This is a genomic window from Allopontixanthobacter sp. (assembly GCF_034376665.1).
Classification (GTDB): domain Bacteria; phylum Pseudomonadota; class Alphaproteobacteria; order Sphingomonadales; family Sphingomonadaceae; genus Allopontixanthobacter.
The window spans coordinates 1-40,761 of the sequence record NZ_JAXMJI010000021.1; the positions used below are offsets into that span (position 1 = coordinate 1).

Sequence of the window (40,761 nt, forward strand, 5' to 3'; positions counted from 1 at the left end):
CGCGGCACATCACGACATCGTCATTGCGAGCGCAGCGAAGCAATCCATCGACCGAAGTTGCAATCATAGATCGGGTGCCGATGTCTTGCCGCGCACCTCAGGCGGTCAGGCCTCGCCTTCGATCGCCTGCTTTTCGCGTTCCAGCTTCAGGCAATCGAGGATCTTCGCGCCCGCCAGAAACACCGCGCCGGTGCAGGCGAGGAACAGCAGTTTGCCGCCGAAGCCCGGATACGCGACCAGATAGTTGCTGCCACGTTCGACAGCGCCCAGACCCAGCGCATAAATGATCAGGTAAGCTTCCCAGCTCGTCTTGATGACAAACAGCCGCTTAACCTTACCCAACATGGTCGTCCTTTCGTTAACCTGTTACTTCGCAAGCATCATGCCAGTGGCGGAAATCCGCTGCTCTTGAAAGTTAACAACCAGGCAAGTGTAACGCAGTTCGACAATCAGTCCAGCGCGTTAACCTAGTTCCTGCAGGCCTAATGCATCCAGCAATTCGAAGCGTGCCGTAATGATACGTTTTGCCAGTTCGGCATCGCCCACTTGCGCCGGTGCAATGCTTTCGGGCCAATGGGCGGCGATCACCGCTGCCATGCGGTCGGCCTTGGCATCGTCCAGCAGGAAGCGCGGATCGACGGTCTGCGGATCGGCCACCACGCGCAGGCGCAGACAGGCGGGCCCGCCGCCATTGGCCATGCTCTGGCGGACATCGACCGGGATCACCCGGCGGATCGGGCCATTGCCGGCCAGCATCCCTTCCAGCCATGTCCGGACCGGCGCGCTCTCCCAGCTTTCCAGCGGGACGACGAGCGCCATTTCGCCGCCCCCTCCTTCGCCGGGCAGCGACAGCAATTGTGCGTTGAACAGATAGGTCTTGATTGCCTCCGCCAGGCTTACCGAATCGGCGGGAACTTCGACCACTTCCAGTGCGGGAAACTTGGCGCGGATCGCGTCATAGGTGCCCTGCTGGTCGGCAAAGGCCTGTGCGTGGGTGAACAGTACCCGCTCGTTCGCCACCGAAACCACGTCGTTGTGAAACGCGCCGGCTTCGATCGCAGCGGGGTTCTGTTCGATGAACACCGTGCGTTCGGGATCAAGCTGGTGGAGCCGGGCAATCGCGCGGCTGGCCTGTTCATGCTGGCGGGCGGGAAATTTGCCGCCGGGCCGGCCATAGACAAACAGCTCGACACCGGGCGCGCCATGCGCATCGCATAGCCGCCCGTGATTGGCCGCGCCTTCGTCGCCGAAACTGGGCGGGACAGGATCGTGGATGGTGAAATGCTCCGGATCCGCAAAAGCGAGCTTCAACTGCGCCATCGTGTCGGGCCATTCCATGCCCCGGTGCGGCATCGTCACCAGATTGGCAGGAGTCAGATGGCAACGCCCGTCCGCCGCATCTGTAGCGGGGCTGACCGTGGCGGCATTGGCGGTCCACATCGAACTGGCGGACCAGGCTGCGGCAGTCAGGCGCGGATCGATGGTCGCATTCGCCCCCATCGCGGTGAGCCAATCGGTGTTGGGACGCGGCAGCGGAACGAAGAACCCCTGTGCCAGCCCGAGCGCCATGTTGGCGCGCATCTTTTCCAGCCCCTGCAGCGCCGCCGCGCGGGGATAGGAGGTTTCGCCCGCGTGCCTGGTAGCCGCGAGATTTCCCAGGCTGAGGCCCGCATAATTGTGTGACGGACCGACGATACCGTCGAAATTGATTTCCCGGATCACCGCGCCACACTCCAGACCGTGTCGCCCGGGGTCACGTCCAGCACATCCGCCGCGCGGGAATCGATCGCCACGGTGCCGTCTTCGGCAAACTGGCGCGCGCCGTAGCAGGCGCGGAAATTCGCCAGGGTGCCGGTCGCCACCAGCGCCCGCTCGCCCTTGTCCAACCCGGTTGCGGACACTTGCGCCGGCTTCGCTTCGCGGATGCTCTTCACCGTGTCGGTGCGCGCGATCATCGTCGGGCCGCCGTCGAAAATATCGACATAGCCGTCCGCGGAAAAGCCTTCGTTTTCGAGCATCCGCATGGCCGCGCGGCCGGTCGGATGGGGCATTCCGATCACCCTGCGCGCGCTTTCCTGCAGCATGGCGATATAGACCGGATGCTTGGGCATCAGATCGGCGATGAACTGGTTGCCGTTGATCGCGTTGAAGTAATCCGCTTCCTGGAAACTCATCCCGAAGAACCGCCCCGCGACTCCATCCCAGAAGGGCGATCCGCCGCGGTCGTCGATGATCCCGCGCAACTCAGCAATTACCCGGTCGGCAAACCGCGCACGGTGCATGGCGATGAACAGATAGCGGCTGCGCGCCAAAAGCAGGCCTAGCCCGCCCGCGCGCTCGCCCGGGTGAAGGAACAGGCCGCCGACTTCGGACGATCCCTCCAGATCGGTGGTCAGGCTGAGCATTTCGGCGCGGACGGTCCGGTCCAGCTCCTGCGAATGCTGGGTAAGTGTGGTCATCCGGTAGGAATAGAACGGCCATTGCCGGCCCACCTGACTGAAAATCTGGCAGGTGCCGCGGACATCGCCGGTGGCGGAATTTTCCAGCACCAGCACGAATTGCTCATCCACCAACCCGTTGTCTTCCCGCGCAAAGGCGGCAGCGGCACGTTCCAGCTTGGTGCCCAGCGCAGCGCGGTCGGGCGGCAGATTGGTGAAGCCGCCGCCGGTCAACTTGGCCATTTCATACAGCGCCTCGAGATCGTCAGGGCGCGCAGCGCGCAGGCGGAAGGTCACAGTTCGTCTCCCGAAGCGAGGCGGTGTAGCACCAGCGCCGACAAGGCCGCGCGTTCTTTCAGCGACGGCACGATCATGAATTCCTGCGGACTGTGGATCGCGCCGCCGCGCACCCCCATGGTGTCCACCACCGGCACGCCGCAGGCAGCGATGTTGTTGCCGTCGCATACGCCGCCGGTGGATTGCCAGCCGATTTCCTGCCCGAGCACCGAGCCGCAATCCCGCACCAGATCGAACAGCTTCTGCGCGCGGCCGTCCACCGGCTTGGGCGGGCGGGTGACGCCGCCGTGCAAGTGGATGGAGACCTCGTGCGATTGACGGATTTCGCGCATCAGCGCCTGCAATCCGGCCTCGAACCTCTCGCCCGCAGCGGGTTCTTTCGGGCGGATGTTGAAGCGCAGCACGGCATTGTCCGGCACCACATTATTGGCCGCACCGCCTTCGATTTTCGCCGGGTTGACCGGGCAGTCGGGCGTTTCCAGCCTCTTCAGGCCAAGCACCAATGCCGCCGCCGCAACGATGGCGTTGCGCCCGTCCTGCGGGTTGCGCCCGGCGTGGGCGGATTGGCCCTTCACGATCAGCGAATAATTGCCCGTGCCGCCGCGCGCATGGGCCAGCGTCCCATCGGGCAGGGCGCTGGGTTCATAGGTCAGGGCGGCATATTTGCCCCGCGCCAGCTCCTCGATCAGCGCAGCGGAGGACAGCGATCCGGTTTCCTCGTCCGCATTGATCAGCACATCATAGCCGATCCCGGCAGCCGCATCGGTGCTTTCCAGCGCCAGCAAGGCGTGGAGCATGACGGCGATGCCGCCTTTCATGTCAGCGAGGCCAGGGCCATTCAGAGTGGTATCGTCCAGCCAGGTCTGCGCCTGGAACGGGTCATCCGCCGGAAATACGGTGTCCATATGGCCGGTCAGCAGCAGACGCCGCACCGCATCGGGCCTCACCCGCAGCACCAGATGCTGGCCGTGGGGCTTCTCGAATTCCGCGCCGCCCGCATCGATCCCGGTCACGGGAGCGGGATCGGTGAGGCTGACTTCCCCGGGCAGGGCGGAAAACGCATCGGCTAGCAGTCCGGCCTGCACTGCCAGCCCGGCAAGATTGGCGGTGCCGGTGTTGACCGCGCTCCACGTCTGCGCCTGCGCCAGCATCGCAGGCTGATCGATTTGCTCGATCATGTCGGTTCCGGTCGGGTCCAATCGTGTCATCTGCTACCATCCCTAGCCGCGCCCAGGCCTGCGGCCAAGCCCGCGCGCGGAATATTGCCCGACGACATCCGCCTAAGCCGTTGCAATCGGGCGGTGCGCAGGCCATAGTACAGGCTCCTCCCCGGGAACCATTCTGATTTCACACACCATGCGGCCCTCCGGCTGCTTGAACGCTACGGGTAGGATTCATGACCAATTTCGAAACGCGTGCCGGCCTGACGGTTGACGGCGCTCTGGCCGGTTTTGTCGAGCAGGAGGTGCTCGGCCCGCTGGGCCACGAGCCCGCCCCTTTCTGGCAAGGTTTCGCCGATCTGCTGGCAGGATTCGCGCCGCGTAATCGGCAGCTGCTGGCGAAGCGCGACGAATTGCAGGCAAGGATCGACGCCTGGCACATCGAGCGCCGCGGCCAGCCGCATGATGCCGAGGCCTACCGCGCGTTCCTGCATGAAATCGGCTATCTCGTGCCTGCTCCGGCGGATTTCACCATCGCGACCGAGAATGTCGATCCCGAGATTGCCACCATGGCCGGGCCGCAGCTGGTGGTGCCGGTGCTCAACGCGCGGTTCCTGCTCAACGCCGCCAATGCGCGCTGGGGCAGTCTGTATGATGCGTTTTACGGCACAGATGCGCTGGAGAATGCGCCCCCAGCCAGGATCGCCAGTTACGATCCTGATCGCGGCGCGGCAGTGATCGCGGCAGGCCGGGCATTCCTGAATATGGCGCTGCCGCTGGTGGACCAAAGCTGGAGCGATATTGCCGGCGAGCATGACGGCACGCTGCAGGATGAAAGCCAGTTTGTCGGCAAGACGGATCGCGGCCTGTTGTTCCGCAACAACGGTCTGCACATCGAAGTTATCTTCGATGCCACCAGCGCCATCGGCAAGACCGACCCGGCGGGGATTTCCGACATTATCCTCGAATCCGCGCTTACGACGATCTGCGACCTTGAAGATTCGGTCGCTGCGGTGGACGCGGATGACAAATTGCTCGCCTATCGCAATTGGCTCGGCGTCAATCGCGGCGATCTGGAAGAGAGTTTCGACAAGGGCGGGAAGGTGCTGACCCGCAAGCTGGCGGACGACAAGCGCTTCACCGATTCCGACGGCAACGAACACACTCTGCCCGGACGCAGCCTGCTGTTCGTGCGGAACGTGGGCCATCTGATGACCAATCCCGCGATCCGCCTGCCCGATGGCAGTGAGGTGCCCGAGGGCATCATGGACGCGGTGATCACCAGCGCCATCGGTGCGCAGGATGTGAAGGGTCTCGGGCGCTATTCCAATTCGCGCACGGGCAGCATCTACATCGTGAAGCCGAAAATGCATGGGCCGGAAGAATGCGCCTTTACCAACGATCTGTTCGACGCGGTTGAGGATTTGCTTCACCTGCCGCGCCATACGGTCAAGGTCGGGGTAATGGACGAGGAACGCCGTACCAGCGCCAATCTGGGCGCGTGCATCCATGCCGTGCGGGACCGGATCGTGTTCATCAACACCGGCTTTCTCGACCGGACGGGGGACGAGATACATACCTCGATGCAGGCGGGTCCGATGATCCGCAAGGGCGCGATGAAGACCAGCACCTGGCTGACTGCATACGAAGCGCGCAATGTCGGGATCGGCCTGCGCCACGGCCTGTCGGGCCGCGCGCAGATCGGCAAGGGGATGTGGGCCGCACCCGACCGGATGGGCGCGATGATGAAGGAAAAGATCGCCCATCTCGACGCCGGGGCAAACACCGCCTGGGTCCCGTCACCCACCGCGGCAACGTTGCATGCGCTGCATTACCACCAGAAGGATGTGTTCGAAGTGCAGAAGGGGCTGGGAGACGTTCCGGGTCTCGAACTGTTGCTCACCATCCCGCTGGCGGAAGGGACCAACTGGAGCGAGGCGGAAGTGCACGAGGAGCTGGACAATAATGCGCAAGGCTTACTCGGCTATGTCGTGCGCTGGATCGACGCTGGCGTCGGCTGTTCAAAGGTGCCGGACATCCACGATGTCGGCCTGATGGAAGACCGCGCGACCCTGCGCATATCCTCGCAGCACATGGCCAACTGGCTGCTCCACGGCGTTTGTACCAAGGAACAGGTGATGGATTCGCTGAAGCGCATGGCCGCCAAGGTCGACGCGCAGAATGCGGGCGATCCGGCCTATGAACCGATGGAGGGCAATTGGGACGGTATCGCCTTCAAGGCCGCATGCGACCTCGTGTTCAAGGGCGCGGACCAGCCCAGCGGCTATACCGAGCCGCTGCTGCACCAGTGGCGCCAGGCGAAAAAGGCGGGCTGAGCGCCCCTATCCGGGTCAGCGAGCGCCTTTGCTCGCGCGGCGGGTGTCGCCTTCGCTGCCTCGGGCCGTGTCGGTCCCCTTGGGGAAATTGCCGCTCCGCTGGACCGAACCTTCATCGACCTCGGTCTGATGCGCGGGGTTCTTGTCGGTCTTGTTCTCGGGTTGGTTGCCGTCCTTGGTCATGATCGTTCTCCTTCCGGGTAGAACGAACGGACCCCGAATTCTTTCCGGAAATCCGCACCGGATTCAGCTCAGTAGCCGCGCAACTGCGATGAATTCCGCCACACTCAATGTCTCCGCCCGGCGGGTCGATTCGATGCCAAGCGCGTCCAGAGCCTCCAGCGCGCCCGGCACACCCTTCAGGCTCTGGCGCAACATCTTGCGGCGCTGACCAAACGCGGCGGCGGTTATGTTCTCCAGCACTCGCGCCGAAACCCCGTCCGGCATGGCGGCAGGGTTGATATGGACAATGGCGCTCATTACCTTGGGGGGCGGGGTGAAGGCGCTGCGGTGGACTTTCATCGCCAGTCTCGCGGCGGATCGCCACTGCGCCAGGACTGCGAGCCGCCCGAAGGCCGATCCGCCGGGCGCCGCGACGATGCGCTGGGCAACTTCCTGCTGGAACATCAGCGTCAGCGATGTCCATTGCGGCGGCCAACCTTCCCCGCCCAGCCACCGCACGAACAGCGCGGTACCGATGTTGTAAGGCAGATTGCTGAGCACCGCGAAGGGCTCGCCGTCCATCAACTCGCCATGGTCCATCTTCAGCGCGTCGCCCTGGATCACGCGCAATTGGCCGGGGAAGGCGTTCTCCAACTCGGCCAGCGCGGGCAGGCAGCGGCTGTCCATCTCGATGGCGGTCACCCGCGCACCGGCGCGCAGCAGCGCACGGGTAAGGCCGCCAGGGCCGGGGCCGACTTCCAGCACTGCCTTGCCCTGCAAATCACCGGGAATCGCGGCGATGCGGGCGAGCAAGTGTTCGTCGAACAGGAAATTCTGGCCCAGCGCCTTCGACGCGCTGAGGCCGTGCCGGGCAATGACTTCGCGCAAGGGGGGGAGGCAAGGGCTATCCACCCGCCGCCCATACGGGGATTACGCAGTTGTTGCCAGTCGCCGCGCCGCCATCTCCCCCGCCATGCGGATCGCGGCGATCATGGCGCCGGGATCGGCCACGCCCTTGCCCGCAATATCGAAGGCAGTGCCATGATCGGGGCTGGTGCGGATGATCGGCAGCCCGAGAGTGACATTCACCCCGGCGTCGAAATCGAGCGTCTTGAGCGGGATCAGCGCCTGGTCGTGATACATGCACAGCGCTGCGTCATAGGTCGGGCGGGCGCGGGCGGCAAACAGCGCGTCGGCGGGGTGGGGTCCGGTGACGTCCAGCCCCTCGGCGCGCAGGGCCGCGATGGCGGGCGCCATGATGCGCGTTTCCTCGTCGCCGAACTTGCCGCCCTCGCCCGCATGAGGATTGAGGGCGGCCACGGCGAGGCGCGGGTTGGCGATCCAGAAATCGCGCTGCAGAGCCGCCGCCGTGATCCGGGCGCGGCGGCAGATCAGCTCTGCCGTCAGCAGTCCGGGCACATCGGCCAGCGCGCAGTGCACGGTCAGCGGTACGGTGCGCAGCTGCGGCCCGGCCAGCATCATCACCGCATCGTCTGCGGGCAGGTCGCAGGCGGAGCCAAGAAATTCGGTCTGACCGGGAAAGGCGAAGCCTACTTCTGCCAGCAGCGACTTGGCGACGGGTCCGGTGACCAGGCCCGATGCCGCGCCGGACAGCGCCATACGGGTCGCCAGCGTGAGCGAGGCAAGCGCCAGCGCAGCGCCTTCGGGGTTCGGGCTTCCGGGGGTGTAGGCGAGGTTCAAGGCATCCGGCAGGTCGAGCACCGGCAGCGCGCCGGCAAAGCTTGCCTCCGCACCGTCGGTACCGGAAATCCGCACGATTGGCAGGTCATGTCCGCCCACGGCGGCGGCGGCGGCGAGGATTTCCGCCCCGCCGACCACGAAAAACGGCGGCAGCTCCTCCGCTTCCCGCAGCCGCCACGCAGCGGCAATCAGCTCCGGACCGACGCCCGCCGGATCACCCAGCGAAACTGCCAGGACAGACTGGGTCGGGGCAGCCGGCAGGTTCGCGGCCTCAATTATATTCGATATAGGCGTCGTTGCGCAGGTCGCGCAGATAACGCTGGGCCCGCTTGGCAATGCGCTCGCCTTCCATCTGGCCCAACATTTCGTCGAAGTCGGGGGCGTTGTCAGACTTTGCATCATCGCGGCCGCACAGCATCAACACGCTCACGCCATCTTCAACCGAGCCGAAGGGCGGGGTCGATTGGCCGACCTGCAATTCCAGCAGGCTCGGCTGCAAGGGGTCCGGCAAGTCGCGAACCTTGACGGCGTCGTTCGCGACAACCGTCGCGTTGAGCGTGGCCGCGGCGCGTTCGACATCGCCGCAGCCGCGCATGGACTGCACGACCTTGCCGAATTCGTCGATCCGGCCCGCTGCGACAGCATCGCTGACACCGGGTTCGAAAGTGATCGAAATCTGCTTCAGGCTGAGCACCGAATCGCGCGGATCGGCCATCAGGATCTGGCGCTTGTCGATCAGATACATGATTTCGAAACCACCCGGAATTTCGAAGGGACCAACCAACTGGCCGACCTGCATTCCGCGCGCGACGGTCTGCATTTCGGCAGGCAGGGTTTCCAGTCGGACAAAGCCGAGATCGCCGCCTACCACCGCCGTCGAGGCGTCGGAAAACTGGCGCGCATAGGCCACGAAGCTGCCGCCCTGCTGCAATTGCTGGACGATCCGGCGGGCGTTTTCGAGCACCGCGTCACGGGTTTCGGGCGTGGCTTCGAGGTAGATTTCCCCGATCCGGTATTCGTCGGTCCCGCGCGATGCCTCCATCCGGTCGAGTAATTCCCGGACTTCTTCCTCCGATACGTTGATGAACGGCGCGATTTCCCGGCGTTGCAGCCGTTCCCAGGCCATTTCACCTTCGATCTGCCGTTTCAACGACGCGGCAGAGGAGCCGATGCTCGCCAGATAGGCGTCCATCTTGGCGGTGTCGGAGCCGAAATTCTGCGCCGCAACCTGGGCGTAGCGGCGGTTGATCTCTTCGCGTTCCACGACGATTTCCTGCGCCGCAGCTTCCTGGATTTTCAGCGTTTCGTCGATCAGGTTGCGCAGTACCTGTTCGCGCACCCGCTGCAGTTCCGCATCGGGTATCTCGCCCTCGGAGGCTGCGACCAGCAAAGCCGTGCGGTGGTCGATGTCGGTGCCGGTGATAACCGCGCCGTTGACGATCGCGGTAGCGCGCCGGATATTGGGATCGCTCTTGCCCAGCAGCGTCGCATTTTCGGGTATATTGAGTGTGTTGGGCGTGGGCGCACTTGCCTGCGCCTGCGCAGCAACCGGGGACACGACCAGACCGAAGCTGGCGATTCCGGCAAGAAATTTGGACATCGTATTCTGGCTCACACTGTAATTCCGATATGTGGCGCGGGTGTTCCCGCACAATGAAGTGGCCCGGGTTTTGCCGTCATGCGGCTTAACCGTAGCTGAGTGGCGGCCTGAATAGCGGGTTTGCGGTCCGCTGCCAATTGCCCCCTTGTGGCTAAGTCTGCGACACAATCCAAGCCGCTGGCTGCCTAGCGAAAGCCGAGATGGCGGAGGCTGAAAAAGAGCTGGAAGGTATCCCCGCGCTCGGCATCTCCTGAGGTCACATAGTCGCGCCGCCAGGTTACGCCAAGTTCCAGGCAATCGTCTTCATAGGCAACGCCGAGCCGGGTGCGGACCGGTTCGAAACCGTCGGCGTTTAAGGTCGGGTCTTCCCTCCGGTCGGTCAGGTTGAACACGCCAGAGCCGAACACCGACCAGTAATCGGCGAAGCGTACCCGCGCGGCGGCGCGCAATTCTTCGCGGTCCTGCAAATCCTCGACCAGCTCGTCGATATTGCGGTTGAGCTTGAGATAGCCCACTTCGACATAGGTTTGCCGCGAACCGACCGTCGCGTCGAATTCGTTGCGGCGCAGGCTCAAATTGTCCTTGTCCAACCGGTAACGGTGAGTCAGCTTGACGAAATCGCGGAAACGGACCTCGGTCCGGCCGACGAAATCGGATACCCGCTCGCTCAGCCCGGTTCCGTCCACAAGGATATCGGAGGCTTCCTTGAACCGGTAGGATTGCCCCAGCGTCGTCTTGAGTCGCCAGCCGGGGCGCTGCAATTCCCAGTCGAAGCCGTAGGTCACGCGGACGCCGTCCTCGACCCGGTCATACCCTGGAAAGCGGTTGAGCGCGAAGAGGTTGGAATCTTCCAGGTCGATCGCGCGGCTGTCCTCGTTGGGCACTGCCAGATTGCGGATCGGCGGGGTGGCCACCAGCTGCACGCGCGGGGTGAATACCTGCGTTCCCCCCAGGAATTCGCCCACGAACGGCCATTTGACATCGACCGCGCCCAAACCGATGGCGCGGCCCTGCCATCCGGGCAGTCCGCGATAGGTCACGGTCTCGGTCAATGCGTTGTCGCTGCTGTGATAGACATCGCCGCGCCCCAGTGCGGTCAGCGAAACGATCTGTCCCAGTCCGGTCACGCCGCGCAATTGCCACTGCGCGCTGGCGAATGCGCGCTGGGTATCCTGTCCGTCCTTGCGAAACAGGTTGAGCGAATTCAGCTGCAGTTCGATGTTGCCGCCGAGCACCGGATCGTCCAGCCGGCGGCGGTAATCGACCACCGGAAGGACCAGCGGAACCTGGCCCTGATCCTGCCCTAGCCGCATGGTTTGGGTGGCCCAGCCGGCGAAGGAGAAATAGCTCCGCTCGTCGATCCGTTCGATGTTGACCGTGGAACGCAGCCGGTCGTCATTGCTGATGTCGTAGCGCCGCAGGAATGTCCTGTCGGTGGCGAGACGGATGGACCCGCTGACGCTCCATTCCGGGGTGAACTGGAATTTCCCGTTGGCTGCCAGATAGCCGCGCAGGCCGCGCTCGGAGGTGGGATCGCCGGTGAAGCTGGAAATCCGGCGGCTCTCGGTCAGATAGCCGGTTATCTGGTAGGCACCCTTGTCTACCAGGTGGCGGAAGGTGCCCGACAGCATCGGCGGCGCTTCGCTGAATACCGTGCCAACCAGTGTCAGATCGCGGTTTTCCGCCATGCTCCAGTAGTAGCTGCCGGTGACCTCTACCCCGTTGGACTGGCTGATTCGTAAATCGGGCACCATGAAGCCCGATGCCGCCCCGCTGTCGGTGCGCAGCGCGAGGCCCGGCAGCGGCAGCAGCCGTGCGCCGAACAATTCGAGATAGGCACCGCGGAACCTGATCCGCCGACTTTGCGGATCGTAGGTGACCCGGTCGGCGGTGACCCGCCAGCTGGGGTCTTTCGGGCAGCCGCGCGAATTCTCGACCGCGCAGGCGCTGTAAGCCGCCTGATTGAGGATGATGGTGCCGTCTTCGCCCCGGCTGCCGCTGTTCGCGGCCAGGCGTCCGCCTTCGCGCAGGGCCAGCAGCAAATCCTCCATCGCGCCGGTTTCGAACTTGTCGGTAAGCTCCAGCCGCTCGGTGTAGAGCTGGTTGCCTTCCTGATCGACGAATCGCACCTGGCCCGATGCGGTAATCAGGCCGGTGCCGCGATTCCATCGGACTTCCTGTGCGCGGACCGACTGGTCTTCGCTGCGCAGCAGCACATCGCCGCTGGCGGTGACGACATCGCTTTGCGAATCGTACTCGAGATTGTTCGCCTCGAATTCGATTTCGCGGAGTTCGGCAGGGCTCTCGGCGGGCGCTTCGGAAGCGGCCTGCGCGGTTGCGCTGTCCTGCGCCCAGACGGCCCCGTGGGCGAACGGCGCGGCGAACCCCACCAAAGCAATCGCCAGCAAACCGGAGGTGCGGGATAATTGGACTTGGTTCATGGCGCGCGGCGCGATTCTGTCTCTGTGTGCCGGTTGGCTGTAGCCGGTCGGGCTGGGGTCGGCGGGGGGCATGGCTTGCCTATCGCACTGCCCGCGCCTAATCGCAATCGCCAAGCGAAGCGGCGGTCCTGTGCTGCCGCGTTCCGCGAACCTACGCTGTCTTTTGCCTTTCGGAGCCTTCATGAACATCCTCTTCAGTCAAACAATTCCCGCCGGCACCAAGCTGATTGCCCTGGTCACGAACAAGGGCGCGATGCCCGATGGGCTCGAACCAGCGCTGGTGGAAGGCGCGAAGACCGCCCGCTTCAAGGGCAGCGCGGGCCAGGTTTTCGACGGATTTGTCGAGCGTTCGGGGGACATCCTGCGCGTCGCGATTGCCGGGGCGGGAGACCCTTCGGGCGGCGAAAACGGCGATGACCGGCGGACCAATCTGGAAAAAGCCGGTGCCGCGCTGACAGCGAAATTCCTGACCTCGGGCGAAACATCGCTGGCGCTTGACCTGACGAACAGCGGCCTGAGCGCCAGGGAAGCCGCATCCGTGCTGCTCGGTCTCAGGCTGCGCGGCTGGCGGCATGACGAATACCGCACCAGACTGAAGGAAGAACAGAAAATCACCCTGAAGACGGTGACCGTGGTCGGCGCGCCGGAAAGTGCCGAAGCCGCCTGGAAAGATGCCTCTGCCGTCGCGGCAGGGGTCGAATTCACCCGTCATCTGGTCGCGGAACCGGCCAACAAGGTATTCCCGATCAGTTTCGTCGAACGGTGCCAGAAAGTTTTTGAAGGCACCGGCGCGGAGCTGATTGTGCTGGATGAAGCCAAGATGGCGGAACTGGGCATGGGATCGATTCTTGCGGTAGGGCAGGGCTCCGAACAGCCGAGCCGGATCCTCGCGATCCGCTGGAACGGCGGCGATGCAGGCGCGAAACCGATGTGCTTTGTCGGCAAGGGCGTCACCTTCGATACCGGCGGCATTTCGCTGAAGCCCGGTCCCGGCATGGAAGAAATGAAATGGGACATGGGCGGCGCAGGGGCGGTGGCTGGCGCAATGCTGGCGCTGGCAACCCGCAAGGCGAAGGCGAATGTCGTCGGCGTGATGGGCCTGGTCGAGAATATGCCCGACGGCAAGGCGCAGCGTCCGGGCGACGTGGTCACATCCATGTCCGGCCAGACAATCGAGGTGCTCAACACCGACGCCGAAGGCCGGATGGTCCTGTGCGACGCGCTGCATTGGGCGCAGCAGGAATTTTCCCCGCTCGCGATAGTCGATTTCGCCACGCTGACGGGCGCGATGGTTATCGCGCTTGGCCACGAATACGCCGGGATGTTCGCCAATGACGAAGATCTGGCGGCGAAGCTGGATGCGGCGGGCAAGGCGACCGGCGACAAGGTATGGCGGATGCCGCTGTCGCCTGCGTATGACAAGCTGATCGACAGCCCGATTGCCGACATTAAGAATGTCGGCCCGCGCCCCGGTGGGTCGATCACCGCGGCGCAGTTCCTCCAGCGTTTCATCGCCAAGGGCACGCCGTGGGCGCATTGCGATATCGCGGGCATGGCGTGGGCGGACAAGGCGGGCACTACCTGGGACAAGGGCGCAACCGGGTTCGGGGTGCGGTTGATCGACCAGTATATCCGCGACAATGTAGAAGCCTGAGGAAAGCCGATGGCCCGCACGTCCCACAAGGCCGAATTGCCGAGCAAGATCTGCCTGACCTGCGGGCTGCCGTTCAACTGGCGCAAGAAATGGGCGCGCGAATGGGACAATGTCCGCTATTGTTCGGAACGGTGCCGCCGCTCGAAAAGCAGCACCGCGGTCAAGAAAACCTCCGCGAAAAACCCGATTATCTTTACCCCGGATGTCGATGCGAGTTGATTTCTACCTGCTCGACCGCGATCCGGCGGAAGCGGTCGCGGTGCTGCTGGCGCGCGCCGCGAAACAGGCGGGGGAACGCGTGCTGGTGGTGTCGGGCGATGCCGAACAGAGGATGCGGATCGATCAGGCGCTGTGGACCGCGGCCCCCGAAGCCTTTCTGGCGCACGGGACCGCGGGCGAAGGGCATGAGGAACGCCAGCCGGTGCTTATCGCCGACGATCTAACGGCAGCGAATGCGGCAAAGTTCGTCATTCTGGCGGACGGCAAATGGCGGGAGGAAAGCGCGCGTTTCGACCGCGCGTTCCTGCTGTTCGGCGAAGATCGCCGGCAGGACGCCCGCGAATGCTGGACCGCGCTGGGCAAGGAAGCGGCGATGGAACGCCATTTCTGGAAGCAGGAAGGCGGAAAATGGCGCGAGATGGGATGACCAGCTTGGCCTTGCGCTAAATGCCCGGCGGGGCTAGGGGCGCGCGCAACGCATTTCCCCACCATCACCCAGCAATTCAGGAATTTCCCATGGCGGTTACCCGCACCTTTTCGATCATCAAGCCCGATGCCACCCGCCGCAACATTACCGGCGCGGTGACCAAGATGCTGGAAGAAGCCGGCCTGCGCGTCGTCGCTTCCAAGCGGATCCACATGAGCCGCGAACAGGCCGAAGGCTTCTACGCCGTCCACCGCGAACGTCCGTTCTTCGGCGAATTGGTCGATTTCATGATCAGCGGCCCGGTCGTGGTCCAGGTCCTTGAAGGCGAAGACGCAATGCAGCGCAACCGCGACATCATGGGCGCGACCAACCCCAAGGATGCCGCCCCCGGCACGATCCGCGGCGAACTGGCCGAAAGCATTGAAGCCAACACCGTGCACGGTTCCGATTCGGACGAAAATGCCGCCGTCGAGATCGCCTATTTCTTCACCCCGGAAGAAATCGTCGGCTGATCGGAAAATCCGGTTGAGAACACGAAAGGCCGCCGGAGCGATCCGGCGGCCTTCTTGTTAGTGAAAGGGTATTCAGGCTTCCACGCGTTCCACAGTCACGACTTCACCTTCGGGATCGGTCGAAGTCCAGACTCCGTCCTCGCCGACCGTTTCGGTGTGGCATTTCTGAACTGCACCTTCTGCGTCTTCGGTCGTGCAGTAGGTTTCCGGCGATTTCTGTTCCCAGGTGCCGGTCTTCGGTGCTTCCCCTTCGGTCGTCGAAGTGTAGGTTCCGTCGGCGCGGACTTCCTCCATCGTGACCTTGCCGTCAGCCGAGGTTATCTTGTAGGTGCCCGCGCTGGGTCCCCCGTCCGCTGCGGTTACTGCCACGGGTGCTTCAACCACTTCGGCTGGCGCTTCGGCTTCGTCGGTTGTTTCGGCAGGTGAGCACGCTGCCAAAACGGCAATCGCGGATAGCATCAGGATCTTTCTCATATGTTTCCCCATTCGTTCAACGCGACCTGGCTGTAGCCATCGCCGCAGAGCACGACCCCGGCCACGTGCTACGCCTATTTCGGGCAAATGCAAATCCGGGATCCGGCGGCACAGAGGCAGCCGCTTGCCTAGGGCAAATTCCTGCTGGCGGCCCTACGCCGGACATATTCGCCAAGCACACGCGGGTAGAGTTGGTGTTCCGCCAGCCGGACCCGTGCCGCCAGCGTTTCGGGGGTGTCTTCCGGCAGGACGGCGACCTCGGCCTGACCCAGAACTTCGCCCGCATCAAGCTCGCGGCTGACCAGATGCACGCTGGCTCCGGCGACCCTGTCACCCGCCTCCAGCGCGCGGGCATAGGTGTCGAGGCCGCGATATTTTGGCAGCAGCGAAGGGTGGATATTGAGCATCCGTCCCGCCCAGCGGTCCACGAACTCGTCCGACAGGATGCGCATATATCCCGCCAGCACGATCATCTTCGCGCCCGCCTCCACCGCCGCCGCTTCCATCGCGGTGTCATGGGCCACACGCGCCATGCTTTTGTGAGGCAGGGCAAAAGTTGCGATCCCTTCCGCCGCGGCCAGCCGGAGCCCCTCCGCCGCGGGATCGTTGCTGGCGACCAGCACGATCCGGTACGGTGCGCCCGTGATCCGGCTGGCATAGAGCAGAGCGGCCATGTTGGTGCCGCTGCCGGAAATGAACACCGCGACGGGCGTGTTCTCAGCCAAGGTGGCGGGCTTCCCAGTCCGCCTTTGCCGACCATGTTCCGGCCGATCCGCGCACGGTGCAGCCCTTGTCGCCCGCCACGATCTCGCCGACGCGGACCACGGTTTCGCCCGCAGCGGTAAGTTCGGCGGTCAGCGCGTCCACATCGCCGACTTCGACCGCCAGCACCATGCCGACGCCGCAATTGAAGGTGCGGGCCATTTCTTCCGGCTCGATATTCCCTTGGCCTTGCAGGAACGCCATCAGGCGCGGCTGCGGCCAGCCGTCCGCATTCACGACAGCGTGCGCGCCGTCGGGCAGCACGCGGGGAATATTTTCCAGCAGTCCGCCGCCGGTAATATGCGCGCAGGCGGCAATCCTGCCGCTGCGGATCGCTGGCAGCAAGCTCTTGACGTAAATTCGGGTCGGTTCGATCAGATGGTCGATCAGCAAACGCTCAGGGTCGAACAGGGCGGGGCGGTTCAGTTTCCAGCCCTTGTCTTCCGCCAGCCGCCGGACAAGCGAATAGCCGTTGGAATGGACTCCCGAACTGGCAAGGCCGAGCAGCACCTGCCCCGGGGCAACCCGGTCGCCAGTCAGTTGCTCGCCGCGCTCGACTGCGCCGACGCAGAAACCCGCCAGATCGTAATCGCCCGGCGCGTACATACCGGGCATTTCGGCCGTCTCGCCGCCGATCAGCGCGCATCCGGCAGTCAGGCAGCCTTCCGCGATGCCCGCGATCACGCGCTCCGCAATGCCGGTTTCCAGCTTGCCAGTGGCGAAATAGTCGAGGAAAAACAGTGGTTCCGCGCCCTGGACGATCAGATCGTTGACGCACATTGCGACCAGGTCGATCCCGACGCTATCGTGCCGGTCGTGATCGATCGCCAGCTTCAGCTTGGTGCCCACGCCGTCGTTCGCCGCCACCAGCAGGGGATCGCCATAGCCCGCCGCCTTCGGATCGAAAAAGCCGCCGAACCCGCCCAGTTCGGACGTGGCGCCGGGCCGCGCAGTCGCCTTCACCAGCGGCCCGATCGCCTTGACCAGCGCATTCCCCGCGTCGATCGAGACACCGGCTTTGGCGTAGGTGTAGCGTTCCGGAGGAGCGTTATTCACGGGCTTATCGTCAGGCATGACCCCGCTTTACGCATTCGCGCTTGGATTTCCACGTGTCATTGGGCAAAAGGCACCAAGTTTTCCCCGATGAGTCATTCTCCCTCCCTTCCAGCCGCCGTGCGCGACGGCATCTTTCGCCCGACCCTGCGGAACGGGTTGATGGCGCTTGCAGTGCTGGTGCTGGCGATCCTCGCTGGCCGGGCGCTGCTCGCACAGGTGGAGGGCGAGCGCGGCATTTCCGCCATCGCCAGCAGCAGCGACATCGAAGTCGGCGGGATCCAGGTGGATGTGCGAGGCGACAACGCCCAAGACGCGCAGAGGAAGGGCTGGTCTGAGGCGCAGCGGCTTGCCTGGAAGAAGCTCGGCGGACCGCAAGTGTCTGATGCGGAGCTCGATTCGATGGTAACCGCGGTGGTAATCCAGCAGGAACGCATCGGTCCCCGCCGCTACATCGCCACGCTCGGGGTAATTTTCGACCGCGGACGGGCAGGGCAGATGCTCGGTTCTGGCGCGCAACGCGAGCGTTCAGCGCCGATGCTGCTGGTGCCGGTAACCTTCGAAGGCGGCACCGCGCGGGTCTACGAAATGGTCAATCCATGGCAGCGGGCTTGGGCGGAATACCAGGCGGGCGGCAGCCGGATCGATTATGTCCGTCCCTCTGGTGCGAACGGCGATTCGCTGCTGATCACCTATGGTCAGACCAGCCGCCGCAGCCGCATCTGGTGGCGCAATGTGCTCGACCAGTTTGGCGCGTCGGATGTGTTGATTCCGATCGTCCATCTGGAACGCCAATGGCCCGGCGGACCGGTCGAAGGCCGATTCACGGCGCGCTACGGTCCGGACAATACCTATCTCGGCAGCTTTACCCTCAGGGCCCAAAACGATGCGGATATACCCCGTATGCTGGGGCAGGCGGTGGAGCGGATGGACAATGTGTTCGAGCGAGCGCTGGCCGAGGGAAAATTGCGGCCTGACCCGACGCTCAATCTGGGCTCGCCAACGCTCGATCCGGCATTGCAGCGGCTGCTCGAAATCGGCCGCGCGGCGGAGGCCAGCGAACGCGCCCGAAGTGACGCCGCCTCAGGTGACGCGGCGGGCGAAGCGGTCCCTGCTCCCGAAGGGCCTGGCACCCCGGCTGCGGTGGTTTCGAGCTATGTGGTGCAGTTTGCCAGCCCCGATGGCAGTTCGGTCGATGCCACGCTGGCGGCGGTAAGGGCGGCACCGGGCGTGCGCGGCGCGGCGACCAGCAGCATCGCGATTGGCGGCACCAGCGTGATGCGGGTCAGCTACGGCGGCACGATCGAACAATTGGCGGCGGCGCTGCGCGGGCGCGGATTTACCGCGACGCAGGGCAACAACGCGCTCGCCATCAGCCGATAAGGCGCGGGTGATGGCGCGGGATATGTCGCAGATCGCCCTGCCGCTGGCGCACCGGCGGGCCGAAGATCCGCAGCGGATCGTTATCGGGAATGCCAACCGGACCGTGATCGAGGCTCTTCGTAGCCCCTCCGAGTGGCCGTTTCGCACCGCAATCCTCACCGGACCGCCCCGTTCGGGCAAGAGCCTGCTGGGCCGCTGGTTCTCCGCGCAGGGTTCGGCGAGCCGCGGCCGGGGCGAAGTCGTCGACGGGGCAAATCTGCTCGACGAAACGGACCTGTTCCACCGCTGGAACCGGGCGCAGGAAGATGGCCGGCCGCTGCTGCTGATCAGCGACGCGCAGCCGTGGGACATCGCCCTGCCGGACCTGCGATCGCGGCTCGGCGCAGCGCTCCACCTGGAAATTGCCGCGCCCGACGATGCGATGGTGGCCGGATTGATGGAAAGCCTGGCGGCGCAGCGGGCGCTTGTTTTGGGCGAAGGGGCGCTTACCTATCTAGCGCCGCGCGCGGTTCGCAGCTTCGCGGATATCGAGCGGCTGATAGCGACGATCGACCGTCTCAGCCTGGAACGCAAGGCACCCGCCACGCTGTCCATCTGGCGCGACGCACTGGAAGCCGTGCAGGGGGCCGAGCAACCAAGGTTGCTGTAACCTTGCATTGCCGCCGCTTTGGTGAAAGAATCGCTCCTGACAAAGCGGGGGCTTGAAACGATGCTGCGTGAAAGGACATTGTTCCAGTGTTTGACCGTTTGACCTCCTATCTCGATTCCATCCGGGCGCGCGATCCCGCGCCGCGTTCGCGCTGGGAAGTGCTGCTGTACCCGGGCGTCTGGGCGCTGGGGCTGCACCGAGTGGCGCATTGGCTGTTCGGGGCGCAGCTCTATTTTTTGGCCCGGCTGGTCAACCATTTCAGCCGCATGATCACCGCGATCGATATCCACCCCGGCGCGACAATCGGGCGCAATTTCTTCATCGACCACGGCTTTACGGTCATCGGCGAGACCGCCGAGATCGGCGACAATGTAACGATCTACCAATGCGTGACGCTGGGCGGGACCAATCCGACCAACGGCCGCGGCGGCAAGCGGCATCCCACTCTGGCAGACAATGTGATTATCGGCTCGGGCGCCCAGATCATCGGCCCGATCACCGTTGGCAAGCGCGCCCGCGTGGGCGCCAACGCGGTGGTGCTGGACGATGTGCCCGAAGGGGCGACAATGGTCGGCCTGAAAGCGCGCAGCACACTGGTTTCGGCAGAGGAATGGGTCCGGGAATTCATCCCCTACGGCACGCCTTGCGATGAACCTTGCGAGGAAATGGTCGGCACGGGCATTCGCCGGATTGAGGAATTGCAGCGCCAGATGGCCGAAATGCGCGCCGAACTGGAAGCGCTCAAATCGGGTGAGCACGCCCCGGCGCAGCGTAGCGGCACCGATAGCTGATGGCCGGAGGCTCGCCGGGCTCCGTCGTCCCGTTTCCCGGCGGTTCAATCCAAGGACGCGCGCCGCTGCAGGTGTGTTTCGAGCGCGCGGAACTCGGCCGGATCATGGACCTATATGGCCGGATGGTGGCAGCCGGCGAATGGCGCGACTACGCGATGGATTTCAACCGCGATGTGGCCGTATTTGACGCCTTCCGCCGGGCCGCCGAACGCCCGCAGATGCGGGTCGAGAAACGCCCGGCGCTGCGCGGCAAGCAGGGCATGTGGACGCTCTACGGCGAACACGGCCAGGTCCTGAAACGCGGGCACGACATCGGCGGCGTCCTCGCCCCAGTGGAACGGCGGCTGGTGAAGGCTGTCTAGGCCGTCAGCGGTACTCCCGCGGCGGGCAATCGGCTGCGCATCGTGGCAGGCAGCTGCTCGACCACGACACGCCGGATGGGGGTCCAGAACGCCGACAGGGTGAGCAGGGCGGAGCCGATCACCAGCGCAGTGAGCGCCACGTTTAATTCCACCGCGCCGAACCGGTCGAACAGCGATGCCAGCGTGACCAGCACATAGGCGAGGGCAGACACCAGCAGCGCGCGCCGATCGATCGCCAGCGCAACCAGACCCATCGCGACATACACCGCGAGCGCGCCTGCCGCTGCACCCACCCCGATGTCCTGCCCGTCGGTTACGCCGAGCCAGTGGAACAGCGGGTGAGCAATCATCGGCGCGGCCAGCAGGTGAAGCCAGAAGGCGACGTCGCTGCGGCGGGTCTGCCGCTCGCGGTCGCTCATGTCCCACCGCATGGCGAGCATGAAAATTGCCATACCGGACAGGAACACCAGCGGGAGGATCAGTGTGTCTCCGTTCAGGCTGGTGGCCGATGCCAATACAGAGACGACCAGCATGATTGCAAATATCGCCAGCGCGCCCGCACCGGCGGCAATCGTGATCGGAACGCCGAACCGCCGCCAATGCAGCCACGCGCCGCCTGCGGCGATCAGGCCGGAACCGGACGCGAAAGCGGCGATGAGATACCCGCTGCCGGAGCCGATGTTGTCAGGCCCGGCAATCGTCGCGGCGAGACCCAGGGAGGTGAACAACAGACCAGCTACGAAGGCGAGCAGCAGGATGATGCTGGGCAGTGCCATTCGGCGTTTGCGGGTGAAGAATTCCGCCAGCAGCCAGGCCGTCGCCGCAGCCAGGGCCGCTCCGAACATGATTTCCGCTGATTCCTGGCGCACGAATCGGGAATTTCCGCCGAAATCGTTCGGATCGACCGCGAAGGCGGCTGTGCCGATTGCCTGCCCGATCGCAGCGACCGCGAACAGCAGGATCACCACGCCGATCGACACGAAAATATCGTTGAAGCTGCTGACGAAGCGGAAGTGTTCCTCGTCGGTCACCGGCCGTTCGCGAATGCTGACGACATGGGCGCGGAGTTTGTCCGCGGCCTCGGGAGCCAGAACCCCCGCGCTTACTGCCGAATTGATCTCGTCCTGACTGTACATGCGGCGTATCTCCCCTTTATTTGTCGGGAGATACGCCAAGTGTGTTAGTTGGTCAATACAGTCTTTGACCGTACGCGCTTATCCCCGTGCGGAGGATGGCGCACCGTCGGCGCCAAGCACTTTCTGCATCGCTTTCAGGATCTCGGCGCTCTGTTCGCTGCCGGACTGCGGCGCTTTCAGATTGGTCATGCTGTTGATGTCGTCCCACCGCGCGGCGAAGCCTTCGACCGTGCGGTCTTCTTCCTTCAGCCAGACGGCGTCGTTCATCGTCACCCATGCGGAGTGGAAACCGCCCGCACCCACGCCGACGATGGCGTTGGTCGGCGAATCCTCGCTCACCAGATACAGCGCGGCGGGAACCACATTGGTCGGGCTGAACAATTCGAACGCCTGTTCGGGGAAGATGTCTTCCGTCATCCGGGTTCCGGCGACAGGGCTGAGCGAATTGCAGCGGATGTTGTATTTTGCGCCTTCAAGGTGAAGCGTCTTGGTCAGGCCCGCGAGGCCGAGCTTGGCCGCGCCGTAATTGGCCTGGCCGAAATTGCCGAACAGGCCGGTCGAGCTGGCGGTCATCAGGATGCGGCCGTAGGCCTGCTCGCGAAACAGGTCCCAGCACGCCTTGGTGGCATAGGCGGAGCCGAGCAGGTGGACGCGGACGACGAATTCGAAATCCTCCGGGCTCATCTTGGCGAAGCTCTTGTCGCGCAGGACGCCGGCGTTGTTGATCAGGATATGGACGCCGCCCCATTTCTGTTTCGCGTCGGCAACCATCTTTTCCATCTGGTCGTATTCGGTGACGGACGCGCCGTTGGCCATCGCCTCGCCGCCCATTGCCTCGATTTCTGCGACGACCTGCGCGGCCGCGTCGGAAGTGCCGGTGCCGTCACGCGATCCGCCGAGGTCGTTGACTACAACTTTCGCGCCGCGGCGGGCCAGTTCCAGTGCATATTCCTTGCCGAGGCCGCCGCCGGCACCGGTTACGATTGCGACGCGATCCTTGAAAGAAATCGACATGGTGTTCTCCATCTTTAATTACGGGCCGGTTTCCATAGTGGGAGGCCTCGGACCCGGGCGGAATGGCACGGCTTTCAGCCACTTTCAACCGTTCTGCACCGATATCACAATGCCGTAACGGCAATGCGGCAGGCAATTGTCACGGAACTGTCTTTTGACAGACATAAACGCGTCAACGAATCGTAACCCAACCGAAACGAGATCCGATCCGATGGCAATCCACCGCACCCTTTCGACCCTGGCATTGGCGACCGCGCTGGGCTGGACCATACCAGCCCATGCGCAAAGCGAACAGAGCCAAACTGGCGATCTGCAGGCCGAGATTGCCGCGATGCGCGAACAGATGGCCGCGATGGCGCAGCAGATCGAAGCGCTGGAAGCCCGCCTCGAGGCTTCACAGTCGATAGCCGCCGCCGCCGCTCCTCGGAATGCCGCACCAGTGGCCCAAGCGCCCGCGGCCGCCGGGACGCAGGTCGCCCGGCTCGAGACACAAGGCGGCTGGAGCTTTCAGCCATTCGGCCGGCTGATGTTCGACGCAGGATCGGTCAACGCACCCGCCTCCATCGCCGATCCGGGGCTTGGTTTCGGCAACGAGGTGCGGCGCGCCCGGTTCGGCGTGCAGGGCGATATTCCCGGCGGCTTCAATTACAAGATGGAGCTGGAGTTTACCGGCGGCGAAGTCGAAATCACTGACGCGATTTTGGGTTATGACGCGGGCGACACCACGCTGACGGTCGGCCAGCACAACAATTTCCAGGGGCTAGAGGAACTGACCAGCAGCCGCTTCACCAGCTTCATGGAACGCGCGGCCTTTACCGACGCATTCGATTTCCAGCGCCGGGTCGGCTTGTCGGCGTCCTACGGAAAGGGCAATCTGCTGTTCCAGGGCGGGGTGTTCACCGACAATATCGACAATCTGGATGCCAGTAACAACAGTTGGGGGGCCGACGCGCGCGCAGTGGTGGCACCGAAACTGGGTGATCTCCAGCTCCACGCCGGTGCCTCGGTGCACTACCGCGATCTCAACGATGCACAAGCCGACGTCCGCTACCGCCAGCGGCCGCAAGTCCATTTCACCGACACCCGCTTCGTCAACACCGGCAATATCGGGGCTGACAGCGAACTCGGTTACGGGCTGGAACTGGCGGCGATCAAGGGCCCGCTTCACGTGACGGGCGAGACTTTCTGGCAGCAGGTGGACCGCCCCGGTGCCTTGGCCGATCCGACCTTCTTCGGCGGCTATGCGGAGGTGGGCTATTTCCTGACCCCTGGTGACAGCCGCGGATACAAGGGCAACAAATTCGACCGGGTGAAACCGAAGAATCCGGTGGGCAAGGGCGGGTTCGGTGCGGTGCAGGTCAACGCGCGCTACGATCATCTCGACCTCAGCGACGCGGCGATCATCGGCGGGACGCAGGATTCCTACGGGCTTTCGGTGATCTGGACCCCGACCGACTACACCCGCTTCATGCTGAATTACTGGCGCAACCAGTACCGCGATGCCGCGATCGCGGCCGGGACATCGACGGATTACAGCGTGGACAGCTTCGGTGTCCGTGCGCAGGTCGATTTCTGAGCGGCTGTTATAGCGTCTGAAGGGCGGGGATCAGTTCGCTGAAATCGGCGATGACGGCGTCCGCGCCCAATTCGTGCGGCGGCACGTCGCAATAGCCATAGCCGGCTGCAATGACCGGCACATTGGCGGCGCGGGCGGAGGCCATGTCGTAACTGCTGTCGCCCACGAAGGCGCAGCGCCCGCCGCCGCAGCGCGCGATCGCTTCCAGTATCGGATCGGGCTGCGGCTTTGCGCGTCCCTTGCCTAGCGTGTCCCCGCCGATGATGGTGACGAAGCGGTCGGCGAGGCCCAATTGGGTCAGGATCGCAGCGGCAAAGCTTTCGAACTTGTTGGTCACCACGGCCAGCTTGATGTCCTGCGAGGCGAGTGCATCAAGCGCCTCCTCCGCGCCCGGATAAGGGCGGGTGTGGACCGTGTTGTTATCTGCGTAATGGCCGAGCAGTGCCTTGTAGAGCGGCCGGAAATCCTCGTCCGTGATGCCGCCCTGATCGTCGATCGCCCGGCGCAGCATCAGCTTGGCCCCGCCGCCGATCAGGCCTTCGACCTCCGCCACCGGCACCGCCGCAAATCCGCCCATTTGCAGCGCATGGTTCACCGCCGCGCCGAGATCGCGGTGGGTGTCGAGCAGCGTACCGTCGAGATCAAAGCCGACAATGTCGAACGGTATGATGGGGGTAATGTCATTCATGCCCCGCCGAGTGACGGATGCATCTTCAAACTGCAAGCGTTTGGTGGCAAGGCCTTGGGCCATGACCAAACTCACCACGATCATACTGGCCGCGGGCAAGGGCACCCGCATGAAATCGGACCTTCACAAGGTGCTGCACCCGATTGCCGGGCGTCCGATGCTCGACCATCTCATGGCTTCCGCGGAGCAGTTGAACCCGGCGCAAACCGTAGTGGTAGTCGGTGCAGGGCGGGACCAGATCGAACGCGCGCTGGGCGGGAGGGCGGAAACCTGCCTGCAGGAACCACAGCTGGGCACCGGCCACGCGGTGCAGCAGGCGCAGAGCGCGCTGCCCGATCTCGAGGGCGATGTGCTCGTCCTTTTCGCCGATGTTCCCCTGGTGCGCCCCGCCACCTTGCGCAAGATGCTCGACCGGTTGCACGCGGACGATGCGCCCGCGGTGGTTGTGCTGGGTTTCGAACCGGACGATACGCTGCAATACGGCCGGGTGATCGCCGACGACGCCGGCCGGATCGTCAAGATGGTCGAACACAAGGATGCGAGCGAGGAAGAACGCGCCTGTCGCCTGTGCAATTCCGGGCTGATGGCGGCGCGCGCGGCGGATCTGTTCGACCTGCTGGCCCGCGTGGGCAACGACAACGCGCAAGGCGAATATTATCTCGTCGATGCCGCCAATGTCGCAATTGCGGACGGCCGGCTTAGCGCGGTGGTAAGGACCGAGGATCCGGGCGAAATCACCGGGATCAACAGCCGCGCCGATCTGGCGGAGGCCGAACGCTACTGGCAGCAAGTGCGCCGCGCGGAAGCGATGGCCGACGGGGCTTCACTGACAGCGCCGGAGACCGTTTTCTTCAGCTGGGACACACGGCTTGGCCGCGACGTGGCGGTGGAACCGAATGTCGTCTTCGGGCCGGGTGTGACGGTGGCGGACCATGCCACCATCCGCGCCTTCAGCCATCTGGAGGGTGCCAGCGTGGGCGAACGGGCCGTGGTCGGCCCCTATGCCCGCCTGCGGCCCGGCACGGTGCTGGAAGAAGGCGCGAAGGTGGGCAATTTCGTCGAAATCAAGAACGCGACTTTGGGCAAGGGTGCCAAGGCGAGCCACCTGACCTATATCGGGGATGCGACGATCGGGGCAGAGGCGAACATCGGCGCGGGAACGATCACCTGCAATTACGATGGCTATTTCAAGCACCGGACGGTGATCGGTGCGCGCGCCTTCATCGGTTCCAACAGCGCGCTGATCGCGCCGGTAAAGATCGGCGCGGATGCGATTGTCGCGGCGGGCAGCGCCGTCAGCCGCGACGTTGCCGACGGCGAATTGCGGATGGTGCGCGCGGAACAATTGATCAAGCCGGGCTGGGCCGACCGTTTCCACGACACGATGAAAAAGAAGAAGGCCGGAGACAATTCTACTAAGAACGGGCCGGACGAGAGCGGGAATTAAGGATCAGGCGGAGAACTAGTCCCCGTCGACATGCTCCGCCAGCACGGTCAACCCGCTGTCGCCAACCTCCGCAAAGCCGCCGCGCACTTCGATCAGTTCGGGCGTGCTGCCTTCGGTTTTGTAAACCTGCACCGCACCGTCGCGGATGGTGGACATGAAGGGCGCATGGCCCTCCAGCACGCCAAACTCGCCTTCCGTGCCGGGGACGACCACCATGTGGACATCTTCCGAGCGGACCAGCCGGGCAGGGGTGACGAGTTCGAAGTGTAGCGGCATTGTTCTTTCCTCAAAACCCCCTCCTCTTCAGAGGAGGGGCAGCGAGACTTGGCAGCTTGCTGGCTAGTCGCAGCCGGGTGGTGCATTGACGCTCGCTACGCTTGCCACCACCCCCAACCCCCTCCTCTGAAGAGGAAGGGGCTAGATCAGATTCAAGCGTCCTCGGCCATTTTCTTGGCCTTGGCGACCGCTTCGTCGATCCCGCCGACCATGTAGAAGGCGCTTTCGGGAAGGTGATCGTATTCGCCTTCGACCACGGCCTTGAACGATGCCACGGTGTCTTCCAGCGCCACGAACTTGCCGGGGATGTTGGTGAAGACTTCGGCCACGTGGAACGGCTGGCTGAGGAACTTCTGGATCTTGCGCGCGCGCTGAACGGTCAGCTTGTCCTCTTCCGAAAGTTCGTCCATCCCGAGAATGGCGATGATGTCCTGCAGGCTCTTGTACTTCTGCAGCGTTTCCTGGACGCGGCGCGCCGTCTGGTAATGCTCGTCACCCACGACGCGCGGTTCGAGAACGCGGCTGGTGGAATCGAGCGGGTCCACCGCAGGATAGATGCCGAGTTCGGAAATCGCGCGGTTCAGCGTGGTCGTCGCGTCCAAATGGGCGAAGGATGCAGCCGGGGCTGGGTCGGTAAGGTCATCTGCGGGAACGTAGATGGCCTGCACCGAGGTGATCGACCCCTTGTTGGTGGAGGTAATGCGTTCCTGGAGGTTGCCCATGTCGGTCGACAGAGTCGGCTGATAGCCCACGGCCGAAGGAATACGGCCGAGCAGGGCGGACACTTCGGAACCGGCCTGGGTGAAGCGGAAGATGTTGTCGACGAAGAACAGCACGTCCTGGCCTTCTTCATCGCGGAAATATTCTGCCATGGTCAGGCCGGACAGGGCGACGCGGGCACGTGCGCCCGGCGGCTCGTTCATCTGGCCGAACACCAGCGCCACCTTGGAACCTTCGGAGGTCGCGTTGCCGTCCGCATCTTTGGCGATAACGCCGGCGTCGAGGAATTCGTGGTAAAGGTCGTTACCTTCGCGGGTGCGTTCACCCACGCCGGCGAACACGGACACGCCGCCGTGACCCTTGGCGATGTTGTTGATCAGTTCCTGGATCAGCACGGTCTTGCCCACGCCCGCGCCGCCGAACAGGCCGATCTTGCCGCCCTTGGCATAGGGTGCGAGCAAGTCGATGACCTTGATCCCGGTGACCAGAATGGCCGCTTCGGTCGACTGGTCGACGAACAGCGGAGCTTCGGCATGGATCGGGTTGCGCTTTTCCGCGCCGACAGGGCCGCGTTCGTCGATCGGTTCGCCGATCACGTTCATGATCCGGCCGAGTGTCTTGGGGCCGACGGGCACGGAAATCTGCTGTCCGGTGCTGGTGACGCTCTGGCCGCGGGTGAGGCCTTCGGTGGCGTCCATCGCGATGCAGCGGACGGTGTTTTCACCCAGATGCTGCGCCACTTCCAGCACCAGCCGGTTGCCGTTGTTGTCGGTTTCCAGCGCGGTCAGGATCGACGGCAGTTCGCCGGGGAACGCCACGTCGACGACGGCGCCGATGATCTGGCTGATGGTGCCAGCGGTTACCTGGTTGAGTACGGGGGCGGTGGCCATGATATTCGTCCTTGCCTTCTTCTCTATCTCGTCATCCCGGCGGAAGCCGGGATCGCTCTGTTCCGGGTCGTCCCTGGCTGGACCAGATCCCAGCTTGCGCTGGGATGACGACAGTAATCAAGGCGCCTGCGCGCCAGCTTTGCTGTTGCTACAGCGCTTCCGCTCCAGCGATAATTTCAATAAGTTCGGTGGTGATCGCGGCCTGGCGGCTGCGGTTGTACTGGATGGTCAGCTTGTCGATCAGCTCGCCCGCGTTGCGCGTGGCGTTGTCCATTGCGGTCATCGAGGCGCCCTGTTCGGACGCGTTGTTTTCGAGCAGTGCGCCGAATATCTGGGTCTTCAGGTAACGCGGAAGCAGCGCCTCGAGGATTTCTTCCTCGCCCGGTTCGTATTCCACTACTGCGCCGGTTTCCACTGGAGCAATTTCGGGCGCGGGTACGGGGATGATCTGCTGCTCGGTCGGTTCCTGCGTGAGCGCGGATTTGAAATGGCTGAAGAACAGATGCGCGACATCGAATTTGCCGGCTTCGTACATTTCGACCAGTTCTTCCGCGACGCGTTCTGCTTCGCCGTAACCCGGCTCGCGGACATGGGTGGTGTCGAACTGGGTGCCCACATTGTTCGGGAACGCGCGCTTGATCGGGGCGCGGCCCTTCTTGCCGATCAGATAGAATTCGACCGTCTTGCCCTCGGCTTCCAAGGCGCGCGCCTTGACCAGAGCGGCGCGGACGATGTTCGCGTTGAACGCACCGGCCAGGCCCTTGTCGGAATTGGCAACCACCAGCAGGTGGCGCTTGTCCATGCCCGTACCGCTGAGCAGTTTCGGAGCATCATCGCCGCCGACCTTGGACGCAAGCGCCGCCATGACACTGGCGAGCCGGCTGGCATAGGGACGCGCGGCTTCGGCAGCGGCTTGCGCCTTGCGCAGCTTGGCCGCGGCGACCATTTGCTTGGCCTTGGTGATCTTCTGGGTCGATTTTACCGACCCGATCCGATCCTTGAGTTCTTTGAGCGAGGCCATTTCGGCTCCCTAGTTCTCTGCAGGCTTAAGCGAAAATCTTGGCGAATGCGTCGAGCGCGGAAACGGTGCGCTTCTTCACATCGTCATCGAAATTCTTGGACGTGCGGATCGTCTCGAGGATGTCGGAATGTTCGCTGCGCATGTGGCTGAGCATCGCGGCTTCGTATTCCACCACGCGGGCTGCCGGGATGGCATCGAGATAGCCATTGGTGCCTGCGAAGATCGACACCGTCTGTTCTTCGAACGGCAGCGGCGAGAACTGGGGCTGCTTGAGCAGTTCCACCAGCCGCGCACCGCGGTTGAGCAGCTTCTGGGTCGAAGCGTCGAGATCCGAACCGAACTGGGCGAAGGCCGCCATTTCGCGGTACTGCGCCAGTTCCAGCTTGATCGAGCCGGACACTTTCTTCATAGCCTTGGTCTGGGCGGCACCGCCCACACGGCTCACGGACAGACCGACGTTGATCGCCGGGCGGATGCCCTGGTAGAACAATTCGGTTTCGAGGAAGATCTGGCCGTCGGTGATCGAAATCACGTTGGTCGGAATATAGGCGGACACGTCTCCGGCCTGCGTTTCGATGATCGGCAGCGCGGTCAGCGAGCCGCCGCCATGTTCGTCGTTCATCTTCGCCGCGCGTTCGAGCAGGCGCGAGTGGAGATAGAACACGTCGCCCGGGAAAGCCTCGCGCCCCGGCGGACGGCGCAGCAGCAGGGACATCTGGCGGTAGGCGACGGCCTGCTTGGAGAGATCGTCGTAGGCCACCACGGCATGCATGCCGTTGTCGCGGAAATATTCGCCCATCGCGCAGCCGGTGTAGGGTGCGAGATATTGTAGCGGAGCAGGCTCGGAAGCGGTCGCGGCGACGACGATGGAATATTCCATCGCGCCGTTTTCTTCCAGGCTCTTCACGATCTGGGCAACGGTTGAACGCTTCTGGCCGATGGCGACATAGATGCAGTAGAGTTTCTGCTTCTCGTCGTCGCCCTGGTGCGCGTTCTTCTGGTTGATGAAAGTGTCGATTGCTACGGCGGACTTGCCGGTCTGGCGGTCACCGATGATCAATTCGCGCTGGCCGCGGCCGACGGGAACTAGTGCGTCGATCGCCTTGAGGCCGGTCTGGACGGGTTCGTAAACCGACTGGCGCGGGATGATGCCCGGTGCCTTTACTTCGACGCGGCTGCGCTGCGTGGTTTTCAGCGGGCCCTTGCCGTCGATGGGGTTGCCGAGCGCATCGACCACGCGGCCGAGCAATTCCTTGCCCACGGGGACGTCCACGATGGTGCCGGTCCGCTTGACGACATCGCCTTCCTTGATTTCCGAATCCGAGCCGAAAATCACGACGCCGACATTGTCCGCTTCGAGGTTGAGGGCCATGCCCTGCACGCCATTGGAAAATTCGACCATTTCGCCGGCCTGGACATTGTCGAGGCCGTGGATACGGGCGATCCCGTCACCCACCGAAAGGACCGAACCGACTTCGGTTACTTCGGCTTCGGTTCCAAAATTGGCGATCTGGTCCTTGATGACCTTCGAAATTTCTGCGGCACGGATTTCCATGGGTTAGCCTTTCTGATCGGCGATTACGCCGTCAGCCTTCATCATCTTGGTAGCGAGGGAGTTGAGCCGGGTTTTGATCGATCCGTCGATCCGCTGGGACCCGATGGTGACCACCAGGCCGCCAAGCAGGTCGGGATCGACGCTCGTCTGCAATTTCACAGTGCGGCCTTCGCGGGCCGTCAATTTATCCTTCAGCGAAGCGAGCTGCGTGTCGCTGAGTGCGTGGGCGCTGGTTACGTCCGCGGTCACTTCACCGCGCTGGGCAGCGGCGATGGTGTTGAAGGCGCGAATCATCGCGGGCAGCTGCGACAGGCGGCGGTTCTGCGCCAGCACGCCGAGAAAATTGCCGGTGAGCGGCGACAGGCCGAGCAAGCGGGCTACGCCGCCGATAGCGCCCTGCGCCGCGTCGCGCGATACTTCGGGGTTGGTGGTCAGCGCCCGCAGGTCTGCCGATTCGGCGAGCGCGGCGCGCAGTTTTTCGAGGTCGGTTTCCACCGCAGTGACCGTCCCGGCTTCGGAAGCCAATTCGAACAGGGCCGAAGCGTAACGCCCTGCGAGGCTAGCTTGAATACCGGCGGAAATTTCCACGCGTTGGGGTCCTCTTGGGTCGGCAAGATACGGTGTTGTCGTGTAGCCTAGGATGGGACGCGCAAAACACTGCCCCGGTTCGGCTGGCGCGCCCCTATCATCGGGGATGCTGCGATGCAACCCGTCGCGGAGCGAAGCGTTTCCGATTTCCCCGCGATCGCCTACGCTAACCGGATATGGCGACTTAGGGCTGGGCTTTTTCCGCGCAGCTATAGACCAGCCGTTCGTTCGGTTGGGCGGGCAGGGCGGAGGTTACTGCGCCTTGCAGATCGCCCAGCCGCGACGCTGCACCGTCGCTGCCGCATTGGGGCGCGGAATAGGCGCTGCGGGCGGCGCGCGCTTCGTCCATCGCGGCCCGGCCGAGTAGGTAGCGGTCGGTGCGGAAAGTCTTGCTGGCCGGATCGTAGCGGTTGACCGACACGGCGGCCTCATCGTTGGGCACGAACACACGGGACCAGACGCCGCCGGCAAAGCCGTACTGGGTCCGTTCGTTGACGCAGCCATTGTCTGCCCAGGCGAATTCGACCTCTTCCTCCGGTGCGCCGACGATGCGGCTGCGGTCTTCCTGCAGCACACAGGTAAGTGCGCCCGCGCCGCGCGCCTGTGCCGACATGTCGATTGCGCCGGGATCATCGTCTTCGGAGGCGCTTCCATCCTCGCCGCTGCCTGTTCCGGCCTGCATCGCCCCGGCAACCCGCCGGTCGATCTCGTCGAGGCCGGGGCGGGTGAACCACACCGCCAGCGCGCCGACGAATGCCACCGCGGCGATCCCGCCGGCAATGGCAAATTTGCGTTCCTGCCCCGCGGTGCCGCGCGCCTGATAGGCGATCACGCCGCCGCCAACCGCGATCAGCAGCAGGACAGCGGCGATTGCCATCTGGTTTTCACGCGCTTCGGCAACCGACAGTTCGGCCTCCAGCCGGGCGCGATCCCTCTTGGCGCGGTCCGCCTCCGCGCGCTGCGCCAGATCCTGCCGGGCGATCAATTGTTCGCGTTCGATCCGTTCGCGCTCGCCCTCGTCGATTTCCGACAGGCTGCGGCAGGGCAGGGCGTTGGTCTGTGCGGTTACCCCGTTGGCGCGCAGGAAGGGCAGCAATTCGCGGGTGGAGACGGCGAAGTAGAATTCCGCATCGCCGCCCTGCGAATCCGCGCCGAAACTGTTGACGCCCAGCACCCGGCCGCAACTGTCGAGCAGCGGCCCACCGGAATTGCCGCGGGCAATCGGCGCGGTGTGCAGGATCGTGTCGAACTGCCGCGATGGCCGTACGCCCGACAGGAAGCCCCGGCTTTTCACCGGCGGCTGCGATTCGAAAATATCGCTCATGTCCAGGCCCTGCGCCTGGTCGACATTCATCGGATAGCCGACCGCGGAAACCTCTGCTCCGTCCTGATCATCGGCACCGGTGACAGTGAGCGGCGGCAGGCGCAGATTGCTGCCGACGATCTCGATCAGCGCCAGATCGTTGCGCGGACTGACAGCGATGACTTTTGCATAGGCGCCTTCGTCCCCGTCGGGCGGGACGATCCCGATGCGCAAGGTGTTGTCCTCTATCGCCTCCATCACGACGTGCGAATTGGTGACGATGCGCGTCGGGGTGACGGCAAAGCCGCTGCCGTGGCTCACCGGAAAAATCCGCTGGCCGTCGGTGCCCATGATCACCACCCGCACCACGCCCCGCGCGGCGGCGGACACATCCGCCGGATCGGCCGCCGCGCCCGTGGGCAGCAGCAATGCGAAAATTGCCAGCAGGGCAAGAATTTGGCGCTTCATGGCCGCGTCTTAGACCGCGCAGGGTTTTGACCGCAAGCTTCGGGAAGCGGCGGCGGGAAATTGGCTTTAGGTGACAGGGGCAGTCAGCAGGTGGCATAGAGGTTTTGCAATGGACGATCAGGCAATCAGAGACGATCAAGCATGGGAAGCGGTAATGCGCCGCGACCGGGCGTATGACGGGCGGTTCGTCACCGGAGTGCTCAGCACCGGCATCTATTGCCGCCCTTCCTGCGCCGCCCGGCACCCCGGCCGGGGCAATGTGCGTTTCTTCGCCTCCGGAGCCGAGGCGCGGGCGGCGGGCCTGCGCGCGTGCAAGCGGTGCCTGCCGGACGATGTCGGGCGCGACGAAGCGGCGGTGCTGGCGGCGATCGACGAGATCAAATCTTCGGGCGGCCAGCCGTTGCTGGGCGAGTTGGCGCAGCAGGTCGGCTATTCTCCTTCCCATTTCCAGCGGGTGTTCAAACGCGCCACCGGCCTGTCGCCCGCAGCCTATGCCCGGGCCTTACGCGAGGAGCGCGCCCGCGATGCGCTGAGCGACGGGGACAGCGTGACCGGCGCAATCTACGACGCGGGGTTCGAAACCGCCTCACGCTTCTACGATTCGATGCAGGGGAGGTTGGGGATGAGCGCATCGGCATGGCGCGGCGGCGGGGCGGGGGTGACGATCCGCTGGGCGGTAGTGCAGACCACGCTCGGACCGATGCTGGTGGCCGCGACCGACAAGGGCGTGTGCCGCCTGTCCTTCGCCGAGGGCGAAGCGGAACTGACCGCGCGGTTCCCCCATGCGGAACTGGTCGAAGGCGGCGCAGATTTCGCGGACCTGCTGCAACGGGTAATCGGCGCGGTCGAACAGCCCGGCACCGGGGGCGACATTCCGCTCGATGTCAAAGGCACCGCGTTCCAGGAAGCGGTGTGGGCAGAGCTGCGCAAGATCCCTCCGGGCGAAACCCGCTCCTACGCGGAAATCGCGGCGGCGGCGGGCAACCCCAAAGCCGTCCGCGCAGCGGGCAGCGCCAACGGCGCAAACTGCGTTGCGGTGTTGATCCCTTGCCACCGGGTGGTTCGGTCCGACGGCTCGCTGGGGGGCTATGCCTATGGGACCGAGATCAAGCGGCAGCTGCTGGAGCGGGAGAACAAGAGGAGTGGTGGGTAACCACCCCTAAACGGTCATTCGGCTTCGACCTCGAAGCGGCTCAAATGGCGCGTGTCAGCGGCAACGCTTCCACACCGGCGACCGCGGCAGATTGGTGGGCGATCGTAACGAAAGTTCCTGGGTTTAGGTTGGTCACTGAACTTCTGGCCTGGAGCTGTCGCGAAAGCGCTTCGACAATGCTGGTTCCAAGCCCGGCCTTCGGCGCGGCCTTTCCGGTAGGCATGCCCACGCCATCGTCCTGAACCTTAAGCGTCCAGCCGTCGGCATTCTGATTGAATGTAACGATTATTGAACCGCAAAAATCTTCCGGAAACGCATGCTTAAGGGAGTTGATTACAAGTTCGGTTACGATCAAGCCAAAGCTGATGGATTTGTCTGAAGAGACAACCGTATCGTCACAGTCAACGGAGATCGAGAGTTCTTCGGGGAACGCGATCATTGAGGCGCCGAGGCTATGGCAAAGCTGGCTTAAATAAGGCCGTAGCTCAACCTTGTCTGCGCCCGTAGATGAAAGGTGCTTTTGGATTGTCGCTACAGAGAGCACGCGATTTTGAGCTGTTTGCAGGTAATCTCGGGTTTCTTCATTTGCGACCCGTCGTGCGGATTGCATAAGGACTGATGCAATTATCTGAAGGCTATTAGCTACACGATGCTGAAGTTCCTGCATCAGCAACACGTTTTTGGCGATCAGACCATCTTTGAGCTTCTCAGCAAGGCGAATATCTGTGGTATCGACAACAGACAATAGCACTCGCACGTTGTCTCTATCCTCATAGCTGAGGACATGTGCAGATAATTCCAGGCACCGTGATCCGCTTTTATCCGCAGGCACGAGATCCATTTCGTATTGTAAAATCTCAGCGCCGCCCAAAACTGTGGCTGTGAGCAACGATCTCAGTCTTGGCAAATCCCATTCGCCTCGACCCATGGAAAAAATTGAAGTACCGGTAACCAGTTGCTGCTCCAGCTTGAATGCACGGCAAAACGAAGCGCTGGCCGCCAATACGACCAAGTCAATGTCGAGAAGCAACAGCGGCGTATCGGACGACATAACCATTGACTGAGCTAGGCTCACGACTGGGTCGATTGGAGGGGGTTTAGCAGCCACCATAGCCAATACTTTCGCAGAAAGACCGGCAAATCGGAAAATACGACTCGCTTGCGGTAAATTCGATCAAAAGTGAATTAAATCAGACTATCTGCGTAGATCAGGTGCACACGGGCGATTGTTCGTTGTCATTTAATACCACACCCATAGCAAAATATGGTACTTATTCGCTAAGCGCAACGCGCACCTTTATCAGGTGAAGTCCTATGTCCGCTCGCCACCACTTATCAGTCACACCGAAATACCGCCCACAATCCTCCTTCGCCTCAACCAGCGCCCCCGCGCTAGGCAGATAGTCTGCGCGCTTGGTTTGCTCCATCCCGTCCTGGTTGGAATAGACCCGCGAGACGCGATTGATCTGTTCCAGCAGCGGGCGGTTGCGGATCATGAAGTGCCAGTAGAGCGGGCCGAACGGACAGGTGCCATCGTCGCGGTGCCGGGCATCCGGCAAAATCAGTCGAGCTTCGGCGGCATTCCGGGTTCGGCCTTGGCCATCGCCGCCTGATAGGCCGGACGCGCGCCGATGCGTTTCAGATAGGCTTGCAGATTCGGCATACCCTCGATCGACATATTGTTGAACATGCGGCTGGTGGTCAGCTGGAAGCCCATCATGATGTCCGCGGTGGTAAGGCCAGACCCCCCGAAATAATCCGCCTCGCCCAGCCGCGCTTCGACCATTTCCCATGCCTTGCGGGTGCGCTCGGCCACGAAGGGCGGCATCTCCTGCGCGCCTGCCTGCTGCGCGGCAATCGCCATCATGCCGTTGGTCATGAAGGTCGCGTTGGCAAAGTGGAACCAGAATAGATGATCGGGATAATCCGGGCTATCGGGAGCGGGAACTAGCCGCCCGTTCGCGTATTTCGCCGTGAAATATTCCACGATCGCGCCGCTTTCCCCCAGCACCAGATCCCCGTCCTGGATCACCGGCGCGATGCCCATCGGGTGCAGCGCCTTGTCTTCATCGGGCTCAAGGCGGTTGTCCTCGCGCCGGTTATACAGCTTCAGATCGTAGTCGAGCCCCAGCTCCTCGCACAGCCAGACGATCCGTTCGGACTGGGAAATGCGAAGATGGTGGACGGTCAGCATGGGTAGGTTCCTCAAACGAATGAATAGGGGTCGATGTCGATCGCTACACGCACGCCTTGCGGGAAGTCGAGCGTTCCCAGCCAGTCGCGGATGATATTCTGCACCTGCGCAGAACGGCGGGCGTTGATCAGCAGGCGGTAGCGGTATCGCCCGCGCAGCAGCGACATCGGCGCGGGTGCGGGGCCGAGGATCATCACATCGGGCAGGCTGGGGCGGGTGCCGCCGATGGCGCGGGCGGCTTCCTTCGCCTCCGCCTCGTCCTCGCTCGATACGATAATCGCTGCCCAGCGGCCGAACGGCGGCGCGCCCGCATCCCGCCGCGCATCGGTCTCCGCCGCATAGAATGCATCGCGGTCCCCGGCGGCGAGCGCGGCGATCACCGGCGCTTCGGGATGGCGGGTCTGGATCAGCACTTCGCCCGGTTTCGTCCCGCGTCCCGCCCGGCCTGCGACCTGCGCCATTTGCTGATAGGTCCGCTCCGCCGCGCGCAGATCGCCGCCCTCCAGCCCGAGATCGGCATCGACCACGCCGACAAGCGTCAGCTCGGGGAAATGGAACCCCTTGGTGACGAGCTGGGTGCCTACGATCACATCAATCATGCGATCCTCCGCCTGCCTGACGAAGGCCGCCGCTTTTTCTGGCGAATTGAGCGTGTCGGACGTAACCAGCGCGACCCGCGCTTCCGGCATGATCTCCGCCACTTCGTCCGCGATCCGCTCAACGCCCGGGCCGCAGGCGACCAGGCAATCGGGTTCCCCGCATTCGGGACAATTGGGCGGCGGCGTGGTTTCGTGGCCGCAATGGTGGCAGGACAGCCGATTGGACAGCCGGTGTTCGACCAGCCACGCGCTGCAATTGGGGCATTGGAAACGGAACCCGCAATGGCGGCACAGCGTCAGCGGGGCATAGCCGCGGCGATTGAGGAACAGCAGCGACTGTTCGCCGCGTTCCAGCCGCTGTTTCAGCTGTTCGACGAGCCGCGGTGCCAGCCAGCGGCCGCGTTCCGGCTTCTCTTCCGTCAGGTTGATGATGCCGACATCGGGCATGGTCGCACCGCCGAACCGGCTGGGCAGTTCGAGCCGTTCGTAGATCCCGCTTTCCGCCATCTGCAGGCTTTCCAGCGCCGGAGTCGCGCTGGCCAGGATCACCGGCACCCCCTCGAAATGGCCGCGCATCACCGCTACGTCGCGCGCGTTGTAGCGGACGCCGTCATCCTGCTTGAAGCTGACCTCATGCGCCTCGTCCACCACCAGCAGGCCAAGCCGGGCGAAGGGCAGGAACAGCGCCGAGCGCGCGCCCACCACCACCTTCGCCTCGCCGCTGGAAATCGCCCGCCATGCGCGGCGGCGTTCGGTGGATTTGAGGCTGGAATGCCACACCACCGGCGGCGTGCCAAAACGGTCCTCGAACCGGCGCAGGAACGCCTCGGTCAGCGCGATTTCGGGCAGCAGTACGAGCACTTGCCGGCCCATTCGCAGTGCGGCGGCAAGCGGTTCGAAATAGGTTTCGGTCTTGCCCGAACCGGTCACCCCGTCGAGCAGGAAGGGGGCGAATTTTTCTGCCTGGACTGCCTCGATGAAGCGGTCCGCCACCCGCTGCTGGTCCGCGCTCAAATCCGGTTGTGCGAAATCGGGATCGGGTTTTATGTAGGGCCGGTCGATGTCGACTTCGACCGGTTCCAGCACGCCCTGGTTCACCAGCCCGCGCAGCACCCCCTCGCTGACGCTGGCGAGTTCGGCCAGCTCGCGGATCGTCGCCTGTTCGCCCTGCAGCGCGTCCAGCGCGACGGCGCGCTGCGGGGTCATCCGCTCCGGCTCGTTCCCGCTCAGCCGGTATTCCACCATGGTAGAGGGCCCGCGCAGCGCGCCGCCGGACGCCAGCACCATCCGCGCGACCGAAGCAATTCGGGCGCAGTAATAGTCGGCAGTCCATTCGATCAGCCGCCGCAGTTCGGCCCGCAGCGGGGGGACTGGCAACACTTCGATCAGGGCGCGCAATTTGTGGTCGGGAACGGAATCGGACGGCAACCGCTCTTCTTCCCACACGATCCCGATAATCTGGCGCGGCCCCAGGGGCGCAACCACGATCGAGCCGGGTTCGACTCTCATGCCGGCGGGCACCTTGTAATCCAGGGGCCCGAGCGCGGCGTTGAAATGGAGGAGTCGGGCGCGGTTCATAATGCTGGGGTCATATGGGCGCAGCATTGGTCGGGCGGCAAGGTGAGGATGTCTGAAATGAACGAATTAATCGGAACACGGCCCGCGCGGCGCGGATTTCTGGTCGGCCTGTCTGCCACCGCCGCGCTGCTGGCGCTGCCGGGCTGCGCGACGACCGGTGGTTACAGCTTTACCGAGGCGATCCGGCGCTTGTTGATGCTGTCGAGCGAGCGGGCCTTTGCCCGGCTGACCGCCGATGGCGGTTTCTGGGACCAGCAGGTCGCGCAGATCGGCTTTGCCAATTTGCTGGGGACGCGGGGCGACGTACTGTCCTCGATTCTGTCCTCGCCGCTGTTCAAATCGCGTCTCAATGATGCCTTTGCCGGCGTGGCGATCGAAGGCTCCTACCGCGCCGCGCCGGTGGTGGCGGATGCGGTACGGGTAATCGGAATCGAGAACGCCGTGGCGCTGGTGCGCGGCGGGCCGACCGCAGCGACATCCTTCCTGCAGGGCGAGATGGGCGGGCGGCTGGTCGAAGTGCTGGTGCCCGAAATCGGCGGTGCATTGCGGGCGGCGCAGGATCCGCTAGTCGGGCAGGTGCTGTCGGCGCTGACCGGCGTGAACACCGCGCAGGTGGCCAGCAATTTCTCCGCCCGGGTCAACGACGTGATCTGGAACGAGATTGCCCGCGAGGAAAGCGCGATTCGTGCCGATCCGCGATCAACGCGCGATCCGATGATCATCGGGGTGTTCGGGGCCGGGAACGCGTTCTAGGCAGCTTACGCAATGCACGCTAATGGGCAAAAAACTTAATCGGGATGGGGATCTCAATGAGACGGGTAAATATTGTTGCTGCATGCTGCGGTGCAATGGCGGCGGTCAGCCCGGCTGCAGGCAGCGCGGAACCGGCTAAAGTCCTGCCGAACCTCGAATGGCTCGATTTCAGAAGCCCGAAGCAATGCGAGTGGAGCGATGAGGCCAACCGGGTATTCTTCACGGGCGTACGATTCGACGAAAGAAAAGATTACATTCCCGTGCCCGCGACAACAAACATTCCTGGCATATCGAACCTGGTTACAAGCCGAATGATCGTAACGGCAGAATCCCCGAATATAATTACCTATTACGTCGATTTCGATGGACGCTGGAATGGACTTACCGTTTTGGGGCTGATGGGTATCCATGACAAAGATTCGTTAGCTGGCGATCGGACCGGCATTCGTTTTGCCGAGCCAGTTGGCACCGTGGCCCGCAAGCTGGCGCAGGCTGGTTTCCTGGTGAATGCGAATGGCGGCGACGATCCGCAGGAAACCATACACTTTGAGGATGAAGCCCTCTACGGAGTGTCGACCTTTCTCGGCAGCCGGAATGGCGAGACTGTATTTCTGTGTTATGAGATTCATTAACACCAACTATGGGAACCGTGAACTTTGGCACCTAGCCCTGTCCGCTCCAGCCCGCTAAGGCATCCGGGACATAACCTCCCGGAGCCGACCCATGAAATTCTTCGCCGACACTGCCGAGATTGACGACATCAAGGAACTGGTCGCGACCGGCTTGCTCGACGGGGTCACCACCAATCCCAGCTTGATTGCCAAATCGGGCCGCGATTTCATGGAAGTGACGAAGGAAATCTGCGGCCTCACCAGCGGCCCGGTCAGCGCGGAAGTGGTCGCGCTGGATCACGCAACGATGCTGAAGGAGGCCGAAGTCCTGCGCAAGATCGCGGACAATGTCTGCATCAAGGTGCCGCTGACCATCGACGGGCTGAAAACCTGCAAGGCGCTGACTGGCGAAGGTACGATGGTCAATGTCACGCTGTGCTTTTCCGCCAATCAGGCACTTTTGGCCGCCAAGGCAGGCGCGACTTTCGTCTCGCCGTTTGTCGGGCGGCATGATGACAACGGCGTCAACGGGATGGAACTGATCCGCGACATCCGCACGATTTACGACAATTACCTGTTCGACACCGAAATTCTGGTCGCCAGCGTGCGCCATGCGACCCATGTGCTGGAAAGCGCGCTGATCGGCGCCGATGTGATGACCGCCCCGCCCGCCGTCATCAAGGGGCTGGCCAACCATGTGCTGACCGACAAAGGGTTGGAGCAGTTCATGAAAGACTGGGCGAAGACCGGCCAGAAGATCCTTTAACGGG

At 63.6% G+C, this 40,761-nt stretch carries 40 protein-coding genes; 15 read left to right on the plus strand and 25 right to left on the minus strand.

The features are described 5' to 3' along the window. Positions 1-105: 105 nt before the first annotated feature. From U0988_RS01935 to U0988_RS01950, 4 genes are all read right to left on the minus strand, one after another. Positions 106-345: a hypothetical protein gene (locus tag U0988_RS01935; protein ID WP_322290966.1), complete on the minus strand. Its 240-nt coding sequence runs from the start codon at positions 343-345 to the stop codon at positions 106-108. 117 nt (positions 346-462) lie between these two features. Then, positions 463-1,722 carry an N-succinylarginine dihydrolase gene (locus U0988_RS01940; RefSeq protein ID WP_322290967.1) on the minus strand — a complete coding sequence of 420 codons (1,260 nt, stop codon included), beginning with the start codon at positions 1,720-1,722 and terminating at the stop codon, positions 463-465. Next, positions 1,719-2,735 (minus strand): arginine N-succinyltransferase, encoded by a 1,017-nt coding sequence (locus tag U0988_RS01945; protein WP_322290968.1) that lies wholly within the window; start codon positions 2,733-2,735, stop codon positions 1,719-1,721. The genes U0988_RS01940 and U0988_RS01945 overlap by 4 nt, the downstream gene beginning before the upstream one ends. After that, positions 2,732-3,943: a hydrolase gene (locus U0988_RS01950; RefSeq protein ID WP_322290969.1), complete on the minus strand. Its 1,212-nt coding sequence runs from the start codon at positions 3,941-3,943 to the stop codon at positions 2,732-2,734. Before U0988_RS01950 ends, U0988_RS01945 begins: the two co-directional genes overlap by 4 nt. A gap of 188 nt (positions 3,944-4,131) precedes the next feature. Between U0988_RS01950 and U0988_RS01955 the strand changes: the two genes are divergently transcribed. After that, positions 4,132-6,231 (plus strand): malate synthase G, encoded by a 2,100-nt coding sequence (locus U0988_RS01955; protein ID WP_322290970.1) that lies wholly within the window; start codon positions 4,132-4,134, stop codon positions 6,229-6,231. Between the two features lie 15 nt (positions 6,232-6,246). On the opposite strand, the gene U0988_RS01960 is transcribed toward U0988_RS01955, so the two are convergent. From U0988_RS01960 to U0988_RS01980, 5 genes are all read right to left on the minus strand, one after another. Then, the gene (locus U0988_RS01960) at positions 6,247-6,414 is read right to left on the minus strand and encodes a hypothetical protein (protein WP_322290971.1); all 168 of its coding nucleotides are present in this window, start codon (positions 6,412-6,414) and stop codon (positions 6,247-6,249) included. Positions 6,415-6,477: 63 nt separating this feature from the next. Further along, entirely contained in the window at positions 6,478-7,281 is an 804-nt protein-coding gene (gene rsmA / locus U0988_RS01965; protein ID WP_322290972.1) for a 16S rRNA (adenine(1518)-N(6)/adenine(1519)-N(6))-dimethyltransferase RsmA, read from the minus strand. 42 nt (positions 7,282-7,323) lie between these two features. After that, positions 7,324-8,355: a 4-hydroxythreonine-4-phosphate dehydrogenase PdxA gene (gene pdxA / locus U0988_RS01970; protein WP_322291004.1), complete on the minus strand. Its 1,032-nt coding sequence runs from the start codon at positions 8,353-8,355 to the stop codon at positions 7,324-7,326. Positions 8,356-8,365: 10 nt separating this feature from the next. Beyond that, complete coding sequence (locus U0988_RS01975) at positions 8,366-9,694, minus strand: peptidylprolyl isomerase (RefSeq protein WP_416172352.1); 1,329 nt, start codon at positions 9,692-9,694, stop codon at positions 8,366-8,368. A 185-nt stretch (positions 9,695-9,879) separates the two neighbouring features. Further along, positions 9,880-12,207: an LPS-assembly protein LptD gene (locus U0988_RS01980; protein WP_322290974.1), complete on the minus strand. Its 2,328-nt coding sequence runs from the start codon at positions 12,205-12,207 to the stop codon at positions 9,880-9,882. A 109-nt stretch (positions 12,208-12,316) separates the two neighbouring features. Between U0988_RS01980 and U0988_RS01985 the strand changes: the two genes are divergently transcribed. From U0988_RS01985 to ndk, 4 genes are all read left to right on the plus strand, one after another. Then, entirely contained in the window at positions 12,317-13,789 is a 1,473-nt protein-coding gene (locus U0988_RS01985) for a leucyl aminopeptidase (protein ID WP_322290975.1), read from the plus strand. 9 nt (positions 13,790-13,798) lie between these two features. Further along, positions 13,799-14,008 carry a DUF2256 domain-containing protein gene (locus tag U0988_RS01990; RefSeq protein WP_160754791.1) on the plus strand — a complete coding sequence of 70 codons (210 nt, stop codon included), beginning with the start codon at positions 13,799-13,801 and terminating at the stop codon, positions 14,006-14,008. Further along, entirely contained in the window at positions 13,992-14,435 is a 444-nt protein-coding gene (locus U0988_RS01995) for a DNA polymerase III subunit chi (RefSeq protein WP_322290976.1), read from the plus strand. The genes U0988_RS01990 and U0988_RS01995 overlap by 17 nt, the downstream gene beginning before the upstream one ends. 89 nt (positions 14,436-14,524) lie before the next feature. Continuing rightward, positions 14,525-14,947, plus strand: coding sequence for a nucleoside-diphosphate kinase (ndk, locus tag U0988_RS02000; RefSeq protein ID WP_322290977.1), 423 nt, complete (start codon positions 14,525-14,527; stop codon positions 14,945-14,947). 72 nt (positions 14,948-15,019) lie between these two features. Here ndk and U0988_RS02005 read toward each other — a convergent pair whose 3' ends face one another. From U0988_RS02005 to purM, 3 genes are all read right to left on the minus strand, one after another. Next, entirely contained in the window at positions 15,020-15,421 is a 402-nt protein-coding gene (locus U0988_RS02005; protein WP_322290978.1) for a hypothetical protein, read from the minus strand. Between the two features lie 128 nt (positions 15,422-15,549). Beyond that, the gene (gene purN, locus U0988_RS02010) at positions 15,550-16,146 is read right to left on the minus strand and encodes a phosphoribosylglycinamide formyltransferase (RefSeq protein WP_322290979.1); all 597 of its coding nucleotides are present in this window, start codon (positions 16,144-16,146) and stop codon (positions 15,550-15,552) included. Further along, positions 16,139-17,239: a phosphoribosylformylglycinamidine cyclo-ligase gene (gene purM / locus U0988_RS02015; protein ID WP_322290980.1), complete on the minus strand. Its 1,101-nt coding sequence runs from the start codon at positions 17,237-17,239 to the stop codon at positions 16,139-16,141. Before purM ends, purN begins: the two co-directional genes overlap by 8 nt. Positions 17,240-17,356: 117 nt before the next feature. On the opposite strand from purM, the gene U0988_RS02020 reads away from it, so the two are divergent. The 4 genes from U0988_RS02020 (at position 17,357) to U0988_RS02035 (ending at position 20,421) form a co-directional block, all read left to right on the plus strand. Continuing rightward, entirely contained in the window at positions 17,357-18,619 is a 1,263-nt protein-coding gene (locus U0988_RS02020) for a heavy-metal-associated domain-containing protein (protein WP_322290981.1), read from the plus strand. Positions 18,620-18,641: 22 nt separating this feature from the next. Next, positions 18,642-19,268, plus strand: a complete 627-nt coding sequence (locus U0988_RS02025; RefSeq protein ID WP_322290982.1) for a DnaA ATPase domain-containing protein — start codon at positions 18,642-18,644, stop codon at positions 19,266-19,268. Positions 19,269-19,354: 86 nt separating this feature from the next. Further along, positions 19,355-20,059, plus strand: coding sequence for a serine O-acetyltransferase EpsC (gene epsC, locus U0988_RS02030; RefSeq protein WP_322290983.1), 705 nt, complete (start codon positions 19,355-19,357; stop codon positions 20,057-20,059). Further along, positions 20,059-20,421 (plus strand): DUF2794 domain-containing protein, encoded by a 363-nt coding sequence (locus tag U0988_RS02035; protein ID WP_322290984.1) that lies wholly within the window; start codon positions 20,059-20,061, stop codon positions 20,419-20,421. The genes epsC and U0988_RS02035 overlap by 1 nt, the downstream gene beginning before the upstream one ends. Here U0988_RS02035 and U0988_RS02040 read toward each other — a convergent pair. Together U0988_RS02040 and U0988_RS02045 are read right to left on the minus strand one after the other, a co-directional pair. Beyond that, positions 20,418-21,557, minus strand: coding sequence for a hypothetical protein (locus tag U0988_RS02040; protein ID WP_322290985.1), 1,140 nt, complete (start codon positions 21,555-21,557; stop codon positions 20,418-20,420). The two genes, U0988_RS02035 and U0988_RS02040, sit on opposite strands and share 4 nt — an antisense overlap. 78 nt (positions 21,558-21,635) lie before the next feature. Continuing rightward, complete coding sequence (locus tag U0988_RS02045) at positions 21,636-22,571, minus strand: SDR family NAD(P)-dependent oxidoreductase (RefSeq protein ID WP_322290986.1); 936 nt, start codon at positions 22,569-22,571, stop codon at positions 21,636-21,638. Between the two features lie 211 nt (positions 22,572-22,782). Here U0988_RS02045 and U0988_RS02050 point away from each other — a divergent pair, with 211 nt between their 5' ends. After that, positions 22,783-24,147, plus strand: a complete 1,365-nt coding sequence (locus U0988_RS02050) for an OprO/OprP family phosphate-selective porin (protein ID WP_322290987.1) — start codon at positions 22,783-22,785, stop codon at positions 24,145-24,147. Positions 24,148-24,154: 7 nt separating this feature from the next. On the opposite strand, the gene U0988_RS02055 is transcribed toward U0988_RS02050, so the two are convergent. Then, positions 24,155-24,835, minus strand: a complete 681-nt coding sequence (locus tag U0988_RS02055) for an HAD-IA family hydrolase (protein WP_322290988.1) — start codon at positions 24,833-24,835, stop codon at positions 24,155-24,157. A gap of 61 nt (positions 24,836-24,896) precedes the next feature. Here U0988_RS02055 and glmU point away from each other — a divergent pair, with 61 nt between their 5' ends. Further along, positions 24,897-26,282, plus strand: coding sequence for a bifunctional UDP-N-acetylglucosamine diphosphorylase/glucosamine-1-phosphate N-acetyltransferase GlmU (gene glmU, locus U0988_RS02060; protein ID WP_322290989.1), 1,386 nt, complete (start codon positions 24,897-24,899; stop codon positions 26,280-26,282). 15 nt (positions 26,283-26,297) lie between these two features. On the opposite strand, the gene U0988_RS02065 is transcribed toward glmU, so the two are convergent. From U0988_RS02065 to U0988_RS02090, 6 genes are all read right to left on the minus strand, one after another. Then, entirely contained in the window at positions 26,298-26,558 is a 261-nt protein-coding gene (locus U0988_RS02065) for an ATP synthase F1 subunit epsilon (RefSeq protein WP_322290990.1), read from the minus strand. 152 nt (positions 26,559-26,710) lie between these two features. Further along, positions 26,711-28,168, minus strand: coding sequence for a F0F1 ATP synthase subunit beta (atpD, locus tag U0988_RS02070; protein WP_322290991.1), 1,458 nt, complete (start codon positions 28,166-28,168; stop codon positions 26,711-26,713). A 148-nt stretch (positions 28,169-28,316) separates the two neighbouring features. Continuing rightward, complete coding sequence (locus tag U0988_RS02075; RefSeq protein ID WP_322290992.1) at positions 28,317-29,189, minus strand: F0F1 ATP synthase subunit gamma; 873 nt, start codon at positions 29,187-29,189, stop codon at positions 28,317-28,319. Between the two features lie 25 nt (positions 29,190-29,214). Further along, positions 29,215-30,744, minus strand: coding sequence for a F0F1 ATP synthase subunit alpha (atpA, locus tag U0988_RS02080; RefSeq protein WP_322290993.1), 1,530 nt, complete (start codon positions 30,742-30,744; stop codon positions 29,215-29,217). Between the two features lie 3 nt (positions 30,745-30,747). Then, a complete protein-coding gene (locus U0988_RS02085) occupies positions 30,748-31,332 on the minus strand; it encodes a F0F1 ATP synthase subunit delta (RefSeq protein WP_322290994.1) in 585 nt (194 codons plus the stop codon). A gap of 184 nt (positions 31,333-31,516) precedes the next feature. Next, entirely contained in the window at positions 31,517-33,103 is a 1,587-nt protein-coding gene (locus tag U0988_RS02090; RefSeq protein WP_322290995.1) for a serine protease, read from the minus strand. A 109-nt stretch (positions 33,104-33,212) separates the two neighbouring features. Here U0988_RS02090 and ada point away from each other — a divergent pair, with 109 nt between their 5' ends. Beyond that, positions 33,213-34,256 (plus strand): bifunctional DNA-binding transcriptional regulator/O6-methylguanine-DNA methyltransferase Ada, encoded by a 1,044-nt coding sequence (ada, locus tag U0988_RS02095; protein WP_322290996.1) that lies wholly within the window; start codon positions 33,213-33,215, stop codon positions 34,254-34,256. Positions 34,257-34,296: 40 nt separating this feature from the next. Here ada and U0988_RS02100 read toward each other — a convergent pair whose 3' ends face one another. The 4 genes from U0988_RS02100 to U0988_RS02115 all read right to left on the minus strand — a co-directional run bounded on the left by U0988_RS02100 (position 34,297) and on the right by U0988_RS02115 (position 38,627). Beyond that, positions 34,297-35,331: a sensor histidine kinase gene (locus tag U0988_RS02100; protein WP_322290997.1), complete on the minus strand. Its 1,035-nt coding sequence runs from the start codon at positions 35,329-35,331 to the stop codon at positions 34,297-34,299. Positions 35,332-35,527: 196 nt separating this feature from the next. Beyond that, on the minus strand, positions 35,528-35,752 hold the full coding sequence (locus tag U0988_RS02105) for a hypothetical protein (RefSeq protein WP_322290998.1): 225 nt from the start codon (positions 35,750-35,752) through the stop codon (positions 35,528-35,530). A gap of 65 nt (positions 35,753-35,817) precedes the next feature. Continuing rightward, positions 35,818-36,450, minus strand: coding sequence for a glutathione S-transferase (locus tag U0988_RS02110; protein WP_322290999.1), 633 nt, complete (start codon positions 36,448-36,450; stop codon positions 35,818-35,820). An 11-nt stretch (positions 36,451-36,461) separates the two neighbouring features. Next, complete coding sequence (locus tag U0988_RS02115) at positions 36,462-38,627, minus strand: primosomal protein N' (protein WP_322291000.1); 2,166 nt, start codon at positions 38,625-38,627, stop codon at positions 36,462-36,464. 57 nt (positions 38,628-38,684) lie between these two features. Between U0988_RS02115 and U0988_RS02120 the strand changes: the two genes are divergently transcribed. The 3 genes from U0988_RS02120 (at position 38,685) to fsa (ending at position 40,757) form a co-directional block, all read left to right on the plus strand. Next, a complete protein-coding gene (locus tag U0988_RS02120; protein WP_322291001.1) occupies positions 38,685-39,380 on the plus strand; it encodes a DUF4197 domain-containing protein in 696 nt (231 codons plus the stop codon). A gap of 56 nt (positions 39,381-39,436) precedes the next feature. Next, positions 39,437-40,012 carry a hypothetical protein gene (locus U0988_RS02125; protein ID WP_322291002.1) on the plus strand — a complete coding sequence of 192 codons (576 nt, stop codon included), beginning with the start codon at positions 39,437-39,439 and terminating at the stop codon, positions 40,010-40,012. Between the two features lie 91 nt (positions 40,013-40,103). After that, a complete protein-coding gene (fsa, locus tag U0988_RS02130; protein WP_322291003.1) occupies positions 40,104-40,757 on the plus strand; it encodes a fructose-6-phosphate aldolase in 654 nt (217 codons plus the stop codon). Positions 40,758-40,761 lie beyond the last annotated feature (4 nt).

What these genes read in the sequence shown, in the direction of transcription:
- ndk (WP_322290977.1), top strand. Translation starts at nt 14,525, where the DNA reads ATGGCGGTTACCCGCACCTTTTCGATCATCAAGCCCGATGCCACCCGC.
- U0988_RS02110 (WP_322290999.1), bottom strand. Translation starts at nt 36,450, where the DNA reads ATGCTGACCGTCCACCATCTTCGCATTTCCCAGTCCGAACGGATCGTC.
- U0988_RS02040 (WP_322290985.1), bottom strand. Translation starts at nt 21,557, where the DNA reads ATGTACAGTCAGGACGAGATCAATTCGGCAGTAAGCGCGGGGGTTCTG.
- U0988_RS02050 (WP_322290987.1), top strand. Translation starts at nt 22,783, where the DNA reads ATGGCAATCCACCGCACCCTTTCGACCCTGGCATTGGCGACCGCGCTG.
- U0988_RS01990 (WP_160754791.1), top strand. Translation starts at nt 13,799, where the DNA reads ATGGCCCGCACGTCCCACAAGGCCGAATTGCCGAGCAAGATCTGCCTG.
- U0988_RS02045 (WP_322290986.1), bottom strand. Translation starts at nt 22,571, where the DNA reads ATGTCGATTTCTTTCAAGGATCGCGTCGCAATCGTAACCGGTGCCGGC.
- U0988_RS02005 (WP_322290978.1), bottom strand. Translation starts at nt 15,421, where the DNA reads ATGAGAAAGATCCTGATGCTATCCGCGATTGCCGTTTTGGCAGCGTGC.
- fsa (WP_322291003.1), top strand. Translation starts at nt 40,104, where the DNA reads ATGAAATTCTTCGCCGACACTGCCGAGATTGACGACATCAAGGAACTG.
- U0988_RS02115 (WP_322291000.1), bottom strand. Translation starts at nt 38,627, where the DNA reads ATGAACCGCGCCCGACTCCTCCATTTCAACGCCGCGCTCGGGCCCCTG.
- U0988_RS02035 (WP_322290984.1), top strand. Translation starts at nt 20,059, where the DNA reads ATGGCCGGAGGCTCGCCGGGCTCCGTCGTCCCGTTTCCCGGCGGTTCA.
- U0988_RS01975 (WP_416172352.1), bottom strand. Translation starts at nt 9,694, where the DNA reads ATGTCCAAATTTCTTGCCGGAATCGCCAGCTTCGGTCTGGTCGTGTCC.
- U0988_RS01985 (WP_322290975.1), top strand. Translation starts at nt 12,317, where the DNA reads ATGAACATCCTCTTCAGTCAAACAATTCCCGCCGGCACCAAGCTGATT.
- atpD (WP_322290991.1), bottom strand. Translation starts at nt 28,168, where the DNA reads ATGGCCACCGCCCCCGTACTCAACCAGGTAACCGCTGGCACCATCAGC.
- U0988_RS02055 (WP_322290988.1), bottom strand. Translation starts at nt 24,835, where the DNA reads ATGAATGACATTACCCCCATCATACCGTTCGACATTGTCGGCTTTGAT.
- U0988_RS01960 (WP_322290971.1), bottom strand. Translation starts at nt 6,414, where the DNA reads ATGACCAAGGACGGCAACCAACCCGAGAACAAGACCGACAAGAACCCC.
- U0988_RS02075 (WP_322290992.1), bottom strand. Translation starts at nt 29,189, where the DNA reads ATGGCCTCGCTCAAAGAACTCAAGGATCGGATCGGGTCGGTAAAATCG.
- U0988_RS01950 (WP_322290969.1), bottom strand. Translation starts at nt 3,943, where the DNA reads ATGACACGATTGGACCCGACCGGAACCGACATGATCGAGCAAATCGAT.
- U0988_RS01980 (WP_322290974.1), bottom strand. Translation starts at nt 12,207, where the DNA reads ATGCCCCCCGCCGACCCCAGCCCGACCGGCTACAGCCAACCGGCACAC.
- U0988_RS02065 (WP_322290990.1), bottom strand. Translation starts at nt 26,558, where the DNA reads ATGCCGCTACACTTCGAACTCGTCACCCCTGCCCGGCTGGTCCGCTCG.
- ada (WP_322290996.1), top strand. Translation starts at nt 33,213, where the DNA reads ATGGACGATCAGGCAATCAGAGACGATCAAGCATGGGAAGCGGTAATG.
- U0988_RS01995 (WP_322290976.1), top strand. Translation starts at nt 13,992, where the DNA reads ATGTCGATGCGAGTTGATTTCTACCTGCTCGACCGCGATCCGGCGGAA.
- U0988_RS02125 (WP_322291002.1), top strand. Translation starts at nt 39,437, where the DNA reads ATGAGACGGGTAAATATTGTTGCTGCATGCTGCGGTGCAATGGCGGCG.
- U0988_RS02105 (WP_322290998.1), bottom strand. Translation starts at nt 35,752, where the DNA reads ATGATCCGCAACCGCCCGCTGCTGGAACAGATCAATCGCGTCTCGCGG.
- U0988_RS02090 (WP_322290995.1), bottom strand. Translation starts at nt 33,103, where the DNA reads ATGAAGCGCCAAATTCTTGCCCTGCTGGCAATTTTCGCATTGCTGCTG.
- U0988_RS02025 (WP_322290982.1), top strand. Translation starts at nt 18,642, where the DNA reads ATGTCGCAGATCGCCCTGCCGCTGGCGCACCGGCGGGCCGAAGATCCG.
- U0988_RS01935 (WP_322290966.1), bottom strand. Translation starts at nt 345, where the DNA reads ATGTTGGGTAAGGTTAAGCGGCTGTTTGTCATCAAGACGAGCTGGGAA.
- U0988_RS01955 (WP_322290970.1), top strand. Translation starts at nt 4,132, where the DNA reads ATGACCAATTTCGAAACGCGTGCCGGCCTGACGGTTGACGGCGCTCTG.
- atpA (WP_322290993.1), bottom strand. Translation starts at nt 30,744, where the DNA reads ATGGAAATCCGTGCCGCAGAAATTTCGAAGGTCATCAAGGACCAGATC.
- U0988_RS02120 (WP_322291001.1), top strand. Translation starts at nt 38,685, where the DNA reads ATGAACGAATTAATCGGAACACGGCCCGCGCGGCGCGGATTTCTGGTC.
- glmU (WP_322290989.1), top strand. Translation starts at nt 24,897, where the DNA reads ATGACCAAACTCACCACGATCATACTGGCCGCGGGCAAGGGCACCCGC.